Annotated in this window: 50 protein-coding genes and 4 tRNA genes (2 of these 54 cut by a window edge); 29 read left to right on the forward strand and 25 right to left on the reverse strand. The window is 72.7% G+C overall.

Annotated elements, in window-relative coordinates; all coding sequences use genetic code 11:
• From ACFYNX_RS19115 to ACFYNX_RS19125, 3 genes are all read left to right on the forward strand, one after another.
• A protein-coding gene (locus ACFYNX_RS19115; RefSeq protein WP_365544550.1) for a M28 family metallopeptidase crosses the window boundary here: on the forward strand, nucleotides 1–1070 show its 3' portion. It extends 484 nt beyond the left edge of the window; only the last 1070 of its 1554 coding nucleotides appear in the window; its start codon lies beyond the left edge, outside the window; it ends in the stop codon at nucleotides 1068–1070.
• A 516-nt stretch (nucleotides 1071–1586) separates the two neighbouring features.
• Nucleotides 1587–1883, forward strand: coding sequence for a type II toxin-antitoxin system VapB family antitoxin (locus ACFYNX_RS19120; RefSeq protein WP_030209440.1), 297 nt, complete (start codon nucleotides 1587–1589; stop codon nucleotides 1881–1883).
• A 115-nt stretch (nucleotides 1884–1998) separates the two neighbouring features.
• Nucleotides 1999–2628, forward strand: coding sequence for a LytR C-terminal domain-containing protein (locus ACFYNX_RS19125; protein ID WP_388662734.1), 630 nt, complete (start codon nucleotides 1999–2001; stop codon nucleotides 2626–2628).
• A 4-nt stretch (nucleotides 2629–2632) separates the two neighbouring features.
• Here the strand turns inward: ACFYNX_RS19125 and upp are convergent, their stop codons facing one another.
• A complete protein-coding gene (gene upp / locus ACFYNX_RS19130) occupies nucleotides 2633–3268 on the reverse strand; it encodes a uracil phosphoribosyltransferase (RefSeq protein WP_062753576.1) in 636 nt (211 codons plus the stop codon).
• A gap of 92 nt (nucleotides 3269–3360) precedes the next feature.
• Between upp and ACFYNX_RS19135 the strand changes: the two genes are divergently transcribed.
• The 8 genes from ACFYNX_RS19135 (at nucleotide 3361) to ACFYNX_RS19170 (ending at nucleotide 8437) form a co-directional block, all read left to right on the forward strand.
• Nucleotides 3361–3570 (forward strand): hypothetical protein, encoded by a 210-nt coding sequence (locus ACFYNX_RS19135; protein WP_053640088.1) that lies wholly within the window; start codon nucleotides 3361–3363, stop codon nucleotides 3568–3570.
• Between the two features lie 423 nt (nucleotides 3571–3993).
• On the forward strand, nucleotides 3994–4530 hold the full coding sequence (locus ACFYNX_RS19140; RefSeq protein WP_365544554.1) for a hypothetical protein: 537 nt from the start codon (nucleotides 3994–3996) through the stop codon (nucleotides 4528–4530).
• Nucleotides 4531–4631: 101 nt separating this feature from the next.
• Nucleotides 4632–5060, forward strand: coding sequence for a tRNA adenosine(34) deaminase TadA (gene tadA / locus ACFYNX_RS19145; protein WP_365544773.1), 429 nt, complete (start codon nucleotides 4632–4634; stop codon nucleotides 5058–5060).
• A 100-nt stretch (nucleotides 5061–5160) separates the two neighbouring features.
• Nucleotides 5161–5245 (forward strand) — tRNA-Ser (locus ACFYNX_RS19150).
• A 427-nt stretch (nucleotides 5246–5672) separates the two neighbouring features.
• Nucleotides 5673–5837, forward strand: a complete 165-nt coding sequence (locus ACFYNX_RS19155; protein ID WP_163013800.1) for a hypothetical protein — start codon at nucleotides 5673–5675, stop codon at nucleotides 5835–5837.
• 9 nt (nucleotides 5838–5846) lie between these two features.
• The gene (locus tag ACFYNX_RS19160) at nucleotides 5847–6140 is read left to right on the forward strand and encodes a Dabb family protein (protein WP_062753582.1); all 294 of its coding nucleotides are present in this window, start codon (nucleotides 5847–5849) and stop codon (nucleotides 6138–6140) included.
• Between the two features lie 302 nt (nucleotides 6141–6442).
• Complete coding sequence (locus ACFYNX_RS19165) at nucleotides 6443–7288, forward strand: RNA polymerase sigma factor SigF (RefSeq protein WP_125659588.1); 846 nt, start codon at nucleotides 6443–6445, stop codon at nucleotides 7286–7288.
• 234 nt (nucleotides 7289–7522) lie between these two features.
• The gene (locus ACFYNX_RS19170; protein ID WP_185893299.1) at nucleotides 7523–8437 is read left to right on the forward strand and encodes an RNA polymerase sigma factor SigF; all 915 of its coding nucleotides are present in this window, start codon (nucleotides 7523–7525) and stop codon (nucleotides 8435–8437) included.
• Between the two features lie 97 nt (nucleotides 8438–8534).
• Here ACFYNX_RS19170 and ACFYNX_RS19175 read toward each other — a convergent pair whose 3' ends face one another.
• Nucleotides 8535–8765 carry a hypothetical protein gene (locus ACFYNX_RS19175; RefSeq protein ID WP_125659539.1) on the reverse strand — a complete coding sequence of 77 codons (231 nt, stop codon included), beginning with the start codon at nucleotides 8763–8765 and terminating at the stop codon, nucleotides 8535–8537.
• A 202-nt stretch (nucleotides 8766–8967) separates the two neighbouring features.
• Between ACFYNX_RS19175 and ACFYNX_RS19180 the strand changes: the two genes are divergently transcribed.
• Together ACFYNX_RS19180 and ACFYNX_RS19185 are read left to right on the forward strand one after the other, a co-directional pair.
• Nucleotides 8968–9411, forward strand: coding sequence for a MarR family winged helix-turn-helix transcriptional regulator (locus tag ACFYNX_RS19180; protein WP_125659542.1), 444 nt, complete (start codon nucleotides 8968–8970; stop codon nucleotides 9409–9411).
• Nucleotides 9412–9426: 15 nt separating this feature from the next.
• Complete coding sequence (locus ACFYNX_RS19185; RefSeq protein WP_388662738.1) at nucleotides 9427–11061, forward strand: MDR family MFS transporter; 1635 nt, start codon at nucleotides 9427–9429, stop codon at nucleotides 11059–11061.
• Nucleotides 11062–11165: 104 nt separating this feature from the next.
• On the opposite strand, the gene ACFYNX_RS19190 is transcribed toward ACFYNX_RS19185, so the two are convergent.
• The 14 genes from ACFYNX_RS19190 to ACFYNX_RS19255 form a co-directional block, all read right to left on the reverse strand.
• Nucleotides 11166–11930, reverse strand: a complete 765-nt coding sequence (locus ACFYNX_RS19190; RefSeq protein ID WP_365544561.1) for a TetR/AcrR family transcriptional regulator C-terminal domain-containing protein — start codon at nucleotides 11928–11930, stop codon at nucleotides 11166–11168.
• A 35-nt stretch (nucleotides 11931–11965) separates the two neighbouring features.
• A complete protein-coding gene (locus ACFYNX_RS19195) occupies nucleotides 11966–13519 on the reverse strand; it encodes an MFS transporter (RefSeq protein ID WP_365544564.1) in 1554 nt (517 codons plus the stop codon).
• 119 nt (nucleotides 13520–13638) lie between these two features.
• Nucleotides 13639–15870 (reverse strand): ArnT family glycosyltransferase, encoded by a 2232-nt coding sequence (locus ACFYNX_RS19200; RefSeq protein ID WP_388662741.1) that lies wholly within the window; start codon nucleotides 15868–15870, stop codon nucleotides 13639–13641.
• Nucleotides 15867–17156 carry a bifunctional glycosyltransferase family 2/GtrA family protein gene (locus ACFYNX_RS19205; protein ID WP_365544570.1) on the reverse strand — a complete coding sequence of 430 codons (1290 nt, stop codon included), beginning with the start codon at nucleotides 17154–17156 and terminating at the stop codon, nucleotides 15867–15869. The genes ACFYNX_RS19200 and ACFYNX_RS19205 overlap by 4 nt, the downstream gene beginning before the upstream one ends.
• A gap of 26 nt (nucleotides 17157–17182) precedes the next feature.
• Nucleotides 17183–18778, reverse strand: coding sequence for a sensor histidine kinase (locus tag ACFYNX_RS19210; protein WP_388663390.1), 1596 nt, complete (start codon nucleotides 18776–18778; stop codon nucleotides 17183–17185).
• Nucleotides 18779–18874: 96 nt separating this feature from the next.
• The gene (locus tag ACFYNX_RS19215) at nucleotides 18875–19579 is read right to left on the reverse strand and encodes a response regulator transcription factor (protein ID WP_185893301.1); all 705 of its coding nucleotides are present in this window, start codon (nucleotides 19577–19579) and stop codon (nucleotides 18875–18877) included.
• Between the two features lie 200 nt (nucleotides 19580–19779).
• Nucleotides 19780–20763, reverse strand: a complete 984-nt coding sequence (locus ACFYNX_RS19220; protein ID WP_388662744.1) for an amidohydrolase family protein — start codon at nucleotides 20761–20763, stop codon at nucleotides 19780–19782.
• The gene (locus ACFYNX_RS19225) at nucleotides 20750–21085 is read right to left on the reverse strand and encodes an antibiotic biosynthesis monooxygenase (protein WP_365544579.1); all 336 of its coding nucleotides are present in this window, start codon (nucleotides 21083–21085) and stop codon (nucleotides 20750–20752) included. Before ACFYNX_RS19225 ends, ACFYNX_RS19220 begins: the two co-directional genes overlap by 14 nt.
• A 176-nt stretch (nucleotides 21086–21261) precedes the next feature.
• Nucleotides 21262–22131: a DUF2797 domain-containing protein gene (locus ACFYNX_RS19230; RefSeq protein ID WP_388662746.1), complete on the reverse strand. Its 870-nt coding sequence runs from the start codon at nucleotides 22129–22131 to the stop codon at nucleotides 21262–21264.
• Between the two features lie 91 nt (nucleotides 22132–22222).
• Nucleotides 22223–23047 carry a BRO family protein gene (locus ACFYNX_RS19235; RefSeq protein ID WP_388662748.1) on the reverse strand — a complete coding sequence of 275 codons (825 nt, stop codon included), beginning with the start codon at nucleotides 23045–23047 and terminating at the stop codon, nucleotides 22223–22225.
• Nucleotides 23048–23173: 126 nt separating this feature from the next.
• Nucleotides 23174–23539 (reverse strand): PH domain-containing protein, encoded by a 366-nt coding sequence (locus ACFYNX_RS19240; RefSeq protein ID WP_388662750.1) that lies wholly within the window; start codon nucleotides 23537–23539, stop codon nucleotides 23174–23176.
• A 133-nt stretch (nucleotides 23540–23672) separates the two neighbouring features.
• Nucleotides 23673–23933 (reverse strand): hypothetical protein, encoded by a 261-nt coding sequence (locus ACFYNX_RS19245; protein WP_388662752.1) that lies wholly within the window; start codon nucleotides 23931–23933, stop codon nucleotides 23673–23675.
• A gap of 184 nt (nucleotides 23934–24117) precedes the next feature.
• A tRNA-Arg gene (locus tag ACFYNX_RS19250) sits at nucleotides 24118–24190 on the reverse strand.
• A 213-nt stretch (nucleotides 24191–24403) separates the two neighbouring features.
• Nucleotides 24404–24494, reverse strand: a tRNA-Ser gene (locus tag ACFYNX_RS19255).
• Nucleotides 24495–24806: 312 nt separating this feature from the next.
• Here ACFYNX_RS19255 and ACFYNX_RS19260 point away from each other — a divergent pair.
• Nucleotides 24807–25238 (forward strand): SSI family serine proteinase inhibitor, encoded by a 432-nt coding sequence (locus tag ACFYNX_RS19260; RefSeq protein ID WP_365544780.1) that lies wholly within the window; start codon nucleotides 24807–24809, stop codon nucleotides 25236–25238.
• 204 nt (nucleotides 25239–25442) lie between these two features.
• Entirely contained in the window at nucleotides 25443–29273 is a 3831-nt protein-coding gene (locus ACFYNX_RS19265; protein ID WP_388662754.1) for a PAS domain-containing protein, read from the forward strand.
• Nucleotides 29274–29336: 63 nt separating this feature from the next.
• Here ACFYNX_RS19265 and ACFYNX_RS19270 read toward each other — a convergent pair whose 3' ends face one another.
• From ACFYNX_RS19270 to ACFYNX_RS19285, 4 genes are all read right to left on the reverse strand, one after another.
• Nucleotides 29337–30989 carry a long-chain fatty acid--CoA ligase gene (locus ACFYNX_RS19270; RefSeq protein ID WP_388662756.1) on the reverse strand — a complete coding sequence of 551 codons (1653 nt, stop codon included), beginning with the start codon at nucleotides 30987–30989 and terminating at the stop codon, nucleotides 29337–29339.
• 191 nt (nucleotides 30990–31180) lie between these two features.
• Nucleotides 31181–31726, reverse strand: coding sequence for a SigE family RNA polymerase sigma factor (locus ACFYNX_RS19275; protein WP_125668156.1), 546 nt, complete (start codon nucleotides 31724–31726; stop codon nucleotides 31181–31183).
• Between the two features lie 148 nt (nucleotides 31727–31874).
• Complete coding sequence (locus ACFYNX_RS19280) at nucleotides 31875–33104, reverse strand: DUF1906 domain-containing protein (RefSeq protein ID WP_388662758.1); 1230 nt, start codon at nucleotides 33102–33104, stop codon at nucleotides 31875–31877.
• Between the two features lie 828 nt (nucleotides 33105–33932).
• Nucleotides 33933–34448, reverse strand: coding sequence for an O-acetyl-ADP-ribose deacetylase (locus ACFYNX_RS19285; protein WP_388662760.1), 516 nt, complete (start codon nucleotides 34446–34448; stop codon nucleotides 33933–33935).
• A gap of 415 nt (nucleotides 34449–34863) precedes the next feature.
• Here ACFYNX_RS19285 and ACFYNX_RS19290 point away from each other — a divergent pair, with 415 nt between their 5' ends.
• The gene (locus ACFYNX_RS19290; RefSeq protein ID WP_388662762.1) at nucleotides 34864–36255 is read left to right on the forward strand and encodes a hypothetical protein; all 1392 of its coding nucleotides are present in this window, start codon (nucleotides 34864–34866) and stop codon (nucleotides 36253–36255) included.
• Nucleotides 36256–36331: 76 nt separating this feature from the next.
• On the opposite strand, the gene ACFYNX_RS19295 is transcribed toward ACFYNX_RS19290, so the two are convergent.
• Both ACFYNX_RS19295 and ACFYNX_RS19300 read right to left on the reverse strand, forming a co-directional pair.
• A tRNA-Ser gene (locus ACFYNX_RS19295) sits at nucleotides 36332–36418 on the reverse strand.
• Between the two features lie 105 nt (nucleotides 36419–36523).
• A complete protein-coding gene (locus tag ACFYNX_RS19300; protein WP_388662764.1) occupies nucleotides 36524–37984 on the reverse strand; it encodes a S1C family serine protease in 1461 nt (486 codons plus the stop codon).
• 512 nt (nucleotides 37985–38496) lie between these two features.
• Here ACFYNX_RS19300 and ACFYNX_RS19305 point away from each other — a divergent pair.
• From ACFYNX_RS19305 to ACFYNX_RS19315, 3 genes are all read left to right on the forward strand, one after another.
• Nucleotides 38497–39318: a glycerophosphodiester phosphodiesterase gene (locus ACFYNX_RS19305; RefSeq protein ID WP_365544608.1), complete on the forward strand. Its 822-nt coding sequence runs from the start codon at nucleotides 38497–38499 to the stop codon at nucleotides 39316–39318.
• A gap of 108 nt (nucleotides 39319–39426) precedes the next feature.
• Nucleotides 39427–40029, forward strand: a complete 603-nt coding sequence (locus tag ACFYNX_RS19310) for an ATP-binding protein (RefSeq protein WP_365544610.1) — start codon at nucleotides 39427–39429, stop codon at nucleotides 40027–40029.
• 143 nt (nucleotides 40030–40172) lie between these two features.
• Nucleotides 40173–41150, forward strand: coding sequence for a DUF5926 family protein (locus tag ACFYNX_RS19315; protein WP_388662767.1), 978 nt, complete (start codon nucleotides 40173–40175; stop codon nucleotides 41148–41150).
• A gap of 220 nt (nucleotides 41151–41370) precedes the next feature.
• On the opposite strand, the gene ACFYNX_RS19320 is transcribed toward ACFYNX_RS19315, so the two are convergent.
• The gene (locus ACFYNX_RS19320; RefSeq protein ID WP_388662769.1) at nucleotides 41371–42066 is read right to left on the reverse strand and encodes a hypothetical protein; all 696 of its coding nucleotides are present in this window, start codon (nucleotides 42064–42066) and stop codon (nucleotides 41371–41373) included.
• A gap of 171 nt (nucleotides 42067–42237) precedes the next feature.
• Nucleotides 42238–42978 (reverse strand): bifunctional DNA primase/polymerase, encoded by a 741-nt coding sequence (locus ACFYNX_RS19325; protein ID WP_365544617.1) that lies wholly within the window; start codon nucleotides 42976–42978, stop codon nucleotides 42238–42240.
• A gap of 535 nt (nucleotides 42979–43513) precedes the next feature.
• Between ACFYNX_RS19325 and ACFYNX_RS19330 the strand changes: the two genes are divergently transcribed.
• Together ACFYNX_RS19330 and ACFYNX_RS19335 are read left to right on the forward strand one after the other, a co-directional pair.
• Nucleotides 43514–44992 (forward strand): PP2C family protein-serine/threonine phosphatase, encoded by a 1479-nt coding sequence (locus ACFYNX_RS19330; protein WP_388662771.1) that lies wholly within the window; start codon nucleotides 43514–43516, stop codon nucleotides 44990–44992.
• A gap of 147 nt (nucleotides 44993–45139) precedes the next feature.
• Nucleotides 45140–46600 carry an aminopeptidase P family protein gene (locus ACFYNX_RS19335; protein ID WP_388662773.1) on the forward strand — a complete coding sequence of 487 codons (1461 nt, stop codon included), beginning with the start codon at nucleotides 45140–45142 and terminating at the stop codon, nucleotides 46598–46600.
• Between the two features lie 91 nt (nucleotides 46601–46691).
• On the opposite strand, the gene ACFYNX_RS19340 is transcribed toward ACFYNX_RS19335, so the two are convergent.
• Complete coding sequence (locus ACFYNX_RS19340; protein ID WP_388662775.1) at nucleotides 46692–47180, reverse strand: ATP-binding protein; 489 nt, start codon at nucleotides 47178–47180, stop codon at nucleotides 46692–46694.
• A 228-nt stretch (nucleotides 47181–47408) separates the two neighbouring features.
• Between ACFYNX_RS19340 and ACFYNX_RS19345 the strand changes: the two genes are divergently transcribed.
• The 8 genes from ACFYNX_RS19345 to serS form a co-directional block, all read left to right on the forward strand.
• The gene (locus ACFYNX_RS19345; RefSeq protein WP_388662777.1) at nucleotides 47409–48194 is read left to right on the forward strand and encodes a hypothetical protein; all 786 of its coding nucleotides are present in this window, start codon (nucleotides 47409–47411) and stop codon (nucleotides 48192–48194) included.
• A 170-nt stretch (nucleotides 48195–48364) separates the two neighbouring features.
• The gene (locus ACFYNX_RS19350) at nucleotides 48365–49141 is read left to right on the forward strand and encodes a YcnI family protein (protein WP_388662779.1); all 777 of its coding nucleotides are present in this window, start codon (nucleotides 48365–48367) and stop codon (nucleotides 49139–49141) included.
• Between the two features lie 39 nt (nucleotides 49142–49180).
• A complete protein-coding gene (locus ACFYNX_RS19355) occupies nucleotides 49181–49921 on the forward strand; it encodes an SCO family protein (protein ID WP_365544633.1) in 741 nt (246 codons plus the stop codon).
• Entirely contained in the window at nucleotides 49918–50388 is a 471-nt protein-coding gene (locus ACFYNX_RS19360) for a copper chaperone PCu(A)C (protein WP_388662781.1), read from the forward strand. Before ACFYNX_RS19355 ends, ACFYNX_RS19360 begins: the two co-directional genes overlap by 4 nt.
• Nucleotides 50389–50499: 111 nt before the next feature.
• Nucleotides 50500–52506 (forward strand): copper resistance CopC/CopD family protein, encoded by a 2007-nt coding sequence (locus ACFYNX_RS19365; RefSeq protein WP_388662783.1) that lies wholly within the window; start codon nucleotides 50500–50502, stop codon nucleotides 52504–52506.
• Between the two features lie 6 nt (nucleotides 52507–52512).
• The gene (gene efeB / locus ACFYNX_RS19370; protein ID WP_388662785.1) at nucleotides 52513–53814 is read left to right on the forward strand and encodes an iron uptake transporter deferrochelatase/peroxidase subunit; all 1302 of its coding nucleotides are present in this window, start codon (nucleotides 52513–52515) and stop codon (nucleotides 53812–53814) included.
• Nucleotides 53815–54054: 240 nt separating this feature from the next.
• Nucleotides 54055–54990 (forward strand): prephenate dehydratase, encoded by a 936-nt coding sequence (pheA, locus tag ACFYNX_RS19375; RefSeq protein ID WP_365544644.1) that lies wholly within the window; start codon nucleotides 54055–54057, stop codon nucleotides 54988–54990.
• A gap of 487 nt (nucleotides 54991–55477) precedes the next feature.
• On the forward strand, nucleotides 55478–56623 hold the 5' portion of the coding sequence (gene serS / locus ACFYNX_RS19380) for a serine--tRNA ligase (RefSeq protein WP_365544647.1). Its footprint extends 144 nt past the window's final position; only the first 1146 of its 1290 coding nucleotides appear in the window; it begins with the start codon at nucleotides 55478–55480; its stop codon lies beyond the right edge, outside the window.

Raw genomic sequence — 56623 nt, forward strand, 5'->3', positions numbered from 1 at the left:
CGGGCGACTTCGCCGCCGGCGCCTTCACCGGCAAGATCGCGCTCATCCAGCGCGGCGGCTGCGCCTTCGCGGTGAAGCAGCAGAACGCCGCCGCGGCCGGTGCCGTCGCCGCCGTCATCTACAACAACGCCGAGGGCGTCCTCTCCGGCACCCTCGGGGACGCCGCCTCCGGGAAGATCCCCACCGGCGGCATCACCCTGGCCGAGGGCAAGGCGCTCGCCGCCGAGCTCGCCAAGGGCCCGGTCACCCTCTCCCTGGAGATCCGCCAGCTCCAGCAGACGCGTTCCACCAACAACGTCATCGCGGAGACCAAGGCAGGCAACGCCGCCAACACCGTGGTGCTCGGCTCGCACCTCGACTCCGTCACCGCGGGCCCCGGCATCAACGACAACGGCTCGGGCTCCGCCGGTCTCCTCCAGACCGCCCTGAAGCTCGCCGAGTCGAAGGACAAGGTCCGCAACAAGGTCCGCTTCGCCTGGTGGTCGGCGGAGGAGAACGGCCTCCTGGGCTCCGAGCACTACGTGCAGAACCTCACGGAGCTCGACAAGAAGGAGATCAAGCTCTACCTCAACTTCGACATGATCGCCTCGCCGAACTACGGCCTGTTCGTGTACGACGGCGACGACTCGGACGGCGTCGGCGCCGGCGCGGGCCCCGCGGGCTCGGCCCAACTGGAGCGCGACATCAACGAGTTCCTCGACAAGAACGGGCACCCGCACGAGGGCACCGACTTCACCGGCCGCTCCGACTACGGCCCGTTCATCGAGGTCGGCATCCCCTCCGGCGGTACCTTCACCGGCGCCGAGGGCATCAAGACCGCCGCCCAGGCGGCCAAGTTCGGCGGCCAGGCGGGCGTCGCGTACGACGTGAACTACCACGCCAAGGGCGACGACCTCAGCAACATCAACCTGAAGGCCTTCGACGTCAACATCGACGTCATCGCCAACGCCGTGGGCACCTACGCCCACGACATCTCCTCGCTCCGCAAGCCGGTCGTCTCCGTCCCGACCACCGGCGACGCGGGCAGCGGCGGCGGCCTGCACGACGACCACCACGAGGTCACCGAGTAACGGCCGAGGGGCGGTGGGCGCGGTCGGCGCGGTACGGGCGGTCAGCGCCTCCGGCGGGCGGTGCCACCACCCGTTCGGACGGCGAGGGCTCCTCTTTCCGGCGGGGAGCCCCCGCCCCGTACGGTGACCACCACCTCGCCCGCGCCGAGTCCCGGGAGCACCTCCACGAGGTCGTACGACGGCCCCGGCCGTGATCCGCCGGACAGACCCCGGAGGGCCTTCCCGCCGTCCGGGGTGACGGACGGCGGGACGCGGATCCGCACGTCCGGGTGACAGGTGCCGTCCCGGAGCAGGGTCCCCGGATCGAGTGCGGGCCCGTCGAAGGCGTACCCCGTGGAAAGGGCGGAGACGGGGCCGGGAAGGGGCCCCAGGCGGGGGCGGCGGGCCCGGGCTCCGGGCGGCGGCTGCCCGCTCGCGCCCGTGACGGCGCTCCGATTCCGGTTCGTCGCGGTTCGCACCGGCATCCCACCGGGTGCGTGGCTGCGCCGGGAGCCGCTCGCCCGGTAGGCTTTCCGTGTGATCTTCAAGCGCATCGGAAACGGAAAGCCGTATCCCGACCACGGCCGGGAAAGCACCCGGCAGTGGGCGGACGTCGCCCCGCGCCCGGTCCGCCTCGACCAGTTGGTCACCACCAAGGGCCAACTGGACCTGGAGACCCTGCTCGCGGAGGACTCCACCTTCTACGGCGACCTCTTCGCGCACGTCGTGAAGTGGCAGGGCGACCTCTACCTCGAGGACGGACTGCACCGCGCCGTCCGCGCGGCGCTCCAGCAGCGCCAGGTGCTGCACGCGCGCGTCCTCGAACTGGACTGAGAACCGTCCGGAAGGCAGAGGTCACTGACCCTTTCGGGGGCAGTTCCACCCCATCCGGACGCGATCACATGATCATCAAGTAGGCATCACCGACGGGCGGCATTACGCTGCGCTCATGAGCATGCTCACTCCCCCCGGCATGGGCGGAAAGTACCGCATCACGGGGGATGTCTACCCGCGCATGCGCCGCCCCCACCGTCGGCGCAGGATCGTCCTCGCGGCCACCGCCGCCGCGGTCGTGCTGGGCGCGGCCGGCTGGGGGACGCTCCAGCTCGTCGACGTGTTCTCCGGCGACGCGGGCACGAAGGCGGCGGCCGGGAAGCAGGCCGACTGCAAACCCGCCCCCACCCCGACCGCGCAGGCCGCCGCGGCCCTGCCCAAGCCCGCGCAGATCACGGTCAACGTCTACAACGCGACCCCGCGCAGCGGACTCGCCAAGACGACGGCCGACGAGCTCAAGAAGCGCGGCTTCAAGGTCGGCAAGGTCGGGAACGCGCCCGCCGCCTACGACAAGAAGGTCCCTGGCGCCGGACTGCTCCTCGGCGCGCCCGCCGCCACCAAGGGCGCCTTCCCGGTCCTCGGCACCCAGCTCGCGGGCGCCACGACCAGGACGGACGCCCGGACCACGGCGGACGTGGACCTGATCATCGGGACCGCCTTCAAGAACCTGTCCCCGAAGACGACGGCGGACGCGGCCCTGGTCGCCCTGACCAAGCCCGCGCCCGCTCCGGCCGGGAAGTGCTGAGGGCCTACTCGGCCGAGCCGTACATGCGGTCGCCCGCGTCGCCGAGGCCCGGGACGATGTAGCCGTTCTCGTTGAGACGCTCGTCGACCGAGGCCGTCACGACGGTGACGGGGGTGCCCGCGAGCTCGCGCTCCATGACCTCGACGCCCTCCGGGGCGGCGAGGAGCACGACCGCGGTCACGTCGTCCGCGCCGCGCTTGATCAGCTCCTGGATCGCCGCGACCAGCGTGCCGCCGGTCGCCAGCATCGGGTCCAGGACGTACACCTGGCGGCCCGAGAGGTCCTCCGGCATCCGCGTGGCGTAGGTCGACGCCTCCAGCGTCTCCTCGTTGCGGATCATGCCCAGGAAGCCGACCTCGGCGGTCGGGAGCAGCCGGACCATGCCGTCGAGCATGCCGAGGCCGGCGCGCAGGATCGGGACCACCAGCGGGCGCGGGTGCGACAGCTTCACACCGGTCGTCGTCGTGACCGGGGTCTCGATGTCGACCTGCTCGGTCCGCACGTCCCGGGTGGCCTCGTAGGCGAGCAGGGTGACCAGCTCGTCGGCGAGACGGCGGAAGGTCGCGGAGTCCGTGCGCTTGTCGCGCAGGGTGGTGAGCTTGTGGGCGACCAGGGGGTGGTCGACGACGTGGAGACGCATGACTCAACAGTAGCCCGCCCCGCACTGGCGTCGATCCGCGCCACTGGGGGAAGGTGGGGGCACACGGACCCGGTGATGGGGTGGTGTGGCAGATGTCCGACCTGGAAGGACCGGTCGAGCGGGCCGCCGAGAGGGTGGCCCGGGGGCCGGCGGCGGAGACCGACACGGAGCGACGCAGGCGCCGTGCGCAGTTCCTGCGCGAGCTGCACGAGGCGAAGGCCCTGCGCGAGCGCGTGCAGCCCCGGCGCGCCCGGGCGGCCCGGATGCGGCAGGCGATGCGGATGCGGACTTTCCGCTGGTGAGGCCGGTGGGCCTTTCGCCGCTGAGGGGCTGCTCGTCGAGGGGGGCTTTCCGCCGGTGAGGGGCCGCCCGCCGGGGGAGGCTTTCCGCCGGTGAGAGCCTCCCCCGGCGGGGACCTTCCGCCGTTGAGGCGGTGCGCGGCGCGGCCGGTCGGCGGGGCGCGGTGGATTCCGTACACCGTGCCGGACGCGGTGTGACCGGCGGAAACCGGTCCCGACCAGCGGCGACCGGCCCGGTCCGGCCGTGCGCCCCCCGAGTGCGCCGGGGTCGCGCGCCCGCCCGATAGCGGGGACGTTCAGACTGATGCACGACGCAAGAGCCGAAGACCTCTCCTGCGGGCGTCGTTTCTGTCACGATGCCGAGGGGGCGGGGCTCAGGACCGCGCCACCGGAACGTCACACCTCTGATCAGTGGGAGAGAGTCAGGTGTACTTCGCCGCACTGCTCGCGCGCACCGAAGACGGGTGGGAAGCGAGCGACACGGAGCTCGACGACGTGGAGACCCTGTCGGATCTGGTCGAACTGGCCCGCGACGCCTCGGACGACGACACGGTGATCGTCTTCGTCGAGCAGGAGGACGCGTGGTTCGGGATCGTACGGATCGAGGGGGAGGAGGACCCCCGCATCTACGTCTCCGACGGGGCGGCCGCAGCCCGTTCCTCGTACGGGGAGATGCTCACCCGGGAGATCCTCGGTGACGACCTGGACGACCTGGCCGACGAGCTGGAGTCGCTGGACCTGGACGGCACGGAGGACGGCGAGCCGCTCGACGCCGACGGGGACGAGGACGACGAGGCGGGCTCCGTGGCCGCCGAGGCCGTCCCGGCCGCCCCGGTGGGCGACCGGCTGATCCTGGCGGACCTCGGTCTGCCGCCGGCCGAACTGCTCGCCCTGGAGACCGACGCGCTCGCGGAGATCGCGGACGCGCTGGGCGCGGCCGAGGTCCTGGAGGCCGTCCGCTAGTGGCCCCCGCGGTACCCGCTCCCGACCCCGTACGGGGCCCCTCGCCCGACCCCGTACGGGAACCCGTACCGGATCCCCTGCGGGATCCCTGGCGGGGCGCCATGCTGCTCGCCCTCGACGAGGCGGAGGCGGCCGGGCCGGCCGGTGACGTGCCGGTCGGCGCGGTCGTGCTCGGTCCGGACGGGGCGGTGCTCGCGCGGGCGCACAACGAGCGGGAGGCGGCCGGCGACCCCACCGCGCACGCCGAGGTGCTCGCCCTGCGCCGGGCGGCCGCGGCGACCGGGGAGTGGCGCCTGACGGGCTGCACGCTCGTCGTGACCCTGGAGCCGTGCGTGATGTGCGCGGGCGCCCTGGTCCAGTCCCGCGTGGAGCGGGTGGTGTTCGGGGCCGTGGACGAGAAGGCGGGCGCGGCGGGCTCGCTCTGGGACCTCGTGCGGGACCGGCGGCTCAACCACCGTCCCGAGGTGATCCACGGCGTGCTGGGCGAGGAGTGCGCCCGGCGGCTCACGGCCTTCTTCCGTACCCGCTGACGCGCCCGCCGGCCCCGCTCCGAACCCGCCCGGACCCCGCTCCGACCTGCGGCGGGATACGGATTTCATCGCAGCGGCAGTTTCGGCTAAGCTCTCTCTCGGTAGCGTGTCCGAGCGGCCGAAGGAGCTCGCCTCGAAAGCGAGTGTGGGGAAACTCACCGAGGGTTCAAATCCCTCCGCTACCGCTTCGATCGAAGGGCCCGGTTCATCCGAACCGGGCCCTTCGGCGTGTGCGGAGCACGTACGGGGCCCCACGGGGCGCGTACGGGAAAGACCCCGGGCCGCGCGTTCGGGCGCGGCCCGGGGCCTTCCGGCAGGACGGGTATAGGTCGGGGGGAGCGGCATCGGGGGGACAAGCCGCTCCCCCCGGTGAGAACCGGTCCTCCAAGTCCGCGTCGCCGTCGGGGGAAGCCTCGCGGCGCGGACCCCGCAGTGCGGCCCGGTTCCGGAGCCCCTCGGATTCCTGCCAGATCCTCCGGGCTCGCCATCCATACTGCGCGCCCCGCCCCCTTGCGGGGGACGGCAAAAGTCCTCCTTCTCCGGGCCCTTGGTCCGTAAAGGCTCGGTTAGAGTGGCGCGGTCGTACGGCGGGGGAACAGGGGAGGGCTGGAAATGGCGCAGGCGAAGAAGGTCGCGCTGTACGCGGTCGTGGTCTTTGTGCTGTACACGATCGTCACGTCCCCGGCGAGGGCGGCGGATCTGGTCCAGGTAGGGTTCGAGGGCATTTCCAGCGCCGCCCAGGGTGTCGGCGAGTTCATGACCGAACTCATCAATTAGGAGCCCTCCGTGATCCGCCATCTGGTCCTCTTCAAGCTCGACGACGGCGTCGCCCGTGACGAGCCGCGCGTCGTCGCCGGCGTCGAGGCGTTCCGGGCGCTCGGCGAGCAGATTCCGGAGCTCCGGTTCTGGGAGTGCGACTGGAACATCACGGACCGGCCGATCGCGTACGACTTCGCCATCAATTCGGCCGTCGAGGACACCGACGCCCTCCAGCGCTATCTGGAGCACCCGGCCCACCAGGCGGGTGTCGCCCAGTGGCGGGAGTTCGCCACCTGGGTGATCGCCGACTACGCCTTCTGACCCCCGGTCACGACCGAGGCCCCCGCCCCCGTGGCGGGGGCTTCGCCGTTTTCCGGACTCCCGCAGGCCTCCCGCACGCCTTCCGTAGGCCTTCCGTAGGCCTTCCGTAGGCCTTCCGTATGCCTCTCCCGTGCTCCCCGTTCGGCCCTCTCTTCCCTCCCTCCATGTCCTCAACACGTGGCTATGGGGTGCTTGCACACAGTGGACATGTCTTGTGATGCTATGACCGCTTTTGATGGATGAGTTGACCGTAGTTGACACCAGTCGACCAGCAGGACCAGCCAAAAAGGGGTGGCGTGAACGTGCCGGCCAGTACAGCACCTCAAGTCCCGCCCCAGCACGAGGCAGGCGGCCCGGAGTCGCCGCGCCCGCGCACCCAGAGCACCCGCGGCGCCGACACCCGCGCCCTCACCCAGGTCCTCTTCGGGCAGCTCAAGAACCTGGAGCCGGGCACCCCCGAGCACGACCGGGTGCGCGGGGCCCTCATCGAGGCCAACCTGCCGCTGGTCCGCTACGCGGCCGCCCGCTTCCGCTCCCGCAACGAGCCCATGGAGGACGTCGTCCAGGTCGGCACCATCGGCCTGATCAACGCCATCGACCGCTTCGACCCGGACCGGGGCGTGCAGTTCCCGACCTTCGCGATGCCGACGGTCGTCGGCGAGATCAAACGCTACTTCCGGGACAACGTGCGGACCGTGCACGTGCCCCGTCGGCTGCACGAGCTGTGGGTCCAGGTCAACGGCGCCACCGAGGACCTGACGACCGCTCACGGGCGCTCCCCCACCACTGCCGAGATCGCCGAGCGGCTGCGGATCGGGGAGGACGAGGTGCTCGCCTGCATCGAGGCCGGACGCTCGTACCACGCCACCTCGCTGGAGGCGGCGCAGGAGGGCGACGGGCTGCCGGGGCTGCTCGACCGGCTCGGCTACGAGGACCCCGCGCTCGCCGGCGTCGAGCACCGGGACCTGGTGCGGCACCTTCTCGTACAACTGCCCGAAAGGGAGCAGCGGATCCTGATGCTGCGCTACTACAGCAACTTGACCCAGTCTCAGATCAGTCAGGAACTCGGCGTCTCCCAGATGCACGTGTCAAGGCTCCTCGCACGGAGCTTCGCACGATTGAGATCCGCAAACAGGATCGAAGCGTAACCGGAACGGGTAGACCGGTTCGGAGCAGTTCCGCACCGCATCGCATGCCGAACACCCCTTGTTTCCTGCGGATATGCGCGGGCATTGTGTCGACAAGTCACTACAGCGTGTTGCCGACATGTGACATTCTGCTGGAACCGCGTTTGCCGCAGCCCTCCCGCCGGTATTCAGGTGGTGGCTGCGTTCCTCAGACGGTCGCGGCACCGCGACCGTCCGCGACCTCAAGGGGGTGGCATGTCCACAGAACTGGACAGCTCCAAGGTGCTCACGCTCACGCCCGTTCCCGTCGTTCCCGTGCCCACGCAGACGACGGCGCCGACGGCGCCCGAGAGCGCGGAGCCCACGCCGCCGCCGATGCCCGTCACGACCGGCGCCCTCGACACCCGCACCCTCTCCCGCTCCCTCTTCCTGCGGCTGCGCGCCCTGGACGCGGAGGGCGCAGCCGCCGACAGCCCGGAGCGGACCTACGTCCGCGACACCCTCATCGAGCTCAACCTCCCCCTCGTCCGGTACGCGGCCGCCCGCTTCCGCTCCCGCAACGAGCCCATGGAGGACATCGTCCAGGTCGGCACCATCGGCCTGATCAAGGCGATCGACCGCTTCGACTGCGAACGGGGCGTGGAGTTCCCGACGTTCGCCATGCCGACGGTCGTCGGCGAGATCAAGCGCTTCTTCCGCGACACCTCGTGGTCGGTGCGGGTCCCGCGCCGGCTCCAGGAGCTGCGCCTCGCCCTCACCAAGGCCGGCGACGAGCTCGCCCAGAAGCTCGACCGCTCCCCCACCGTCCCCGAACTCGCCGCCGTGCTCGGGGTGTCGGAGGAGGACGTGGTCGACGGCCTCGCCGTCGGGAACGCGTACACCGCCTCCTCGCTCGACTCCCCCTCTCCCGAGGACGACGGCGGCGAGGGCTCCCTCGCGGACCGGCTCGGCTACGAGGACAGCGCCCTCGAAGGCGTCGAGTACCGCGAGTCGCTCAAGCCGCTGCTCGCCAAGCTGCCGCCCCGCGAGCGGCAGATCATCATGCTGCGCTTCTTCGCCAACATGACCCAGTCGCAGATCGGCGAGGAGGTCGGCATCTCCCAGATGCACGTCTCGCGGCTGCTGACCCGCACCCTGGCGCAGCTCCGGGAGGGGCTCATCTCCGACTGACCCCGCAGAAGGGGCGGGAGAAGAGGAGTGGGCCGGTCCGCGTGACGCGGAGCCGGCCCACTCTGGGTGTACGGGACGTGCGGGGCATACGGGACGGTCAGCCGAGCGCCAGCCAGGCGACGGCCGCCAGGACGACGACGGCGGCGACCACGCCCACGATCAGGCCGACCCGGGGGCCCGACGAGGAGGAGGCGGCGACGGTCTGCGGCTGCTGCTGCGGAGCGCCCTCGTCGACGAAGGCGCGGAACATCTGGGTGCTGCCGGCGGGGTCGTAGGAGCCCTCGGGGCCCTGGCCCTGGCCGTACGGTGCTTGGGGGTTGTGTGCCATGGGCCAGGACCCTAGCGAAGTCGGCCGGGCCGCCCAAGCCCGGCACCCCCGGCCCGGCGCGCGGGACCGCGTCCGGCGCCCCCGCCCCTCCCTTTGCCGATTCTTTAGCGCCGTTTGACCGATTTAGTTTGCCTGGAGCAACCATCCATCTCTATGGTTGCCCTAAGCAACAAGATATGTGGAGCACGCGGTGGAGTACGCGATGGACAGAGGCAATCGGTACGAGAACCTCGCCCGCCAGGTGAGCGCCATCGGAGCGGTGAAGCGCGGACTCGCGCGGACCCTGCCCGCCGAGTGCCCCGGCGGATCCGCGATCGTCCTCGCACTGCTGAACCACCACGGGGACATGCGGATGGGCCGCGTGTCCGAGCTGATGGCCGTCGACATGTCGGTCAGCAGCCGTCACGTGGCCCACACGGTGGACCGCGGATGGGTCGAGCGCCTGCCCGACCCCGCCGACCGGCGCTCCCGCATCCTCCACCTGACCCCTGCGGGCGAGTCCATGCTCGCCGTCCTCGACCGGCGGTTGACCGACATGCTCGCCCGCACCCTCGCGGAGTGGTCCGACGACGACGTCGAACTGCTCACCACCCTGCTCGCCCGCCTCCGCGATTCCTTCGGGGACTGCCGGGCCCACCACGCTTGAGAACGAAGGAAGTCCATGGCTAGCACCACACCAGAGACCGGTGTGCGCGGCGGGAGCGCAAAGGAGGGGGACCTCGCCTCCGGCGGCGCCCCGATGACGCACAAGCAGATCATGGAGGCGCTCTCCGGGCTGCTGCTCGGCATGTTCGTCGCCATCCTGTCCTCGACGATCGTCTCCAACGCCCTGCCGCAGATCATCACCGACCTGGGCGGCGGCCAGTCCGCCTACACCTGGGTCGTGACCGCGGCCCTCCTGGCGATGACCGCGACCACCCCGCTCTGGGGCAAGCTCGCGGACCTCTTCTCCAAGAAGTTCCTCGTCCAGATAGCCCTCGTCATCTACGTCGCGGGCTCGGTCGTCGCCGGCCTCTCGCAGAGCACCGGCATGCTCATCGCCTGCCGCGTCGTCCAGGGCGTCGGCGTCGGCGGTCTGACCGCCCTCTCCCAGATCATCCTGGCCGCCATGATCGCCCCGCGCGAGCGCGGCCGGTACAGCGGCTACCTGGGCGCCACCTTCGCCGTCGCCACCGTCGGCGGCCCGCTGCTCGGCGGCGTCATCACCGACACCGACTGGCTCGGCTGGCGCTGGTGCTTCTACGTCGGCGTGCCCTTCGCGATCATCGCCCTGCTCGTCCTCCAGAAGACCCTGAAGCTCCCCGTCGTGAAGCGCGAGGTCAAGGTCGACTGGGCCGGCGCCTTCTTCATCAGCGCCGCCGTCTCCCTGCTCCTCATCTGGGTCACCTTCGCGGGCGACAAGTACGACTGGATGTCCTGGCAGACGGCCGTCATGGTCCTCGGCGCCGTCGCCCTCGGCGCGGTCTTCGTCCTGGTCGAGTCGAAGGCGAGCGAGCCGATCATCCCGCTCCGCCTCTTCCGCAACCGCACGATCACCCTCGCCTCGCTCGCCTCGCTCTTCGTGGGCGTCGCGATGTTCGCCGGCACGGTCTTCTTCAGCCAGTACTTCCAGTTGGCGCGCAACGAGTCGCCGACGATGTCCGGCGTCCTCACCATCCCGATGATCACAGGTCTGTTCGTCTCCTCCACCGTCTCCGGTCTGATCATCACCAAGACCGGCCGCTGGAAGGCGTGGCTGGTCAGCGGTGGCGCCCTGGCCGCCGGCGGCCTCGGTCTGCTCGGCACGATCCGCTACGACACGGAGTACTGGCACATCGCGCTCTTCATGGCGGTCCTCGGCCTCGGCCTCGGCATGATGATGCAGAACCTGGTGCTCTGCACCCAGAACCAGGTGGCCCCCGCCGACCTCGGCGCCGCCTCCTCCGTCGTCACCTTCTTCCGCTCCCTGGGCGGTGCGATCGGCGTCTCGGCGCTCGGCGCGGTCATGGCCCACCGGGTCACGGACTACGTCAAGGAGGGCCTGGCGGAGCTCGGCCCGAAGGCCGCGGCCGCGATGGGCAAGGGCGGCTCGGGCGGCGGCATCCCCGACATGGACAAGCTGCCGGCCCCGATCCGCACGGTCATGGAGGACGCGTACGGCCACGGCGTCGCGGACGTCTTCCTCTACTCGGCGCCGTTCGCGCTGCTCGCCTTCGTGGTGACGATCTTCATCAAGGAGGTCGCCCTCAAGAGCGGCACGGCGAAGGCGGACGAGAAGGCGCCCGCGGGCGAGAAGGTCACCGCGGACGCCTCGTAGGAAGCCACTCGGTGGACAAGCTCCCGGCCGCGCTTCGAGCGGAGGCGCGGCCGGGTCGAGTACGGAGCGGCGGGCAGGGGACGGCCCGCCGCTCCGTCGTGTTCCTACTCGCCCCGGGCCACCATCACCTCGATGCCGGCGACCAGGACGTCGAGGGCGTACGCGAAGTCCCGGTCCCAGATGTCGCTGACGCTGCCGTGCGAGGCCCGCTCGTCGAGCAGCTCCGTCATCGGTTCGAGCACCTCCATGAACTGCGCGTCGTCGCGGAAGGCCTTGAGCGACTCCCCGTAGAAGTCGTCCTGCGACATGTGGGCCTCCGCCGCCCGCCGCTGGAACTGCGACTCGATCGTCCCGTAGCCGTACACGAACTGGAAGACCGCCGACATCGCGCTCGGGTGGCGGTGCACCGGCAGTCCGGTGTCCCGGATCGCCTCGTGGATCCGGGCGCCGACGGCGACCGAGTTCGGCCCGATGTTCAGGTACTTGCCGGCGCACGGCGACATCCACGGGTGGCGGACCAGCATCCCCCGGTACTCCAGGGCCAGCGTCCGGAGCCGGTCGCGCCAGTCGCCGGTGGTGCCGACCGCGACGAGGTCGACCTCCGCGTAGACGGAGTCGACGGCGTACTCGATGATGTCGTCCTTGGTGTCCACGTACCAGTAGAGCGACATGGCCGTGACGCCGAGCTCGGTCGCGAGCTTGCGCATCGAGAGGCCGTTCAGGCCCTCCTCGTCGAGCATCCGGATCGCGGCGGCGACGATCCGGTCCCGGTCGAGACCGGCCGGGCCGCTCCCGCGGCGGGGGGCCCGGTTCTCCAGCCAGACGCTGGAACGCGCCGGGTCCTTGGCCCGGTCGGCTGCCTTGACCATCGCGTTCCTCCGTCTGTCAGCGGTCCGTGACCATGCTAGGCAGCCGCCGCCGGATGCGGAGCCTCGGTCTTCTCCGCGCCCTTCCCCGCGGCCTTCTCCGCCCGCCCGGCCCGCGCGAGCAGGACCGCGGCGAGCAGACCGCCCGCGAAGACGGCGACCGCGCCGACCAGTTGGCTGGTCTGGAGGCCGGAGGCGAAGGCGTCGGAGATCCGCGCCCGCTCGGCGTCGCTCCCGGCCGCCGCGAGGGCCGCGGGCAGCGAGGTCGCGGTGACGGTGACGAGGGCGGCGAAGCGCGCGTTCAGCACGGCTCCGAGGACGGCGACGCCCAGGCCGTTGCCGAACTCGGCGAGGGTGCCGTTGACGCCCGCGCCCACGCCGGCCTTCTCCGGCGGGATCGCGCTCATGATGGCGTTGGCCATGGCCGGGTTGGAGACCGCGAGGCCGACGCCCATCAGGACCAGGCCCAGGAGCATCCCCCAGTAGCTGCTGTTCGTGCCGCCGCCGATCAGGGCGATCGAGGCGAGACCGGCCGCGACGAGGGTCATGCCGACGGCCACGGTCGGCGCGGTGCCGAGCTTCACCACGATCCGCGGGCCGACGCCGCTGAGGTTGAGCACGACCACGGTCAGGGCGAGCGGCGCCATCCGCAGACCGGCCTCCAGCGGCTCGTAGCCGAGGACGAACTGCAGGTGCTGGGTGAGCAGGAAGAGCGAGCCGCCCAGGCCGAACATGACCAGGATCGCGCCCGCGACCGCGCCGACGAACTTCTGGTTGCGGAAGAAGTGCATGTCGAGCATCGGGTACGGGACGTGCAGCTCCCACCGGGCGAAGGCGGCGAGGACGGCGACGCCGATGCCCGCCGGGACCAGCACCTCGGCGGAGGTCCAGCCGTGCTCGGGGCCGGTGATGATGGCGTACACGGCGGCGGTCATGCCGACGGTGGAGAGCAGCGCGCCGACCAGGTCGGGCCGCTCGCCCTGGGGGTTCTTGGACTCGGGGACCAGCTTGACGACGGCGATCAGGCCGACGAGCGCGACCGGGATGTTGACCAGGAAGATCATCCCCCACCAGAAGTGGTCGAGGAGGACGCCGCCGATCAGCGGTCCGGCGGCGAAGCCGAGCGAGCTGACCGTGGCCCACAGCGCGATGGCCTTGACCCGCTCGGAGTCGTCGAAGATCTGCATGACGACGGCGAGGGTGGTGGTCATGAGCAGTGCGCCGCCGATGCCCATGCCCGCGCGGGCGGCGATGAGCTGCGCGGCGGATCCGGCGAGCCCGGCGGCGAGCGAGCCGAGGCCGAAGAGCGCGAGTCCGGCGGCGAGGAGCTTCTTGCGGCCGTAGCGGTCGGCGGCGTTTCCGGCGGTCAGGAGCAGACCGGACTGGACGAGCGAGTACGCGTTGATCATCCACTGGATGTCGGCGGTGGAGGCGTGGAGTTCCGAGGTCAGCGAGGGGATGGCGACGCCGAGCACGGTGTTGTCGAGCAGCACGGTGAGCTGGGCCAGGCAGATGACGCCGAGGATCAGCCAGCGCTGCGGGTGGCCGCCGGTGGCGGCGGACGGTTCGTTCGCGGCGGTCGTCGCCGTCATGGAAGCGCTCCTTGTACGGTGTACGGGACTGGGTCACGTACACCGTACAAGGGCTTCTCTTACACCGTATAGGGATTATTTCCGGCCGCTGCTTTCGGCCAGGCCTTCTTGTTCTTCGGTCAGGCCTTCTTGGTGAGGTCGTAGAAGGTGGCGCCGCCGATCGTGACCTTCTCGAAGGTCTTCGCGACCCAGGAGGAGATCTCGGAGTTGCCTCCCATGCCGCCGCCCGTGCCACCTCCCCTGCCGCCGGTGCGCCCGTCGCTCTCGCCCGTGTCCTCGCCGCCGCTTCCGATGAAGTAGTGGATCTTCCCTTCGGCGACGTACTGCTCGAACTGCGCGAGCGTCGGGGACGGGTCGCTGCCGTTGAAGCCGCCGATCGCCATGACCGGCTTCTCCGTGGCGAGTTGGTAGCTGGCCGCGTTCTGGGCGCCGACCGTGGCAGCGACCCAGGTGTAGGAGCCGGCGTCCTTCAGGAGCGCCGCCTCGGCCTCCGCATCGACGTTCGCGCCGTTGAGGAGACCGCCCATGCCGCCACCGCCGAAGCCGGGGCGCTCGCCGCGCGTGCCCTGGAAGCCACCCTGGGGCATGCCTTGGGGCGGGATGCCGCCGGGCATCCGGCCCTGGCCCTGGTTCTGGCCCCGGCTTTGGCCTTGGCCACCGGGGCCGCCGGGCATCTGACCGTTCTGACCTCCCTGGCCGTTCTGACCGTTCTGGCCGTTCTGTCCTCCCGGGAACGCCGTTCCGCCCTCCGGCATCCCGCCGCCGAAGCCGCCCGGCATGCGACCGCCGAAGCCGCCCGGGCCCCGGCCGCCCGCCGGGCCCGCCGTCACGATGGAGCCCTGGTGACCGGTGCCCACCGTCGCCAGGGTGTACGCGAAGGGGCCTGCGAGGCCCGCCGCCAGGCCGAGGCCCGCCGCCGCGAGCCCGAGGCGCCGGTCGACCCGGCCCGCGACGAGGAGCCCGGCGGTCGCGACGGCGCCCCCCACCAGGACCGCCCAGCGCAGCCACGGCAGCCAGTCCGGCGTACGGCCGAGCAGCGTCCAGGCCCACCAGGCCGACACCGCCGCCGTCACCGCGAGCGCCGCCGAGGCGGCGAACCGGGTGCGCTCCTCCCACAGCACGGAGGTGCCCATGCCGACGAGCGCCGCCACGTACGGGGCCAGGGCGATCGTGTAGTACTCGTGGAAGATGCCGGCCATGAAGCTGAAGACCGCGAGGGTCATGAGCAGCGAGCCGCCCCACGCCAGGAACGCCGAGCGCGCGGTGTCCGTCCGGGGCGCCCGCCGGGTGACGACGAGCCCCGCGACGAGCAGGAGCAGCGCGGCCGGGAGCAGCCAGGAGATCTGGCCGCCGACCGAGTCGTTGAACATCCGGCCGATCCCGGTCTCGCCCCACCGGCCGCCGCCCATGCCCCCGCCGGGGCCTCCGCCGCCGCCCACGCTGCCGGTCTCGTCGCCGTTGATCCGGCCGAGGCCGTTGTAGCCGAAGGTCAGCTCCAGGAAGCTGTTGTTCTGCGAGCCTCCGACGTACGGGCGGGAGGACGCCGGCCACAGTTCGACCAGGGCCACCCACCACCCCGCCGAGACCAGCATCGCGAGCCCGGCGAGGCCGAGGCGGCCGATCCGGCGCCCGATCCCGCCCGGCGCGCACACCGCGTACACGAGGGCGAGCGGCGGCAGGATCAGGAAGGCCTGGAGGGTCTTCGCGAGGAACGCGAACCCGAAGGCCACCCCCGCCCCCACCAGCCACTTCGCCGCGCCCGGCCGGTCTTCCAGGGCGCGCAGCACCCCGTACACGGCGACCGTCATGAGCAGGGCGAGCAGCGCGTCCGGGTTGTTGAAGCGGAACATCAGGGCGGCGACCGGCGTCAGCGCCAGGACCACGCCCGCGATCAGGCCCGCGGCCGCGCCGAACCGGCGCCGGACGGCCGCGTACAGGACGCCGACCGTGGCCACGCCCATGAGCACCTCGGGCACGAGGATCTGCCAGGAGCCGAGGCCGAAGAGGCGGACCGAGAGCGCCATCGGCCAGAGGGCGGCCGGCGGCTTGTCGACGGTGATGGCGTTGGCCGCGTCGAGGGAGCCGAAGAAGAAGGCCTTCCAGCTCTCCCCGCCGGCCTGGACGGCCGCCGAGTAGAAGGAGTTGGCGTAGCCGGAGGCGCCCAGGTTCCACAGGTAGAGCACGCCGGTCACGACGAGCAGGCCGAGGAAGGCGGGACGGACCCAGGGGGCGTCCTCGGCGCGGCCGCGCCAGAGGCGGGCGAGCCGGGCGGTCCCGGTGCTCCCGGTACTCCCGGTACTCCCGGTGCTCCCGGGCAAGGCGGCGGGGGCCGCGGAGTTCAGGGTGGTCATCGTTCGTTCCTCGCGGTGGGTTCGTTCCTCGCGGCGGCCCGCTCGGGGAAGACCCAGAGCCGGAAGAGGAGGAAGCGCAGGACGGTCGCGGCGAGGTTGGCCACGATCAGGACGGCCAGCTCGGTGGAATGTGACGGGTCTCCGGTCGCCGCGCCGAGGGCGGCGAGCGACCCGCTCGTCAGGGCCAGGCCGATGGCGAAGACCACGAGCCCCTGCGCCTGGTGGCGGACGGCCCGGTCCCGGCCCCGCACCCCGAAGGTGAGGCGCCGGTTGGCCGCCGTGTTGGCGACGGCCGAGACGAGGAGTGCCCCGGCGTTGGCGAACTGCGGGCCGAGGCCGAGCCGGAAGGCCGAGTACAGCGCCAGGTAGAAGAGCGTGGACAGGACCCCGACCACGCAGAAGCCGACCAGTTGGCGGGCGAGACCGCCGGGCACGCCGCTGAGATCGCGGTCCCGGGGGTCGTCCCCGAACGGCCGGGCGAGCCGGTCGAGCGGCAGCGAACCGGTCGCGAGGGCCCGTCCCACCCGCCAGACGCCCTTGAGGTCGTCCGTCGCCGTCTTCACGATGTGCACGGTCGAGTCGGGGTCGTCGACCCAGTCGACCGGCACCTCGTGGATGCGCAGGCCGGCCCGCTCGGCGAGGACCAGCATCTCGGTGTCGAAGAACCAGCCGGTGTCCTCGACCATCGGGAGCAGCCGCTCGGCGACCTCGCGCCGTATGGCCTTGAACCCGCACTGCGCGTCCGAGAACCGGGCCGCGAGCGAGGAGCGCAGGATCAGGTTGTACGCGCGGGAGACGAACTCCCGCTTCGGGCCGCGCACCACCCGCGAGGAGCGGGAGAGCCGGGAGCCGATCGCCAGGTCCGAGTGGCCGGAGATGAGCGGCGCGACCAGCGGGAGCAGCGCGTTCAGGTCGGTGGACAGGTCGACGTCCATGTAGGCCAGGACGGGCGCGTCCGACGCCGACCACACCGTGCGCAGGGCCCGCCCGCGCCCCTTCTGTTCGAGGCGTACGGAACGCACGCCGGGCATCTCGTCGGCGAGGGCCGCGGCGACGGCGGGCGTCGTGTCGGTGGAGGCGTTGTCGGCGACGGTGATGCGGAAGCCGTACGGGAAGGTCCGGGAGAGGTGCTCGTGGAGCCGGCGGACGCACGGCTCCAGGTCCTTCTCCTCGTTGTAGACGGGGATCACCACGTCCAGGACGGGCCCTCCGGCGACGTCCACGGGCAGGTGTTCCCGGGCGGGCAGGGCGCCGGGCACGGGCCGCGCGATCGTTGGGGTTCGCATGCCACAGACCCTCGCCGGGGCGGCTGTCACGCCTGTGTGCTGAGCCTGTGCCCCGCCTGTGAGTCTTCGCGCGGGCCGTCGTCCGGGTCCTGTCCGGCCCCGGGCCGCCGGTCGGGGCCCAGGGGCAGCCGGACGGTGAAGACGGTCCGGCCGGGGGCGCTCGCCACCGTCACCCCGCCGCCGTGGGCGAGGACGACCGCGCGGACGATCGCGAGGCCGAGGCCGGTGGAGCCGGCGGTGCGGGAGCGGGAGGCGTCGCCGCGCGCGAACCGTTCGAAGACGGAGGGCAGGAGCGCCTCCGGGACGCCGGGCCCGTCGTCCTCGACCTCCACGAGCGCGTCCGTCCCCTCCGCGCGGACGCGGGCGGTGACCCCGGTGCCGAGCGGGGTGTGGGTACGGGCGTTGGCGAGGAGGTTGACGAGCACCTGCTGGATCCGGGCGCCGTCTCCCCGCACCCGCACCTCCGCCCCGTCCTCGGGGAGTTCGAGGCCCCAGTGGTGGTCGGGCCCGGCGGCGCGGGCGTCGCTCACGGAGTCCAGGACGAGGGCGACGAGGTCGACGGGCTCGGACGAGAGGGGGCGTCCTGCGTCGAGCCGGGCGAGCAGCAGCAGGTCTTCCACCAGGCCCGTCATCCGGGTCGCCTCCGACTCGATCCGGCCGAGCGCGTGCCGGGTGTCGGGCCCGCACTCCTCGCGGCCGCGCCGGGTCAGCTCCGCGTACCCCCGGATCGAGGCGAGCGGGGTGCGCAGCTCGTGGCTGGCGTCCGCGACGAACTGCCGGACCCGGGTCTCGCTCCGCTGGCGCGCGTCGAGGGCCGAGTGGACGTGGTCGAGCATCCGGTTGAGGGCCGCGCCGACCTGGCCGACCTCCGTGCGCGGATCGGCCTCCGTCTCCGGGACCCGCTGGTGGAGCGCCACCTCGCCGCTGTGCAGCGGGAGCCGGGCGACCTGGCGGGCGGTGGCGGCGACCCGCCGCAGCGGACGCAGGGCCACCCCGACGAGCACGGTCCCGGCGAGCGAGGCCGCGACGAGCCCGGCACCGGTGACGCTCAGCTCGACCAGGACGAGGGTGGAGAGGGCGTCGTCGACCTCGGTGAGCGGGATGCCGGTGAGGAAGGCGCCCCGGCTGCCCTCCGCGGACGCGACCCGGTAGGAGCCGAGGCCGCCGGGCAGCTCCACGGTGTGCGGCTCGCCGTCGCGCGGGACGGCGGCGAGGGCGGCCCGCTGCTCCGCGTCCAGCTCCTCGACGGGGAACCTCGGCCCGTCCGTACCGCTGGTGCCGGGCACCTCCGTCGAGTACCCGGCGGAGGTGACCTCGCCGTCGGTGAGGACCGCGCCGAGGGTCCCTATCGGGGCGCCCGGACCGCCGAGGAAGGCGAACGGCTCCCGGCCCCGGCCGGGATCGGGCACGGACATGACGACGGGCGGCCCGGCGGCCCGCTGGGACAGCCCCCGGACCTGCTCGTCGGCCTGGTCGTACAGGTACGAACGGAACGCGATCGTCGTGACCGTGCCGATGACGGCCGCGACGACCGCGATCAGCGCGACCGCCGACACGACGAGCCGGGTGCGCAGCGACCACGGCCGCCGCGCACCCCGGAGCGGCCGCGCGCCCCGGAACAGCCGCGCATCCCGGAGCGACCGCAGGCCTCGGGACGGCCGTAGCTCTCGGAACAGCCGCAGGCCTCGGGGCGGCCGTGGAGCGTGGGACACCGGCCGCTACTCCCCCGGCTTGATGAGATAACCCGCCCCGCGCCGGGTGTGGATCATCGGGGAGCGCCCCGCGTCGATCTTCCGGCGCAGATAGGAGATGTAGAGCTCGACCACATTGGCCTGGCCGCCGAAGTCGTACGACCAGACCCGGTCGAGGATCTGCGCCTTGCTGAGCACCCGGCGCGGATTGCGCATGAGGTAGCGCAGCAGCTCGAACTCGGTCGCCGTGAGGTGGATCGAGTCGCCGCCCCGGGTGACCTCGTGGCTGTCCTCGTCGAGGGTCAGGTCCCCGACGGTCAGCAGGGATTCGCTGCGCGCCTGCGCGGCCCCGGACCGGCGGATGAGGCCGCGCAGCCGGGCCACCACCTCCTCCAGGCTGAAGGGCTTGGTCACGTAGTCGTCGCCGCCCGCCGTGAGCCCGGCGATCCGGTCCTCCACGGCGTCCTTCGCCGTCAGGAAGAGCACCGGGACGTCGGGCATCTCGCGCCGGATCGAACCGAGCAGGCTCAGCCCGTCGGCGTCGGGCAGCATCATGTCGAGGATCACGGCGTCGGGCCGGAACTCGCGCACGGAACGCAGGGCGGTGGCCCCGTCCCCGGCGCTCATGACCTGCCAGCCCTCGTAGCGCAGGGCCATGGAGAGCAGTTCGGTGAGCGAGGCCTCGTCGTCGACGACGAGGACCCGGACGGCGGTCCCGTCGGCGCGGAGCATGTCGGCGCGGGTGCCGGTGCGGGCACCGGTACGGGTGCCGGCGCGGTTGCTCGTACGGTGTGAGGTGACGGTCATGGCACCCAGGCTGACCACCGCCACTGAAAGGCCCCTTGCGCTTTCCTGTGAATTCCCTGAGAAACGGCCGCCGTCGACGAGCGTCCACCAGGGCCGGTTTCACGTGAAACAGCACGCTCTGTGGCTCATCGAGCCGGTTTCACGTGAAACATCGCGGCGCCGTTCTCGTACAGCACCTTCCGGAGCCAGTCGTCCCCGAGCCCGAGCCGTTCGAGGGCGTGGAGCTGATGGGCGTACGGATACGGGATGTTGGGGAAGTCCGAGCCGAGGAGGACGCGGTCGCCGAGGTCGAGCAGCCGCTTGTGCTCCTCCTCGGGAAAGGGCGCGAGCCGCTCGCTGAAGTCGGTGAACGCCATGGTGGTGTCGAGGTGGACGCCCTCGTGCCGCTCGGCGAGCGAGAGGAAGTCCCCGTACTCGGGCATCCCCATGTGCGCGACGATCACCCGCAGCCGGGGGTGGCGGGCGAGCAGCCGCTCCATGGGGCCGGGGCCGGTGAAGTTCCCCGGGGTGGGCCCGGAGCCGCAGTGGACGACGACGGGGGTGCCGCTGTCCGCGAGGCTCCCCCACACCCCGTCGATCCGTTCGTCGTTCGGGTCGAACCCTCCGACCTGGAGGTGCACCTTGAAGACGCGGGCCCCGGCGTCGAGCGCCTCCCGGACATAGGCGTCGACCCCCGGCTCGGGGAAGAAGGTCGCGGTGTGCAGACAGTCGGGGGTACGGGCGGCGAAGTCGGCGGCCCAGGAGTTCAGCCAGGCGCCCATGCCGGGCTTGTGCGGATAGAGCATCGCGGTGAAGGCGACCGCTCCGAACCCGCGCAGGAGGGCGAGTCTGCGGTCCTCCTCCTCGCGGTAGGTGATGGGCCACTCCAGACCGGTCAGCGGACCGACGGCGTCGAAGTAGGCCCAGACCTTGTCGAGGACGTTCTTCGGCATGAAGTGCGTGTGCACGTCGACGAGTCCGGGGATCCCGAGCCGCGCGAGGAGGGCGGGTATGTCGACGAGCCCGACCTCTCCGCCCGTACCGCCGTGCGCGTTCGTGCTGCCGTGCGCGTTCGTGCTGCCGTGCGTCTTCGTGCCGTCGTACTCGCTCGCACCGTCATGCGCGTTCATAGCCGTAACTCCGCTCGACCCTGCCGATGTGGACGCTGTAACTGTCGTACCAGTGCTCCCGCCCGTGCGCCTTGGCCTCCTGGTGCGCGCTGTGGAGGCGCCAGGCGTCGAGGGACTCCAGGTCGCGGAAGTAGGCGACGGTGATGCCGATGCCGCCGGGGGTGCGGGCGAACTCGTAACCGAGGTAGCCGGGGATCGCCTCGACGGCCGCCTGCATCCGGGAGGCGGTCTCGGCGTACCCCTCGGGCGCGTCGGGCCGAACCGAGGTGAAGACAGCGGTGTAGTAGGGCGGTTCGATGCCCGCCACCAGTTTCGGGGTCATGCGATCACCCTCGTGGGGGCCGGGCGGGGATGTCCACGGCCCTCGGCCAAAGGGATCCAAGACTTTACGCAGCGCAGCAGGGCAGGGCAGGGCGCAGCAGGGCAGGGCGGCGGTGAGGCCCTTCGGGCAACCGCCCCGACGAGCCGTCTCAGAAGGGCCGTCTCAGAAGGGTCCTCTCAGAAGAGCTCCCCCTGCTCGTTCGGATCGTCCGCAGGAGCCGCCGCCGTCACCGGCACGGAGAAGCCGTCTCCTCCGTCGGCCTTCTGGAGGACCCAGCCGCCCATGAGCCGGGTGTCGAGGGCGAGACAGCGCCCGTCGGGGGCGAGGAGGTGCAGATCGGGTCCGGCGGCGGCGAGCAGCCGCCCGGTGACGGTGCCGCCGTCGGTCAGCTCGGTGACCGTGCCGGCGAGCGGCGGCAGCCCGTCGAGGTGGAAGGCCCCGGCGTGGTCGCGCGGGGCGAACTCCAGCGGCTCCAGGGTCTCGGTCCAGCCGCCGACCTCCCGGGCCCGCCGGTACAGCTCCTCGACCTCCCCGGCCCGGTCGGCGGCGGGCGGCAGTGCTTGCCGGGCGGCCCGCTTGCGCTCGTACGCCACCCGGTCGGGCACGCCGAGCGCCTGCCGCAGGACCTCCTCGGTGCGCCGGGCGGCCATCAGCGGTCCCCGGCCGAGCCAACTGAACGCGACGGCTCCCTGCTCCAGGAGCCGGGCTTCGCCCCGGGCCTCGGCGGTGATCCCCACCTTGGTCATGCCGGGCCCGAACCAGGCCAGGTAGACGCGGTACGGCTGGGGGTCGTCCGCGACGGTGTCGGCCGCGACCGAGTGGGCCCGGTCGAGCCGCGCGCACTCCGCGCACCGCCCGCCGGTGGCCCGGCCGGGGACGGCGGCCTCCAGGGGGCAGGGGTTGCCCCGGGCACCCGGGCAGCGCCGTACCCCGGCAGCACGGAAGGCGAGCGGTTGCCCGTACGCGAGCGCGCTGACCTTCCCGCCCTGCCACCGCAGCCCCGGCACTCCGCCGCTCCAGGTGATCCCCCGGCACCGCCACTCCACGCCCACGCCTCCCCGACCCCGTTCCGTACGCTCCGGGTGTCCAGTCTCCGCCGAGCCACCGTCCGGCACTCCCGCGTCGAAGCGCCGCGACTCAGGGCAGGACGTAGATCCGCGTCCCGTCCGGATCGGGTTCCCCGACCTGCCTCATGCAGCCGCGTTCGAGGAGGAGCCGTACGCAGTCGCGGACGCGCTCGCCGGAGAGGCCGGTGCGGCGGGTGACGTCCTGGGTCCGGTAGCGCACCCCGCCCCGGACGAGCCCGGGGGCGAGACAACGGGCGACCGTCCGCACGTCCCCGGTGATGGCCCAGGACTCGACGAGCTCCTGCGGGCTGAGCGCGACGGCGGAGCCGGTGCGCTGGCGGGGCACGGCGAGCCGCTCGAGGGATTCGGCGACCCTCGAGAGGCTCTGCCGGGTCTCGCGGAGCAGCTCCGCGTACTCGACCTGCTCGGCGTGCGCGAAGGTTCCCTCGTCGAACCGCCCCTCCAGGCGCACGAGGACGTCGACGAGTTCCGGCGGGAGCAGGAAACCGGCGTGCACCGGGGAGGGTTCGAGCCCGTACCCGCCGTAGCGCTGGACCGACGCCACGACCTCGGCCACCCACGCCCGGAACGGTCCGGCCTCCGGTCTCCGGCAGGCCCCGACGAGCTGGACGAGCCCCTGGAGGCTCACCATTCGCGCCGACGCGCGGACCCCGCACCGGCGGAGGTACGCGTCGTCGCCGGCGACCTCCCGCGCGGACGCCAGGCACTCCTCGGGCAGCGCCACCGTCCGCAGGGCCTCCCTGGTCCCCGCGTACCCCAGCCGTTTCGCCACGTCCACCACCGGGAACCAGTGGGTCCCGTCCGACGCGGTCAGCCTCCGCAGGCGCTCCCCGGTGGCGGCGTACACCACGTCATCGATGTCGATCGCGTCCATCGACCATCACCTCCGTTTCGCAAGCTAGTCCGAAGGCATATTCAACTGACATGCAAATAAGACAGGTTCACCCAAAAGGGGAAGGGCCCGAGGATTCCTCCGGGCCCTTCCCCCGCTCCGTACCGCCTACTTGGCGACGAACTGCGTGAGGATCGCCTGCACCTCGTAGATGTCGACCCCCTTGGTGAAGGTCTTCTGAACGGGGAGCTGGCTGCCCGAGATCCAGATCTTCAGCTCGGCGTCGAGGTCGAAGGTGCCGGCGGTCTCGACGGCGAAGTGGGTGATGCTCCGGTACGGGATCGAGTGGTACTCGACCTTCTTGCCGGTGATCCCCTGCTTGTCGACCAGCACGAGCCGCCGGTCGGTGAAGAAGATCGTGTCCCGGATCAGCAGGGACGCGGCGTGCACCTGCTCCCCCTGCCCGAGCAGCCGCGCGAAGTCCTGCTGCGCCTGCGCCGGATCGATCGCGTGCGCGTTCCCGAAGAGCGCCATGTCCCAACCCCCTGTACGACGGAAGAACGATCACTCGACCCTAACCGCCCCACCACCGAGAAGCACGGCTGCCCCGTCCACGCCGCCCTTCCCCCGAGGGGCGGCCCGTCGACGGGACGCGCGGATCAGGCCGTCATCCGCGCGTGGCGACGACGAGGCCGGCGAGCGCGAGCACGGGCGAGAAGAGGAAGACGACGCCGCCCGTGAGCCGGAAGAACCAGGCGCCGAATCGCGACGGCCGCGTCAGCCCCATGTCCAGCGTCCGCGCCGCGGTCACGGTCCTGACGGCGTTGCGCCGCACGACCGCCTTGTCCGCCGCGCCCCGCACGTTGAAGAGGAACATCGCCCCCCACACCGTGCCCGCCAGCCCCAGTACGAACAGCGCGACACCCACGACCACAGCCCCATCCCCTCCCCTGAGAACCGCCGTGACCGGCGGCCGTCCGAGGATGATGCCAGGCCGACCCGCGAGCGGGTACGGGCAATTCCCCCTCGCCGCGGCCGATGGCACCGCCGGCCTCCGCCATGCGCCGCACAACGCGAGAGGCCCGGACTCTCGTCCGGGCCTCTCGTCCATGTGCACTCGGCAGGATTCGAACCTGCAACCTTCTGATCCGTAGTCAGATGCTCTATCCGTTAAGCTACGAGTGCTTGTTCTTTGGTTTTCGTCTTCGCTCCCCGGTCTTTCGACCCGCTCGCGGCGACAGGAAGAACATTACATGACTGCCGCCGCCATGTGAAATCCGATTGCCCCACCCCTTGTGACCTGCGGAAACGTCGCGACAGGGAGTGCCGGGGGCGCGGAGGGCGGGTCCCGGGAAACGGCCGAAGCCCCGGCCTTGGGGCCGGGGCTTCGGTGTGGGGCGGAGGCGGAGGGATTTGAACCCTCGATGGGCTTTAAGACCCAAACCGCATTAGCAGTGCGGCGCCATAGACCGGACTAGGCGACGCCTCCATGCACCTCACGCATGCGCGGGTGGTGCGTGCAGATGATGACACAGGCGAACCGGCTGTCACCAATCGATTCTCACCGTACTAGCCCTCCGGGGTCCAGGGCAAAGCCCACCGGCGCGCGTACGGGCCCGCGCGCCCGCCCGGCGCACTCCCCCTCCGCGCCCTCCGCGCTCCCTCCCGCACTCCCCCTCCGCGCAACGCCGTCGCGTCCGGAGCGTTAGACGGGGCGGGCGCGTCGTGCGCCCGTGCCGCCGTGTCCGCCGTGCACCCGTGTCCGCCGTGCTCCCGTGCTCCCGCGCTCCTGGAGATCCGCATGCTGCGCCGCCTCGTCCTCGCGACCCTCGCCACCACCGCCGCCGGGTCCGCCGGTCTCGGGCCCCTGCCGCCGCTGCCGCTGTTCCCGGCGCCGGCGCCCGACGCCCTGACCGTGGCGATCTCCGGAAGCGGCCACCCCGAGGCCGACGGCACCTTCGAGCTGAGGTGCGGCGAGCGGCCCGGGGGCGACCACCCGGCCGCCGAGCGCGCCTGCGAGCGCCTGGACCGGCTCGCGGCGGCGGACGAGGACCCGTTCCGGCCCGTCCCCGAGGACCGGATGTGCGCACAGGTGTACGGCGGGCCCGTCCTCGCACGGGTGACCGGCACCTGGCGGGGCCACGAGGTCGACGCCCGCTTCTCCCGCGCGAACGGGTGCGAGATCGACCGCTGGGAGAATCTGGAACCCGTCCTTCCCCTCGTCCGGGGATGACGCCCGGGGTGACGTACGAGGTGGCGTACGGGGATGACGTGCGGAGATGCCGTGTGGGGACGGCGGTCGGGGGCGACGTCCGGGAGTGCCGGCCGGAGGCTCCCTTAGACTCCCTTCAGTGACAGGCCACGGTCCGAGGGGCAAGATGGGGCCGGCCGGTCGACAGGCCAAGCGCGTGCAGTGCGTCAGGGAGGAAGCGTCGTCGTGAGCAGCAGGCCATCCCGAGGCGCTGCTCGCCTCGCAGCCATACTCGACGCCCTCCCCGACGGCCTCGTGCTCGTCAACTGCAACGGCACGGTCGTCAACGCCAACACCATCGCCCTCGGCATGTTCGAGACGCCCGGCACCGCCCTCGTCGGGCGCGGCCTCCTCGACCTCCTGCCGGACTTCGACTCGCGCCTCATCCCCGGCTCCATGCGCCGCCCGGACAACACCGACGAGCAGGGCCGCACCAAGCCGGCCCGGATGGTCGCCCGCCGCACCGACGGCGGCGAGTTCCCCGTCGAGGTGACCAGCGCCAGCCTGGAGGACGGCCGCGAGGCCTACGACTCGTACGGCGGCTACACCGGCGACGAGCTGCTCATGCTGGTCGTGCGCGACCTCACCGGCACCCTCGACACCGAGGCCGAACTCGCCCGCTCGCAGCGGCAGACCGAGATGATCCTGCGCGCCGCCTCCGAGGGCGTCGTCGGCACGGACACCGACGGCCGGGTCGTCCTCGTCAACCCCGCCGCCGCGCAGATCCTCGGCCACCGCGCCGGCGAGCTCGGCGGCCGGGAGCTGCACCCGCTGATCCTCGCCAAGCGCGCCGACGGCGAACCCTTCCCGTACGAGGAGTCGCCGCTCGCGGACACCCTCAAGTCCGGGCGGAAGCACCGCGTGCGCGGGCAGGTCCTGTGGACGAAGAAGGGCGAGCGGGTCCCGGTCGACCTGACGACCGCTCCGGTGCGCGACGGGGACCAGCTCGTCGGCGCGGTGATGACCTTCACCGACCGCAGGCCGTACGAGCAGCTCGCCGAGCAGCACGCCGCCGAGCTCGCCGATCGCGCCGAGCGCGCGGCGGCGGAACGGGAGGCCCAGCAGGAGCGGTACGCCTCGCTCGCCGCCCGCCACGAGCAGCTCACGGCCGTCCTCGCCGAGTCGCTGCGCGGTCCCCTGGAGGAGCTGCGCACCCGGCTCGGCGCCCTCGCCGCCGACGACGCCGGACAACTCTGGCCCGAGGCCAACCAGGTCCTCCACCACCTCACCGCCGGGTACGCCCGGATGACGGCGCTCGTGGACAACGTCCTGGGCTACCAGCGGCTCGACGCGGGCGCGGAGAAGCTCGACAAGCGCGTCACGCTCCTCGACGGGGTGGTGTCCGCCGGCATCGACGGGGCCGTCGAGCTGATCGGTCCCGGCCGCGCGCAGTTCGCCGTGCACACCCCGCCCATCGAGGCCGAGGTGGACCCGGCCCGGCTCGCGACCGCCCTCGCGCACCTCGTCGCGGACGTCGCGGGCGTCGACGCGACCGGCAGGAACCGGGCCGCCGTCCCGGGCGCCGGGCCCGCCGACTCCACGATCGTCGTGGCGGCCGCGCGGCGCGGCGATGTCGTACGGATCGAGGTCCGCGGCCCGTACGCGGGCGGCGACCCGGTCCACGGGCCCGTCGTGCGCGGGATCGTGGCGGCGCACGGCGGCGTCGTGCAGACCCACGAGGTGCCGGGCACGAGCGGCGGCGCGTACGTCCTCGAAGTGCCGATCGGCGCGGGCCGGGGCACGGTCCCGGCGCCCGCTCCCCGGAACGACGCGCAGACGGGCGGCCGGGAGGCCCTCGCGCTGCCCGCGCAGGCCTCGGCGCCGGTCGCCGAGCCCCCCGCCGCCGCTCCCGCCCCGGACACGGAGGCGGGCGGAGGACGACGACGTGCCCGGCGCGGCTCGACGGACGCCTTCCTGGAGAGCGCGGTCGCGACCGGGGGCGACGCCCCGTCCGGCGCCGAGCCCAGCGGGCGCCGCCGTGCCCGTACGGGAGGAACCGCCGCGGCCGATCTGATCCCGGCCCAGCAGAACGCGCCCACAGCCCTCGGGGGCCCGGCCGTGCAGGCCTCCCCGGCCGCCCCGGTCTCCCCTGCCGCTTCGCCCGTCGAGCCCACCGGGCGCCGTCGGGGGCGGCCCGCCGAGGGTTCCGTCGTGACCGCCGCCGAGGGGGCGCAGGGGCGTGCCGCGCTCGGCGCGGCCGTGCCGCCGCAGGGCGTCGCCGTCGACCCCGCGGGCGTTCCCGCGCCCGCTCCCTCCCCCGCCCTGGCCCTGCCGGCCGTCGCTTCCGAAGAGGCTCCGGCGCAGCCGAGCGGACGCCGCCGGCGCGCGCTGGCCGCCGCGCAGGAGCGGGCGGCCGCGGCCGAGGCCGGCCCCCGGACCCCGTTCGCGCTGCCGCCCGCCGACGCCGACCGCGAAGTGCCCCTGCCCGCCGCACCGGTGACCGGCCCGCCGGCCGGTATGCCCGCTGGTCCTTCGGCCGGTATGCCTGCCGGTCCGTCGACCGGTCCGATCGGTCCGGTCGGTCCGCTGCCGGTTTCGGACGAGGGGCAGCACGAGGCCGTACGGGGCGTCCCGGGCGCCGACCACACGCCGCCGCAGCCCCACCCGCACGTCCACGCCCAGGCGCCGGGCGCCTCCGTTCCGCTGCCCGCGAGCGACCCCGCGACCGGTCCTGTGCCCGCGCCCGCCGGGCCGACCGGACGGCGCAGGGCCGTAGCGCCGCCGGCTCCGGAACCGCAGCCGCAGCCGCAGCCCGGCAACGGGACCGGCACCGGCTCCGTACCGCTGCCGCCCGAGCTGCCCATGTCCAGGGAGTCCACCCAGGGGCGGGCGTTCAGCGTCCGGACCCTCGGGCAGGGCGTCCCCTTCGTGCCCCCGGCCCCCGCCTCCCCGGCCCACCCGGCCCCGGTACCGGCGACCTCTCCGGCTCCGGCCGCGCCCGGTGCGGCCGTCGCGCCCGTCACGCCCGGCGTACCCGCCGCGCCCTCCAACGGCTCCGGGCGGCGGCGCAAGCTCGCCACCCCGCCCGAGGTCGACCCGCCGGCCCCGACGGCGCTCCCCGCGCCGACCGGGACCGAGGCCGAGCCGCACCCGCAGACCCAGGCACCGGCACAGACGACGGCCCCGGCGCATCCGGAGGCGCAGTCCCGGGCGGAGGCCGCCTCCGAGGGCCGGGCGTACGCCATAGGAGCGCCCGCCGAGGGCTCCGCCGAGGGTCCCGAGCCGCTCGACGGTCCCGGCGGCGCGGTCGAGGTCGCCAACCGGCCCGCCCCGCGCCCCGTCGACGACGAGCTGCCCCCGGAGCCCCTCGACAACCCGCGCCGGCTGCTCGTCTGGCCCGCGCCCGACGTCTCCACCCAGCAGGCGCTGAGCGACCGCGGCTACCGGCCGGTGATCGTGCACTCCCGCGAGGAGGTCGACGCGCAGATCGCCGCCTTCCCGGCCGCGCTCTTCGTCGACCCGCTGACCGGCCCCATCACCCGTACCGCCCTCCAGTCCCTGCGCCAGGCGGCCGTCGCCGCCGAGGTGCCGGTGCTGCTCGCGGCCGGGCTCGGGCAGGCGACCCGCGAGGCGGCGTACGGCGCCGATCCGGCCGTGCTCCTCAAGGCGCTCGCGCCGCGCGACAGCGAGCAGCACCCGTCCCGGGTCCTGCTGATCGAGGAGAACGAGGACATCGCGGAGGCGCTCGCGGCCACCCTGGAGCGGCGCGGGATGCAGGTGGCGCGGGCGGCCACGGACTCCGAGGCGGTCACGCTCGCCACGCAGACGCGGCCGAACCTGGTGGTGATGGACCTGATGCAGGTGCGCCGCCGCCGGGCCGGGATCATCGACTGGCTGCGGGCGAACGGGCAGCTCAACCGCACCCCGCTCGTCGTCTACACCTCGGCCGACCTCGTCGGGGAGGAGCTGCCGAAGCTGTCCTCCGGCGAGACGGTCCTCTTCCTCGCCGAGCGGTCGAACAGCGCCGAGGTTCAGGCCCGGATCGTCGACCTGCTCGCGAAGATCGGCACCAACTAGTACGCATCGGCACGAAAGAGGGGGAGGGCGCCGGGCGCCCTCCCCCTCCTCGCGTCCCGGCCCCTAGAGCTGGGTCACGTCCAGCCCGCCCTCCGCGTACTGCTTGCGGATGACCTTCTTGTCGAACTTGCCGACGCTCGTCTTCGGCACGGCGGGGACGATCGCCCAGCGCTCCGGCAACTGCCACTTGGCGATGCCGCCCTCCGTGGCGAGGAAGGCCTTCAGCGTCTCGTAGTCCGCCGTCGAGCCCTCCTTGAGGACGACGGTCGCGAGCGGGCGCTCGCCCCACTTCTCGTCCGGCACGGCGACGACGGCGGCCTCGGCGACCTCCGGGTGCGCCATCAGCGCGTTCTCCAGCTCGACGCTGGAGATCCACTCGCCGCCGGACTTGATGACGTCCTTGGCGCGGTCGGTGAGGGTGAGGTAGCCGTCGGTGCTGATCACGCCGACGTCACCGGTCTTGAGCCAGCCATCCTCGCTGAACTTGTCCTCGGGCCGGAGCGGTTCGCCGTCGACGCCGTTGTAGTACGCGCCCGCGATCCAGGTGCCGCGCACCTCCAGCTCGCCGGCCGACTCGCCGTCCCAGGGCAGGTGCTCGCCGCCGGGGCCGACGAGCCGTGCCTCGACGCCGGTGGGGAAGCGCCCCTGCGTGACGCGGTAGGGCCACTCCTCGTCGGCGGTGAGTCCGGCCGGCGGGTGGGCCATCGTGCCGAGCGGGGAGGTCTCGGTCATGCCCCAGGCGTGGCAGAGGCGGACGCCGAGCTTGTCGTACGCCTCCATGAGGGAGGGCGGACAGGCCGCGCCGCCGATGGTGACCTGGGCCATGGAGGAGAGGTCGCGCGGGCGGGCGGTGACCTCGGCGAGCAGTCCCTGCCAGATGGTGGGGACGGCGGCGGCGTGGGTCGGCCGCTCGCGCTCGATCATGTCGGCGAGCGGGGCCGGCTGGAGGAAGCGGTCCGGCATGAGCATGTTGATGCCGGTCATGAAGGTGGCGTGCGGGAGCCCCCACGCGTTGACGTGGAACTGCGGCACCACGACCAGGGTCGTGTCCTTGGCGGTGAGGCCCATCGACTCGGCCATGTTCACCTGCATCGAGTGCAGGTAGATCGACCGGTGGGAGTAGACGACGCCCTTGGGGTCGCCCGTGGTGCCGGAGGTGTAGCACATGGCCGCGGCCGTGCGCTCGTCCAGCTCGGGCCAGTGGTACGTGGTGGGGCGGCCGGCGATCAGCTCCTCGTAGTCGTGCACGCGCGGGGCCGCGCCGGCCAGGACCGAACGGTCGCCGGGGCCCGTGACGACGACGTGCTCGACCGTCGGCAGGTGCGGGAGCAGCGGGGCGAGGAGGGGGAGCAGCGAGCCGTTGACGATCACGACCCGGTCGGCGGCGTGGTTGACGATCCACACGAGCTGCTCGGGGGGAAGACGGAGGTTGAGGGTGTGGAGGACGGCGCCCATGGAGGGGATCGCGAAGTACGCCTCGACGTGCTCGGCGTTGTTCCACATGAGGGTGGCGACCCGCTGGTCGCCGGTGACGCCGAGTTCGTCGCGCAGGGCGTTGGCCAACTGGTGCGCGCGGGCTCCGGCCTCAGCGAACGTGCGGCGCTGCGGCTCGGGCTCGCCCGTCCAGGTGGTGATGGTGGACTTCCCGTGGATCCTCATCCCGTGTTCGAGGATGCGGCTCACGGTCAGTTGTACGTCCTGCATGGTGCTGTACACGGGGCGTCCTCCCGGTGGGCGCTACGTGGCAGTAGGGGTGTGGAGATTCTGCGCACGTACCGAGCGGTATGTCACTACCCGGGAGTAGGGAAATTGCCAGTGATCACTGGCGCCGGGAGAAAACCGGGAGGGTGCGAGGGGTGATCCGGAAGGGCGTACGGGGCGATCCGGGAGGGTGCGAGGGGGCTGCTCTACCTCACCGGAGTCAGCTCCGGGTCCTCGCGGAGCTTGCCGAGCGCTCTGGACACCGCGCTCTTGACCGTGCCGACCGACACTCCGAGCACCTCGGCGGTCTGCGCCTCGCTGAGGTCCTCGTAGTACCGCAGGACCACCATCTGGCGCTGTCGCTCCGGCAGCTTGAGCACCGCGCGCCACATGGCGTCGTGCAGCGCCTGCCGCTCGGCCGGGTCGGGCGACGGGAGGCCGACCGGCTCGGGCAGCTCCTCGCACACGAACTCGTCGACCTTGCGCTTGCGCCACTGGGACGTACGGGTGTTCAGCAGCGCCCGGCGGACGTAACCGTCCAGGGCCCGGTGGTCCTCGATGCGCTCCCAGGCCACGAAGGTCTTGGCGAGCGCGGTCTGGAGGAGGTCCTCCGCGTCCGAGGGGTTGGCGGTCAGGGAGCGGGCGGTGCGCAGGAGCACGGGCCCACGCGCCCGTACGTACGAGGAGAAGGTCGTGTACGACGCGTACTGCGAGGCACCGGCGCAGACGGGGCCAGAGGGTGGCGGAGTCATGGCTCCACGCTAGGAGGGGAGGGGTGTCCGACGGATCGGCCCCAGGTCCCGAACCGCCGTCCGCCTCAGGTTGTAGGGGCGAGGACGCCTCCACCTCCTCTGGGTGGAGGCCCCCGAGGCCCGGCTCAGGGTCGGGCCGGGGCCCGTGTCACGGCGAGGGGGAGGTGGAGAACGCCGGAGAGGAACCCGCGCGCACCGTGGTGAGGCGGGCCACCGGGGCGTCCACGGCGTTGCGGTCGATCACGAGGCGGTGACCGCCGTACGACTCGGCGACGTTGCCCGCGTACTGGTGGATCCGGGCGTGCGGCGTCCAGGCCGCCGGGGCGAGCGTGGCCTCGGTGGCCAGCGCGGGCTTCCCCAGCCAGCGCGCGAACCACATCACGGCCGGCAGGTCCGCCGTGCCCGCCTTCCGCTGCGCCTCGATGTCCCGCACGCCCGTGTCCGCGCTGCTGTAGAAGCCGGGCAGGTACCCGAGGCGGCGCACCTCGCGGTTCCAGCCGCGGACGAAGGAGAGGGTGGTCGCGGCACACTGCGCGTCACCGGGCCGGTAGGCCTCGATGTCGAGGTAGAGCGGACTGCTCGTGCCCAGGCCGAGGGCCCGCGCGGCCCGCACCGCGTCACCCGCCTCCCGGGTGCCCTGGCCCCAGGGGTCGGACCCGATGGCGAAGGGCTTCTTGGCGGGGGCCTCGACGCACGGCGCCTGGGAACCGACGAAGACGGGCAGCAGTCGCCAGCCCATGGCCTGCACCGAGGCGACCCAGCCGGAATCGAGCTCCCGCTGACCGGGGCAGCCCCGGCCCCGCCCGCCGAAGTAGATCCCGACGGCCCCGTACGGCGAACCCCGCCAGGCCCGCATCGTCTCGACGGAGGGCGCCTCACAGGTGTCGAAGGCCTGGCCGGTGAAGGTGACGGGGACGGAGTCGGCGGAGGTCACGGGGGCGGAGTCGATGGAGGTGACGGGAGCGGAGTCGGCGGAGGCGTTCGAAAGGGTGGAGCCGGGCTTTCCGGGGGCGCCGGGTTCTGCGGGAGCGCTGGGCTCTGCGGGGATGCTGGGCTCTGCGGAGGTACGGGTGGCTGTGGAGGTAACGGTGGGTGCGGAGGTACCGGCAACCGCGGAGGCGTCAGGCGCTGCGGGGGCGCCGGGAGCGGGTGCGCCGGCGGTGCTCACGGCCGCTGCCGCCACCGTGGCGGTGGCCCGGGGTGGAGGCTGGGGCGGGGCGGCGGTCGGCTCCGGGGCGTCGAGGAGCGCCGTCCCGGCCACCGCCGCCATCAGGGCGAAGGCCACGGCCCGCACCCCGGCGAGGGGAAGCGCGGACCGCGAACGTGCCGGTGCGGAAGACGTGGTGGACCGGGGGCGGGGCGGCGTGCTTGTGCTCATGACGCGAGTGAAGGGCCGCCCGCCGTGCCCGGCCACCGCTGGGGCCGTCGCCTCGGCCGTACGCGCCGGGTAACGACCCTTACGTGGGAACCCCGACCCCACGTCCACCCCCCCCGTGCCCCGGCCCCCGCGTCCGCCGGCGCGACGGCCTGCACGCCGATCCGCGCCCCGGTTCACTCGCCGGTACCGAAGTGCCGCCTCACGGCCCGCCGTTCGCCCTGTCGTGCGCGCTGCCGCGCGTGCCTCCTTTCACTCCCGGCGTTCGCGTTGTCGTATCGCCCCCCTCGGGCCGGTCCCCGCTGCCCCCGTCCCTCACCACGGAGGGAAGCCGAGCACCGGGAGGGACTGGGCGATGTGGGTGAAGTCGACGCGGGCGGTGCGGATGCGTGCCATGACTGTTCCTCCGGGTGTCGAGAACCGATGACTGAGAACCGATGACTGAGAACCGAGGGCCGGGAGCTCCTGGGAACCCCGCCGAATGCCTGAAGCGTGGAGCGTGACTGAAATAACCGTGTTTCCAGGGCAGTTGGCCCGCCGCCCCGGCCGTTGTACTCGACGTCGCGAATGCAGAATTGCCCACGGAATCCCCGGCGAACCGTCCCGGAGCGGACGTTCCCTCGCAAGCGTGAGGACAGCCGGATAAACCCGCTCAAGGCAAGATCAGGGCGCGATCAGGGCTTGATCAGGACTTGATCGGAGGGGGAGCGGGACGGGGTCGGGGTGGGCTCGGGGTGGGATCACGCGGAAGAGCGGAAGAAAAGAAGCGGCTCGCGGGGACGGCGGAATTCCCGTTTCGGCCCGGGTATGGCTCCGCCACCCCCGAGAACCCTAGGAGACGTCCCCCACGGCCCCCTCGAAGGCCTGGTACGCCGTCTCGTCGAAGAGCACGAACCGCACCTCCTCGACCTCGGTGCGGGCCGCCCGCACCGTCTCGACGGCGATCCGGGCGCCGCCCTCCATCGGCCAGCCGTAGATTCCGGTGGAGACGGCCGGGAACGCGACCGTGCGAGCCCCCAACTCGTCGGCCACCCGCAGGGATTCCCGGTAGCAGGAGGCCAGCAGCTCCGAGCGGTCCTCTTCCCGCGACCAGACCGGCCCCACCGTGTGGATCACGTGCCGGGCGGGCAGCCGCCCCGCCGTGGTGGCCACGGCCCACCCGGTCGGCAGCCCCTTGCCGTACTGCGAGGCGCGCAGCTTCCGGCAGGCGGCGAGGATCTCCGGGCCGCCCTTCCGGTGGATGGCCCCGTCGACCCCGCCGCCCCCGAGCAGCGAGGAGTTCGCGGCGTTGACCACCGCGTCCGCCGCCTCGGCGGTGATGTCCCCGCGGACGAGCACGATCCGCATCCCACGCTCCTGTCTCCCGATGGGCTTTCGAAGAACTCCGGACCCTACGCGGATCCCCGCGGAACGGCCCCGCCAATACCACCTCCCCTCCCCCGGACCGCCCCCGAGGAACGGCTGACGGCCCGATATGCGGCGCGATGCATACGTACGGGATGACACGGGCCGAAGCGACGTCACACGTTCGGGTGGGCGTCAGGAGCCCCCGGAGCGGGTACCGGGCCGCCGTGACGACCAGGGTGGCGATATCCGGGCGGGGTCGGTCACGACGGGTGAAATAGCCGGTGGGAAAGGCGTTTCCGGCTCTCACGGATCTGCGACGTGCGCGTGTCTAACCCCGAGCCGACGCCTAAATTGTTCAGAATGTCACTTACTGCCCCAGTTGAAACTACGAAGTTTCGTTGCCGAGGAGCGTGTCATGCAGGTTCGCAGGTGGCTCCCTGACCAGCCCACCAGCATCGGCCGCCATGACTGGCCGGACGAGGGCGGCGAGGGAACTCATCTGCGACTGCGGGCCGGCTCCATCGTCGTACTCGACCGGCAGGCCTGGCGCGTCCTGGAGATCACCGGGTACCCGGGCGACCACTGGCCGGAGGCGTACGAGAAGGCCTGGCGCGACCACGTGGAGCTGTGGTGGCACGCCAACGAGCTGCGGCGGGCCAACAACCAGGCGGTCAAACCCGCCCCGGAACGCGCCGAGTTCTACAAGCGCCCGGTGGTCCTCGTCCTGCGCAACGACAACCTGCCCCGGTCCGCGCCGAAGCACTGGTGCGCTCCCGCCAGCCAGGACTGGCAGGTGCTCCCCGAGCACTACGCGGTCTGCCGCGCCTGCGGCGAACTGCCGCCCTGCCACCACGGGGAGTACCCGCGCGAGGAGGGCCCGCGCCGGCCGGAGCAGAGCGGCGGCATCCCGTTCCTGGTGCCGAAGGGCTGCTGCATGGGGTGCGCCGAGCAGATCAAGCCCCGTATGCGGACGGTCCGTTTCCCCGGGCCCAACCTCTGGTACCCGGACCTGGGCGAGGACACGGCGGTCTTCCACGCCCGCTCCTCCTGCGAGGACCAGGTGGAGTGCTACCGCGCGCAGTGGCAGCAGGAGTACGAGCCGCCGGCCGCGCGCCCCGGCACGTCGGCGTTCCCGGGCTTCGACCACTTCGTGCTCCCCCGGGCCCGCCAGTCCCCGCCGCAGCCCCCACAAGCCGCGCAGCCACAGTCCCCCCAGCTCTCCCAGGTGGCGCACCTCCAGGCCGCGCAGGCGCAGACCGCCCAGTCCCAGGGGCAGATCCCGCAGTCCCTGCCCTCTGTGCAGTCCCTGCCGTCCCTGCACGCCCCGCAGCCCGCACAGCCCCCTCAGCCCCAGGTCCCACACGCACAGACTCCGCAGCCCCAGGCCGCTTCCCAGGCCCCCCTGCCGGCCTCGCACGCCCTCCTGCTCGCCACGGCTCCCCGCCCGGCGGAGGAGGCGCACGCCGCCCTCACCGTGGGGACGACGGGCTCCGGCACCTTCTCGCCCTCCTTCGAGGGCTACCGGGCGGACCCGGAGCCCTACCCGGCCCCGGACCCCTACGCGAACCCCGAGCCGTACCCGGCGTCCGACCCCTATCCGCTCCCCGACCCCTACCCGGCGTCCGCCGCGGACCAGGGCCCCGCGAGCCACGCCGTCCGGGCGGCGGAGGAGCTGAGCCGCACCCTGACCGACCGCCCGGCCTTCCACAACGCCGAGCAGGCGGCCCGCGTCATCGAGGAACTCACCGCGGCCGTACGCAACATCGCGCTCTGCCTCAACAACCCCCCGGTCCGCAATCACCCCTGATCCCGCTCCCCGTCCAAGGCGACGGCGCACGAAGGCCCCCGACCGGTTCCTTCCGGTCGGGGGCCTTCGCCAACGGCGGTGGGTGTGGGATTTGAACCCACGGTGACATCGCTGCCACGACGGTTTTCAAGACCGTTCCCTTAGGCCGCTCGGGCAACCCACCTCCGCTCCGGACCGCTTGGCCGGAGCGGCTACAGCGTACCGGCTGGAGAGGCCGGACGGCGGCGGGCATCGGGTCGCTACCGGCGGAGCCGGGCGCGCGGGTGCGTCAGCTATCTCCGGTGCGTTCGCCCAGGACGACGGTGGTCGTGGCGGGCTTGCCGTCGCGTTCGTACGTGATCTCCACCGAGTCGCCCGGCTTGTGGGTCCAGATCTCGCTGATGAGGGTGGGGCCGCTGTCGATCTGGTGGCCGCCGAAGGCGGTGATCACGTCGCCCGGCTTCAGGCCCGCCTTGGCCGCGGGGCCGTTCGGGGTGACCGAGGAGGCTCCACCGGTGCCCCGGGCGGCGATCTCGGCGCCCTCGCCCTCGTCGTTCATGTTCACGGTCGCGCCGATCACCGGGTAGACCGGCTTGCCCGTCTTGATCAACTGCTGGGCGACGTTCTTCGCCTGGTTGACCGGGATCGCGAAGCCGAGGCCGATCGAGCCCGCCTGGGTCTGTCCGAAGCCGCCGCTGGTGGACTGGATGGCGGAGTTGATGCCGATCACCGCGCCGCTCGCGTCGAGCAGCGGACCGCCGGAGTTGCCCGGGTTGATCGAGGCGTCCGTCTGCAGGGCGCTCATGTACGAGTTGCTGCCGCCGGAACCGTCGCCCGAGGCGACCGGGCGGTTCTTGGCGCTGATGATGCCCGTCGTCACCGTGTTGGACAGGCCGAACGGGGCCCCGATCGCGATCGTCGAGTCCCCGACCGCCACCTTGTCCGAGTCGCCCAGCGGGAGCGGCTGGAGGTTCTTCGGAGCGTTCTTGAGCTTCAGTACCGCCACGTCGTAGCCCTCGGCCCGGCCGACGACCTCCGCGTCGTACGACTTGCCGTCGGAGAAGGTCACGGAGAGCGTGCCGCCGTCCGCCGCCGACGCCACCACGTGGTTGTTGGTGACGATGTGGCCCTCCTGGTCGTACACGAAGCCCGTGCCCGTGCCGCCCTCGCCCTGGGAACCGCCCGACTTCGCCTGGATGGTGACCACGCTCGGCAGCGCCTTCGCCGCGACCGCCGCGACCGTCCCCGGGTCGCGCTTGAAGGAGGCCGGAGCCTCGCCCGAGGAGACGGTCGTCGAGCCGGTGCCGCCGTCCTCGCGCTGGGCCGCCCAGTAGCCGATGCCTCCGCCGACGCCGCCCGCGACGAGCGCCGCCGCCAGGACGGCCGCCACGAGGCCGCCGGTCCGCTTGCGCGGCGCGGCGGGGGCCGGGGGTACGGGCGCGTGCGGGGCGCCCCAGGAGGGAACGGCCGGCGGGGGCGGCGGCCAGCCGCCCGCCGGGGCCGCGTGAGCGGCGTGAGCCGCACGGGCCTCGGGGGCCGCGTGGGCTCCCTGGACCGTCGGGGCTCCCTGGGCGTTCGTGTCCGCCGGGTGGGCGGGGTGCGCCGCGGTCGGCTCGGAGGCCGGAGCCGAGGACGGCGCCGGATCCGGGGCAGGGGCCGGAGGGGCCGACGGGGGCACGGGAGGCGTCGGAGGGGCGGACGGAGCAGTCGGGTCCCCCGGAACCGCCTGGCCCTCGTTCTCGGTGCTCACAGCTCGCTCTCCTCGTTGACTGCGTTGAACTGGTGTTGACTGCTCGGACCACTCGGACTGCTCGGACCACTCGGCCTGTCGGACTCGCTCGGCCGACCTGGCCCGCTCGAACCACCCGGCCCATTCGAACCGCCCGGCCCGCTCGAACCACCCGGCCCATTCGAACCGCCCGGCCCGTTCGGACCACCCGGCCCGCTCGGACCACCCGGCCCGCTCGGACCACCCGGCCCGTTCGGACCGCTTCGACCGACCTTCCGCCTTCGAACGCCTGCCCACACCGGCCGTGGATACCCGCAGGTGTCCGCCGTACGGATCAAGCATGCCTGCGTGTGACTCTTCCCGACCGCGTGAGGTTGTGGCCGCTCCGGCTCCAGGGTGCTGCGACCAGCTTTTCCCACCGGACGTCAGGCCGCTGTAAGACGGAGCTGTGCATTCGCACTGCTTCCTTTATAAAGGACAGAACGGACAGTCCCGGTGTGCCCGCCACGCCCCGCCAATGGCACCATGACGCGGTGACTCACGCACGGCAGCAACCGAACCGCGCCCCCGTCCAGGTCGTCGCCCACCGCGGAGCGTCCGAGGACGTACCGGAACACACCCTGGCCGCCTATGTGAAGGCCATCGAGGACGGCGCCGACGCCCTGGAGTGCGACGTCCGGCTCACCGCCGACGGGCATCTGGTCTGTGTGCACGACCGGCGCGTCGACCGCACCTCCAACGGCCGCGGAGCCGTCTCCACCCTCGAACTGGCCGCCCTCGCCGAGCTCGACTTCGGCACCTGGAAGGGCCGGGTCGAGTCGACGGAGAGCCCCGACCGGCGGGCGCCCGGGTCCACCTCCGTCCTCACCCTGGAACGCCTCCTGGAGCTGGTCGCCGACACCGGCCGCCGGATCGAGCTGGCGATCGAGACCAAGCACCCCACCCGCTGGGCGGGCCAGGTCGAGGAGCGGCTGCTCCAGCTCCTGAAGCGCTTCGACCTCCACGCGCCCGCGTCCCCCGAGGACTCCGCCGTACGGATCATGAGCTTCTCGGCCCGCTCCCTGCACCGGATCGCCGCCGCCGCACCGACGCTGCCCACCGTCTCCCTCGCCCAGTTCGTCTCGCCCCGGCTGCGCGACGGGCGGCTCCCCGCGGGCGCGCGCATCGCGGGCCCCTCCGTCCGGATCGTGCGGCACCACCCGGCGGTGATCCTGCGGCTCCAGAAGGCCGGACACCAGGTGCACGTCTGGACGGTGGACGAGCCGGAGGACGTCGAGCTCTGCGAGCGTCTTGGCGTGGACGCGATCATCACCAACCGCCCGAAGCAGGTACTGAACCAGTTGGGCCGGGGCTGACCCCCTCCTCTTTCGTCACTTCCGTCCCATTCGCCCCAGGGGACAAAGGGCACATCAGGGGTTACAGGGAGTGCACCGGCGCGTTCCGTCCGTACGCGATCGTCACGAGTGCCTCATCCCACGCGGATTGGCCGGTTTCCGGTCCAGGTCATCGGGGCATTCACACCGTGGCGTGGGGCAAAGGAGGTCTCGGGGGTGGCGTTGGTGGTGGCACAGGAGGTGCCCACGTCGTCGAGCATGGCCGTACCCCATGGCCCTGCGGGCGTGGGTGAGGCGCGGCACCGGATGCGGGACGAGCTGTACCGCAGCGGGGTCGCGGAATCGGTCGTCGACGACGCGGTACTGATCCTTTCCGAGCTGCTCAGCAATGCCTGCCGGTACGGCAGGCCGCTGGGGCGGGCGGATCGTGGCGAAGGGGACGTACGGGCGGCCTGGCGGGTCGATCCTGCGGGCGGCCTGCGGGTCGAGGTCACCGACGGCGGCGGTCCGACGCGGCCCGTCCCGTCGACGCCCTCGGTCACGGCGCGGGGCGGCCGCGGGTTGAACATCATCAGCGCGCTGGCCCAGGACTGGGGCGTGCGCGACAGCGCGGCCGGCGAGGTCACCGTCTGGGTGGTCGTCACCGAAGGGCACCGGCGCGAGGACTTCGCGACGCACGTCGGCGGCGGTTCGAGCTTCGACTTCCTGGACGCGTACGACGACCTGGACTGATCCCGGGTCCGGGACCGGCTCTCGTGATCGGGCCGGTCCCCGGGCGCGGCCCGCCTGAGGGGCGGTGGCGGCCGGGGCGGCTAGGCTCGCGCCCGAAACAGCACCGCACACAAGCACCGCCGCGATCGGGAGAAAGCCACACCATGGCCAAGAAGCGCCCCCAGACGAAGGCCGGCAAGGCCGGCCAGGCACAGGTCACGAGCGGGGAGATCCCGGTCGTCGGCGCGCGCGAGCCGTGCCCGTGCGGTTCGGGCCGCCGCTACAAGGCGTGTCACGGCCGGGCCGCCGCGCACGCCGTCACCGAGCTCGTCCAGCGTCCCTTCGAGGGTCTGCCCGGCGAGTGCGACTGGGTCGCGCTGCGCGAGCTGGTGCCCGCCGCGACCGTGCCGCTCACCCTGAAGGGCGGGCTGCCCGAGGGCGTGCCGTCCGTGACCCTCGCGACCGTGCTGCCGATGGCGTGGCCGGCGCTCCGCAGGGACGACGGCTCCGTCCTGCTCGCCCTGCAGAACGACTCCACCTCCGGCGACCTGGCCCGCGACCTCGCCGACACCCTCCAGCGCGCCCTGGAGGCCGAGCCGGGCACCCCGGTGCCCGCGCGCCGCGTGCCGGCCGAGGGCCCGCGCCTCCAGGACCTGCTGGACGCCGACGCCGCGTTCGCCCCCGAGGTCCACACGGGCTTCGAGTTCTGGATCCCGCAGTCGGCGGACGGCGCCGACCCGGAGGTCGCCGCCTCCCTGGAGCGGGCCAACGCGGCCGCGATCCCGACCGTCCGCCTCACGGGCGTCGACTCCGCGTACTGGTGCGAGACCCCCGACAAGAACCACCTGCGCTGGGTCATGCCGTACCCGGAGGAGAAGCTCCTCGACGCGCTCGCCCGGCTCCAGGCCGCCGGCGACACCTCCCTCGGCTCCTACACCCGGCTCGTCGGCTCCTTCCGCGCCCACGGCCTCGTGGTGCCGGTGTGGGACCTGCCGACCTCCATGACCGCCGAGGAGTGCGAGAAGCCGGCCGCCGAGTTCTTCGAGCGGCTGACCGGGGCGCTCGCCTCGGACGCTCCGCTCACCGCGGAGGAGCGACGGGCGCGCGGCGGCCTCACGAACCGTCAGGTCACTCTGAGCTGATACCCCAGGTGGTATCGGTGACTGACAGACCGACCAGTCGGTGACTTCCACCACAACCCGGTCTTCGGACAGGTAAATCCCTGTCCGAATAACCGAGATCGAATTTGCGAACCGCAGATCTCTTGTTACGGTTCTGGAAGCCCGGTCGCTGGTGCATCCCCCGTCGCCAGCGACCGGGCCTTTCCATGTCCGCTTCCGGCCCGGCCGGGGCGTCCGACGTTCAACTTCCTTCGCGGTCCACCGTGTTGCTGCCCGCCCGCAGCAGCAGCGGAGTGCTGCAGCCCTCGCCCGCGCCGGCGAACTCCGCCACCGCCGCATACGCCGTGACCGCGCCCGCGCCGCGCTCCCGGGGCGTCTCGCAGGTACCCGGTTCGTCCTGCGCCGGAACCGCGCAGCGCACGTGCACGGTCCGCCCGCCGGGGGCCATGAGGGTCAGAAACGCGTCGAGTTCCTGTCCCGTGGTGTTGCGGTAGTACGTACGCGCCCAGACATCGGACCCCTCGTTCAGGACACACGTCTGCGCCTCGACCCCGCCGGGAGAGGCGAGTTCCGGCCCACAGCGCGTGATCCGCTCCGACGCCACCGGTGCGTCGGGGGCCGGAGGGACGGAAGGAGCGGGAGGGTCGGAGGGGGTCGCGGGAACGGTCGGCTCCGCCGTACGGGATCCGGCGCCGAGGCCCTTCCACGGTCCCCGCGCCTCTCCGTCGCGTCCGGTCTCCCCGTCGTCCCCCGACTTGCCGTCGCCCTCGCTCCGGGCACCGGCCGGCCGCGCGGCATTCCCCGCCGCCTTCGCCGATTCCTCCGCACCCACCGGTCCCGCCGGACCCACCGGCCCCGCCGTCGCGACGAGCGGGAGCAGGACGGCGGCCGTGACGGCGGCCCCGAGTGCGACCACGCGGAGGTTCACCGGAGTCATCGGGCCCACCTGCTCCTGCTCGGCTGGAGATCCTGAACGGTGGGGCGAACATAGCGGCGGACCACGGGTGCCCGGACGGCCGCGCACCCGTTTCCCGTACGAATCGGTCCGGGACGCACCCGTTCGGGTGAACGACCGCCGCCGTGCGCGACGGGGGACGGCGGTCCGGCCTCAGTACGCCAGCCGGCTTCCGCCGCCCGGCGTGCTCGTGCTCGCCTCCACCAGGGCGTCGACCACCGCCTCGACGTCCGGCAGCCACGGGCGGGCCGAGCCCGCGAGGGGCGCCCGCTCCCAGCGGACCTGTCCGGAGCCCGCGACCGAGGGCGGGAGCAAGAGATAGCCGCCCTCACTGTGGAACCTCAGCGAACTGGGCACGCTGTCCTTCGCGTACAGCAGCTCGCCCAACCGTTCCAGGTCGTACGGGGCGACGAGGATCGACCACCGGGTGGGGGTGGCGATCACCGGCCCGAGGCGCATGCCCGTGGCGTCGAGCGCGGCGAGGGCCCGGGCGCCCGCCGGCGCGGGGAGGCTGACCGCGCAGGGCGCGCCGCCGCCCGTGGCGAGGACCACCGGGGCGTCCGGGCGCGCGGTCCACCACCAGCGGACCATGCGCTCGTCCGTGGTGGCCGCGAGCAGTCCGGGGTCGTAGGGGTGCGCGCCGGGCACCACGCAGTCGGGGTCGGGACAGGAACAGCCGGGTTCCGCGTCCGCGCGGAGCAGGATCTTCAGACCCGCGGCCGTACGGGACAGCACCTTGAGGCCCGCGGCCGTGCGGGGCGTCGTTCGCAGGCCCGCGCCCGGCAGGACGGGCCAGTTCCATTCGACGGCGAAGGTGACCGCCGCGTCGAGCCGTGCGGTCCTCGCCCCCCGCCGGAACCGGAGCCTGCGTCGCCTTCCGAGGATCTCGCGCATGAGCGCTCGTTCCTTTCCGTTGAACGCCGAATTCCCAACACACCACGTGCAGATTCATTCACCGTGCGTATCAGCGCGTACCGGGTCGGCGGAGTGCCGGACCGCGTGGGGGCGGGGCCGGCCGGGCCGGAAAAACCGTGTACATCCCGGTGGAGCCAGGTGGAGCCCGATGGAGCCAGGTCAGATCCGGAGCGGTTCAGAACACGTTCCCCGCCAGTCGGTGGCGGGCCGCGGCCTGCGGCGTGGAAGACGCCGGGGTCCCGCATCACGTTCCGGGGCGATCGCAACTGCCCCTGCCTGTCACCGTTTACGTACCCCGCACGCTCGGAATGACGCGCTTTCAAACGACGCCAGTCGACCGCAAAAGGTGCACACCGGGGGTAATTTTCGGCCAACTTCCCGCTTACTTCAACCCTCTCGCACGACCTCACGGACACCACTTTTCCCGTGGGGACAATGCTGGACATCGCTCCTCTTGTGCGTGTACATGTGGGTACATCGAGCGGCGCAGGATGACATGGGGGTTTGCGATGCTATGGCGTCAAACGCACCGGTCGGAAAGCCGACTGGCATGAGTGCCCCGCGTCTGCCGAAAGTGGCTGGAATCGATTCAACGGTTCCCGCGCCACCGCACACTGCGGCGCCCCTCCCCGGAGTTCCCCCGGCCGCGGCCCCCTCCGACGCGGCCCTGCCCCCCGGAGTCCTGATCCAGGACCGGCTGGCCTCCTGGGTCTCCGACCTCACCACCCTGCACGAACTCACCGAGCGTCTGATCAAGACCTCCTCCCTCGACGGGGCCCTCCGCGAGGTGCTCGGCGCCGGAGCCGCCCTCGTCGGCGCCCGCCGCGGCATGGCCGTCCTCGAACCCGCCGACGGCCTCGGCCCCGCCGGCACCATCGGCCTCGGCCTCGCCCACGCCGACCTCGGCACCATCGAGACCGTCCCGCGCGGCTCGGGCGGTTACGGCCGCCTCCTCGACGGCCTGCCCGAAGCCGGCCCCACGTCCACCCGTCCTTCCTCCACCCGCCCCGCGCGCGTGCCCGAGCCGATCGCCATCCGCGACGTGCGCACCGAGGAGGGGCTCGACCCGCGCCACCGCGAGGTCGCCGCCCGTCTCGGCTACGCCGCCAGCTACGCCCTGCCCCTCGCCACCGAGGAGGCCGGCGGGCTCGGCGCGGCCGTCTGGCTCTACGACGAGCCCGCCGAACCCGACGAACGCCGGCGCCACCTCATCGGGCTCTACGGCCGCTTCGCCACCGAGCACCTCGCCCGGCTCCTCCAGGTCGAGCGCGCCCGCGTGCGGGTCGCCACCGTCGCCGAGGAGCTGCTCCCGAGCCGGCTCCCCCGCGTCCCCGGCGTCCGGCTCGCCGTCCGCCACCTCACCGGCTCGCAGGGCGGCGGCGACTGGTACGACGCGCTGCCGCTGCCCGAGGGCGCCCTCGGCCTCGCCGTCGGCTCCGTCTCCGGGACCGGCCCCAGCGCGCTCGCCGCCATGGGCCGGCTGCGCGCCTCCCTCCGGGCGTACGCGGTGATGGAGGGCGAGGACCCGGTCGCCGTCCTCTCCGACCTCGAACTCCTGCTGCGGCTCACCGAACCCGCCCGCTCCGCGACCGCGCTCTTCGCGTACGCCGAACCCGCGCAGCGCCGGATCGTGCTCGCCGGGGCCGGGCACGCCCCGCCGCTGGTCGTCGGCGACCGCCGCACCGAGTTCGTCGAGACCTCGCTGTCGGCCCCCCTCGGGATGCTGACGTGCTGGGAGGCGCCGAGCGTGGAGCTGTCCCCCGCGCCGGGAGAAACGGTGCTCCTCTACACGGACGGGTTGCTGCGCCGTACCGGCGACGCCACGGACCGGGCCTTCGCCCGGCTCCACGCGGCGGCCGCGAGCGTGCCGGGAGCGGACCGGTCCGACCCGGGCGCGGTCGCCGACCACGTCCTGCGGACCCTCCTGCCCGAGGGCCTCGACCCGACCGTGGAGGGGGAGGACGTGGTCCTGCTCGCGGTCCGTTTCGAGTGAGGATCCGAGTGGGGACGCGTACGCGTGCCGGGGCCGCCCGAGTAAGCGGACCGTGACGTTCCGGTAATGGGCCTTCCGGCCCTGGGCCCCCTTCCGTACGACCGTACGATGGTGGGGGTTCAGTGTCGTACCAGAGGAGGCAGACCCGTGGCCGAGGAGCTCACCCCGGAGACCCCGGAAGAGACCGAAGACCAGCCGATCAAGCAGCGCAAGAACGGCCTTTACCCGGGCGTGTCCGACGAGCTGGCCGAGAACATGAAGTCCGGCTGGGCCGACACCGAGCTGCACGGCCTGGAGCCGATCGCCCAGGCCGACCGGACCGCCGAGCGCCGCGCCGCGCTCTCCGCCCGCTTCCCGGGCGAGCGCCTGGTGATCCCGGCCGGCAAGCTGAAGACCCGGTCGAACGACACCGAGTACGCCTTCCGCGCCTCCACCGAGTACGCGTACCTCACCGGCGACCAGACCCAGGACGGCGTCCTCGTCCTGGAGCCGGCCGAGGACGGCCACGAGGCCACGATCTACCTGCTGCCGCGCTCCGACCGCGAGAACGGCGAGTTCTGGCTCGACGGCCAGGGCGAGCTGTGGGTCGGCCGCCGCCACTCCCTCGCCGAGGCCGAGCAGCTCCTCGGCATCCCGGCCAAGGACGTGCGCGAGCTCGCCGGCGCGCTCGCGGAGGCCACCGGCCCGGTCCGCGCCGTCCGCGGCCACGACGCCGGCATCGAGGCCGCGCTGACCGACAAGGTCACCGCCGAGCGCGACGAAGAGCTGCGCGTGTACCTCTCCGAGGCCCGCCTCGTGAAGGACTCCTTCGAGGTCTCCGAGCTGGAGAAGGCCTGCGCCGCCACCGCCCGCGGCTTCGAGGACGTCGTCAAGGTCATCGACAAGGCCGAGGCCACCAGCGAGCGCTACATCGAGGGCACGTTCTTCCTGCGCGCCCGCGTCGAGGGCAACGACATCGGCTACGGCTCCATCTGCGCCGCGGGACCGCACGCCACCACCCTGCACTGGGTGCGCAACGACGGCGACGTGCGCTCCGGCGACCTGCTGCTGCTCGACGCCGGCGTGGAGACGAACGAGCTCTACACCGCCGACATCACCCGCACCCTGCCGATCAACGGCCGGTACACCGACCTCCAGCGCAAGATCTACGACGCCGTGTACGAGGCGCAGGAGGCCGGCATCGCCGCGGTGAAGCCGGGCGCCGCCTACCGCGACTTCCACGACGCCGCCCAGCGCGTCCTCGCCGAGAAGCTCGTCGAGTGGGGCCTGGTCGAGGGTCCGGTCGAGCGCGTCCTGGAGCTCGGCCTCCAGCGCCGCTGGACCCTGCACGGCACCGGCCACATGCTCGGCATGGACGTCCACGACTGCGCCGCCGCGCGCACCGAGGCCTACGTCGACACGACGCTCGAGCCGGGCATGTGCCTGACCGTCGAGCCGGGTCTGTACTTCCAGGCCGACGACCTGACCGTACCGGAGGAGTACCGGGGCATCGGCGTCCGGATCGAGGACGACATCCTCGTCACCGAGGACGGCAACCGGAACCTCTCGGACGCGCTGCCGCGCCGCTCCGACGAGGTCGAGGCGTGGATGGCCTCGCTGAAGGGCTGACCTCCGCGTACGTTGGAACACGAAGGGCCTCCGCCGACCGACCGGCGGGGGCCCTTCTCCGTACCCGTGTCCCTCCGGCGCCCCGGGGCGGCTACGCCATGAGGAGGGACGGGGTGTCCTTCCACTTCAGGATCTTGTCGAAGCTGACCACCGCGCCGCCCCGGCCCGAGCGGTTGCCGAACTGCACGTGGTCGGAGAGCTCCTCGATCAGCCGCATCCCGCGTCCGTGCTCGGCGTCCGCCGGGGCCGCGGGGAGCTCCGCGTACGGGAAGCCGGGCCCCGAGTCGGCCACCTCGATGCGACAGGTCTCGCCGTCCAGGTACGCCGTCACCCGGTACGCCCCCGAGAGCGCCCCGCCCGGGTCGTCGGGGCCGCCGAGGCCGTCCGGCACCGTGCCGGGGGCCGCGCCCGCGCCGCCGTGCTCGACCGCGTTCGCACACGCCTCGGTCAGCGCCACCGACAGCTCGTACGACACGTCGGGGTCGACCCCCGCGGTCTCCATCGTGCCCAGCAGTAGCCGGCGCGCGAGCGGCACGCTCGCGGCTTCGCGCCGCAGATGGAGTGACCACCAGATGCTCATGCTCCAGCCTCCCGGCATCGGCTCGGCGGACCCGTGGTCCTGCGGCACGACGTACCGGTACCTATTGCCGTGCGGGCGGTTCCGTAAGCCCCCGGAGGCGTCAAGAGCGCTCGTTCGGCGGATGCCCGGAGCAGGCAGGCCGGTGTATGTCGGCCCGAAGAGACCCAAGGACGACCTTCCGGACCTGCCGTACGGCGGTGGGAGGCGTGGTGCGATGATGGGCCCGCCATGTCTGCCCCCGCGCTCGGCCCACGACTGCTGAGGGCCGCGGTGTTCACCGCGGTCTGCGTCGTGCTGTCCGCGCTGGGACACGCCCTCGCGGCGTGCGCGGGCGTCGCCCCGTGGTCCCTGGCCGCCGGTTTCCTCGGCGTGTTCGGGGTCGCCGTCCTCTTCGGCGGACGCGAACGCTCCCTCGGCTCCGTCGTCGGCGCCCTCGCGGCCGGACAGCTCGGCCTGCACGTCCTCTTCGGCCTCGGGCAGCACCGGCTCGCCCTGGGCGCACAGGCCGACGACGCCCTCGTCCGGATGGCGGCGCGCCTGGTCTGCGGGGCGGGGGCCGCGTCCCTCAGCCCCACCGACGCCACCAGGATCCTCACCGACGCCGGGCTCGACCCGGCCGCCGTCCACGCCCACGCGGGGCACGGCGCGGTCGCCTCGGCGGCCGTCCCCGCCGACGGCCTGCTGCCCGGCCTGCCCATGCTCCTGGGGCACCTGCTCGCCGCCCTGGCCACGGGCTGGCTGCTGCGGCGCGGCGATCGCGCCCTCGGCCGGCTCGTCGACCTCTCCGAGCAGGGCGTGACGGAGCTCGCGGAGCACACCCGGGTCCGCTCGCTGCGGGCCGCGCTCCGTCTCGTACGGGCCCTGCTCGCCGGGCTGCCGTCGGCGGCGCGCACCGCGCCCCGGCGGACCCTCCGCACGGCCTTCGACTCCTCGCCGCCGCCGGTGGCCGAGGCGCTCAGGGACACGGTGATCAGGCGCGGGCCGCCGGCCGCCGACTGCGTCCTCGCAGCCTGACGCGGTCCGCTCGACAGGAGTGGGACCGCGTCCGTCCGCACGCCTGACCGGATTCCCGTCCCGGGTTGCCGTTCAGGGTTCCCTTGCCGGATTCCCTACCTGGTTTCCCGACCCGGCGTGCCGACCTTCCCGTCCTTCTCCGTTTCCTCTCCGAGCTGGAGTGTCCCGTCATGAGCGTTTCCCGCATCTCCACCCGTGCCGCCCTCGCCGGGGGCATCGCCCTCTCCTCCGTCGTGCTGCTCTCCGGCACCGCCTTCGCGCACGTCAGCGTGCAGCCGCTGGGCGAGGCCGCCAAGGGGGGCTACGCGACCGTCAACATCAAGGTGCCGAACGAGCGCGACAACGCCTCCACCGTGAAGCTGGAGGTCAACTTCCCGCTCGACCACCCGCTCGCCTCCGTCATGCCGCAGCCCGTCCCCGGCTGGAAGGCCGAGGTGACGAAGAGCAAGCTCGACAAGCCGCTGGAGCTGCACGGCAAGAAGATCAACGAGGCCGTCTCCAAGGTCACCTGGACCGCCGACGGCAAGGGGATCGAGCCCGGCTTCTTCCAGACCTTCCCGCTCTCCCTCGGGCAGTTGCCCGAGGACGCCGACCAGCTCGTCCTCAAGTCGGTCCAGACGTACTCCAACAAGGAGGTCGTGCGCTGGATCGAGGAGCAGAAGGAGGGCGCCGAGGAGCCGCAGAACCCGGCCCCCGTCCTGAAGCTCTCCGCCGCGTCCGACGACCACCACGGCGGCGGCGCCGCGCCGTCCGCCACCGCCTCCGCCTCCACCGGGGAGAAGGAGGGTCACGACGACAAGGCGGGCGACCACGGCAAGGACGCCGTGGCTTCCTCCTCCTCTTCCTCCTCCGACACCACCGCCCGGATCCTCGGCGTCGTCGGCATCCTCGTCGGCGTGGCCGGTGTGGCCTTCGGCGTCCTCGCCGGCCGCCGCCGCTCGGCCTGACGGCCGTACTTCCTCCCGAAGGACACGGAAAGAAACAGCATGTCCGCACAGAAGAAGAACACCCCCGAGTCCGAGGGCGGTCCGGCGCGTCCGGGCCGCCCGGGCCGGCGCACCCCGCTGGTCATCGCCGCGGCCGCGATCGCCGCGGCGGTCGGGATCACCGTGGCCGTCGGCCTCGGTGACGACGGCAAGGCCTCCGGCACAGGCAAGGGTTCCGTCGCCGAGGTCTCCGGCGGCTCCGACTCCACCAGGGCCGCGACCGTCCTGGACCGGCCGTACCCCAAGCCCGCGCTCGTCCTCACCGACACCAAGGGCCGGACGTACGACCTGCGCGAGCGCACCAAGGGCAAGCCGACCCTGATCTACTTCGGCTACACGCACTGCCCCGACGTCTGCCCCATGACGATGAGCAACATCGCCATCGCCAAGAAGCAGCTCCCCAAGGCCGACCAGGACAAGCTCCAGGTCGTCTTCGTCACCACCGACCCCGAGCGGGACACCTCCGCCGAGCTCGCCAAGTGGCTGCCCGCCGCCGGCGACCCCTCCTTCACCGGTCTCACCGGCGAGTTCTCCGCCATCCAGGCGGGTGCCCGGCAGATCGGCATCGGCATCGACCCGCCGAAGAAGGAGAAGGACGGCAAGGTCGTCTCCATGCACGGGGCCCAGGTGATCGCCTTCTCGCCCACCACCGACCAGGGCTACGTCCTGTACGGCGAGGACACGACCGTCGAGGACTACGCCAAGGACCTGCCGAAGCTCATCAAGGGGGAGAACCCGTGAACCGCCGCACCACCGCCCTGTCCGCCGCCGTGGCCCTCGCCGCCTCGCTCGCGCTGACCGGGTGCTCGTCCTCGTCCGACGGTTCGGCCGGGCACGGGAAGCCGGAACTGAAGGTCAGCGGCGCGTTCATGCCCCAGCCGGTGATGGACATGGCCGGCGGCTTCCTCACCATCACCAACGACGGCGACACGGCCGACCGGCTGACCTCCGTCACCAGCCCGGTCTCGGACGACGTCACGATCCACGAGACGAAGAACCAGAAGATGCAGGAGGTGAAGTTCTTCGACATCCCCGCGAACGGGAAGCTCTCCCTGGCACGCGGGGGCAACCACATCATGTTCATGTCGCTGAAGGAGAAGCCCCGGCAGGGCGACAAGGTCAGCGTCGAGCTCCACTTCGAGAAGTCCGACCCGATCAAGGTCGACCTTCCCGTCGAGGCCGCCAACCACAACCCGCAGCAGCACTGACCGCGTTGACGGAGTTCGCACGGAACCGGTTCGCGCAGGAACCCGATCCCGCGCAGGACCGGCACGCACAGGACCGGTTCGCACAGAACTGACCGACGGAGTGACCCAGAGATGACAACCACCGCCCCGCGCCTCGGCACCGCCCTGGCACGGCTGCTGATCCTCGCGGCCGCGCTCCTCGGCACGCTGCTCGCCGGCGCCGCGCCCGCCTCCGCGCACGCGGCGCTCACCGGCAGCGACCCGCAGGACGGGGCGGTGGTCGTCACCGCGCCCAAGGAGGTCAACCTCACCTTCTCCGAGCAGGTCGCCATGAGCGCCGACTCCATCCGGGTCCTCGACCCGGCGGGACGGCGGGCCGACACCGGCGAGATACGCGACCTGTGCAGCGGCTCCGTCGTGCGGTACGGGGTGGGGCTCCGCGCCGGGCTGCCCGACGGCACGTACACCGTGGCGTGGCAGGCCGTCTCCGCCGACAGCCACCCCGTCGCCGGCGCCTTCACCTTCTCCATCGGAGCCCCCTCCCAGACCTCCGTCGCCCTGCCCGACCAGGAGCCCGGCGGCGGACTCGTCGGGGCCCTCTACGGCATCGCGCGCTACCTCTCGTACGCCGGTTTCGCCGTCCTCGTCGGCGGCGGCGCCTTCGTCCTGGTCTGCTGGCCGCACGGCGCGAGCGTCCGCCCGGTGCAGCGGACGGTGGTGCGGGCCTGGCTGACCCTCACCGGCGCCACCCTGGTGATGCTGCTCCTGCGCAACCCGTACACCGGCTCCGGCGAACTCTCCGACGCCTTCGACCTCGCGGGCCTGAAGAGCGTCCTGGAGACGAAGACCGGGGCCGCGCTCACCTCCCGGCTGCTGCTGCTCGGCGCGGCCGCGCTCTTCGTGGCCGTCCTCTTCGGCTCCTACACCCGGCGCACCGACCCGAAGGAGAAGAGGGACCTCGTCTTCGGCCTCGGCGTGGGCGGCACCGTGGTGGCCACCGGGATCGCCGGCACCTGGGCCCTGGCCGAGCACGCCTCGACCGGAATCCAGCCGGGCATCGCCATGCCCGTGGACATCCTGCACCTCCTCGCCGTGGCCGCCTGGCTCGGCGGCCTCACCGTGCTGCTGGTGGCCCTCTACCGGACGCCCTCCGTCGACCGCGCCGCCGTCGAACGCTTCTCCAAGGTCGCCTTCGCCTCCGTGGCCGTCCTCGCGGCCACCGGCCTCTACCAGTCCTGGCGCCAGGTCGGCTCCTGGTCCGCCCTGACCGGCACCCGCTACGGCCAGCTCCTCCTCGTCAAGATCGGCCTGATGGGCGTCCTCGTCGGGATCGCCTGGATCTCCCGCCGCTGGACACAGAGGCTCGCGGACCTGCCTTCGGCGGAGGACCCGACTCCGACCGAGGGCCCGACTTCGACCAAGGACCTGACTTCGACCGAGAGGGAGACGGGGGAGGAAGAAGAAGCGGAGGAAGCGGAGGAAGCGGAGGACGCCTCGGAGTCCGGGGAAGCGGACGAGACCGAGAGCGGCGGGGCTCCTGCCGCCGCATCCGGCGTCGATCCCGAGCGGGCCGCTCAGCTCGCCCGGCAGCGGGCCGCCGTGGCCACCGCCCGGCGCAAGCGGGAGCGGGACGCCGACCCCGAGCGGTCCGGGCTGCGCCGCTCGGTGCTGACCGAGGCCGCCGTCGCCGTCGTGCTCCTCGCCGTGACCACCGTCCTCACCGCGACCGAGCCCGGCCGTACCGAGGAGGAGGCCGGACGGTCCAACGCCGCCTCCGGCCCGGTCGCCGTGCCCGACCGGCCCGTCGACCTCCGGCTGCCCTTCGACACCGGCGGCGTCGACGGCAAGGGCGTCGTGCGGCTCAGCCTCGATCCCGGCCGCACCGGCGCCAACGGGCTGCACCTCTACGTCGAACGCCCCGACGGCAAGCCGCTGGACGTCCCCGAGATCAAGATCGCCCTCACCCTGGAGGCGAAGAACGTGGGCCCGCTGCCCGTCGCCCCCGACCGCATCCAGGCCGGACACTGGAGCGCGAGCGGCGTCCAGATCCCGATGCCCGGCGAGTGGCGGATCCAGGTGACCGTCCGTACCTCCGACATCGACCAGACCACCATCGACAAGAACGTGAAGATCGGCTGATCCCCCGTGAGCGAGAGCGACAACAGCGAGCGCGACAAGAGCGAGACCGGCGTCCTCGAGGTCTCCCGGCGACGGCTGCTCGGCACCGTCGGCGCGGCGGGCGCGGTCGGCCTGATCGCCGGCGCGGCCGGCGGCGCCGGGATCTCGGCGGCCGTGTCCGGCGAGGACACCGGCTCCGCGAACGGCGCCGGGAGTGCGGCGGCCCTGACCACCGTCGGCTCGACCGAGGTGATGTTTCACGGGAAACATCAGGCGGGCATCACCACCCCGCTCCAGGCCCGTGGCCATCTGGTCGCCTTCGACCTCGCCCCCGGAGCCGGGCGCAAGGAGGCCATCGCGCTGATGCGCCGCTGGTCGGCCACGGCGAAGGTGCTGATGGCGGGCGAGGCGCCAACCCGGGACACCGGGGTCGCGCTCGACGCGGGCCCCTCCTCCCTCACGCTCACCTTCGGCTTCGGCCGCACCTTCTTCGACCGCACCGGCCTCGCCGCCCGGCGCCCCGCCGGGCTGGACCCGCTGCCGGCCTTCTCCTCGGACGCCCTGGACCCCCGGCGCTCGGAGGGCGATCTGTGGGTGCAGGTCGGTGCCGACGACGCCCTCGTCGCCTTCCACGCGCTGCGGGCCGTGCAGAAGGACGCAGGGAACGCGGCCCGGGTGCGCTGGCAGATGAACGGCTTCAACCGCTCGGCCGGTGCCACCGCGCGGCCGATGACCTCCCGCAACCTCATGGGCCAGGTCGACGGCAGCCGCAACCCGAAGCCCTCCGACCCCGACTTCGACCGGCGGATCTTCGTCCCCGCCGGAGCCGCCGGTGCCGAGGAGTGGATGGCCGGCGGTTCCTACGCGGTGGTGCGCCGGATCCGGATGCTCCTGGACGACTGGGAGAAGCTGCCGCTGGGCGAGCAGGAGAAGGTGATCGGGCGCCGGAAGTCCGACGGGGCTCCGCTCACCGGCGGCGCCGAGACCGCCGCGCTCGACCTGAACAAGCGGGGCCCCGACGGCGGAACGGTGATCCCCGACAACGCCCACGCCCGGATCTCCGCCCCCGAACAGAACGGCGGGGCGGCGATGCTGCGCAGGCCGTTCTCCTTCCACGACGGCATCGGTCCGGACGGGACGCCGGACGCCGGTCTCCTCTTCGTCTGCTGGCAGGCGGACCCGCTCCGGGGCTTCGTCCCGGTGCAGCGCAAGCTCGACCGGGGCGACGCGCTGTCCCCGTTCGTCCGCCACGAGTCGAGCGGCCTCTTCGCGGTGCCGGGCGGCTCCGCCGAGGGCGAGTACGTGGGCCAGCGCCTCCTGGAGGCGTGAGACCAGCGCCTTCTGGAGGCGTGAGACCAGCGCTTCCCGGAGGCGTGAGACCGCCCGGACGACGACCGCCGCGAGGCGTCCGGCCGCCGGAGGGTCCGGACGCCGGGGCCCGGCCGTCGCCGGAGCGGGGCGCGGTCGCCCGACGGAGGACGGAGCGCGGCGCCGGTGCCCGGCCGATGGTGGGCAGCGGTGTCCGGCGGACAGCCGTCGGCGGCCTCCGGGGACCATTAGGGTGACGGTATGTCCGCCACCCGGTACACCTATCTCGGCCCCGAAGGCACCTTCACCGAAGCGGCGCTGCGCACGCTTCCCGAGGCCGCGACACGGGAGCTCGTCCCCATGGTCTCGGTCCCGGCCGCCCTCGACGCCGTACGGAACGGGGAGGCCGCCGCCGCGCTCGTCCCGATCGAGAACTCGGTCGAGGGCGGGGTGACCGCGACCCTGGACGAACTGGCCTCCGGCGAGCCGCTGATGATCTACCGCGAGGTGCTCCTGCCGATCGCCTTCGCGCTCCTCGTCCGGCCCGGGACCGAACTCTCGGAGATCAAGACGGTCACGGGCCACCCGGTGGCCCAGCCGCAGGTCCGGAACTGGCTGCGGAAGCACCTGCCCGACGCCGTGTGGGAGTCGGCCGCGTCCAACGCGGACGGGGCCCGGCTGGTGCGCGAGGGCCGCTTCGACGCCGCCTTCGCGGGGGAGTTCGCGGCGGCGACGTACGGCCTGGAAGCGCTGGTCACCGAGATCCACGACGCGGAGAACGCCGAGACGCGGTTCGTGCTCGTGGGCCGGCCGGCCCGGCCCGCGGCCCCGACGGGCGCGGACAAGACCTCGGTGGTGCTGTGGCTGGGTGACGATCATCCGGGTGCCCTCCTCGAACTGCTCCAGGAATTCGCGGTGCGCGGGGTGAACCTGATGCTGATTCAGTCCCGTCCCACGGGCGCGGGGATCGGGAACTACTGCTTCGCCGTGGACGCCGAGGGCCACATCGCGGACCGCCGGGTGGGGGAGGCGCTGATGGGGCTCAAGCGGATCTGCCCCAGGGTGCGCTTCCTCGGCTCGTACCCGCGGGCGGGCGTCGCGGTCGAGGACGTGCGGGCGCTGCGGCGCGGCACCTCGGACGGGGAGTTCATGGCGGCCTCCGACTGGTTGGCGAGGGCCCAGGACGGTCGGGCCTGATCCGAGAATGACGGATCGCCCTCCGGAGCGTGCGCGGTCGTCCACAGGTACGAACCACTAGTCCTACCTGCATACTTTTCGGTTACCCACAGAGGTTATCCACAGGTATTCCGTACGACCTGGGGACAAGTCGACACCGCACTCCGGCAAGGTCGACAAATCGCCCTGGCCGCACCCCTTCACCGAAGGCTCCATCCACAGCGCTCCACCCGCGCCCCCGTCAGCATCGCCCGAAGGACCCACTCTTCGGAGTGAGTGATTCCCACCCGAATGAGTGTCTCGATGCTGTTTGATCACGGATTTCCCAGGCGCGGGGCGAGAAAAGCCTGCGACTCTTTCCATAGTCCACAGAACTTCCACACAGCCTGTGGATAACTAAATGCACACGCCTCACCTCCGGCATTTCCGAGAGTGGCAATTCGGGTGAAACGGCACACGCCCCCTTATCCGGTGGGGTCGCGCCGACACGCACCGGTAGCCTGGTGGGGTGATTGACCTTCGCCTGCTCCGTGAGGACCCCGACCGTGTTCGCGCCTCCCAGCGCGCCCGTGGAGAGGACGTCTCCCTCGTCGACGCCCTGCTCTCCGCCGATGAGCGGCGCAGGTCGTCCGGCGTCCGCTTCGACGAGCTCCGATCCGAGCAGAAGGCGCTCGGCAAGCTGATCCCCAGGGCCACCCCGGAGGAGCGCGCCGAACTCCTGCAGAAGGCCGAGCAGCTCAAGACCGACGTCAAGGCCGCCGAGGCCGAGCAGAACGAGGCCGACGAGACGGCCAAGCGCCTGCTGCTCCAGCTCGGGAACATCGTCCACACGGACGTCCCGGTCGGCGGCGAGGAGGACTTCGTCGTCCTGGAGACGCACGGCACCGTCCGCGACTTCGCGGCCGAGGGCTTCGAGCCCAAGGACCACCTGGAGCTGGGCGAGGCGCTCGGCGCCATCGACGTGGAGCGGGGAGCCAAGGTCTCCGGCTCGCGCTTCTACTACCTGACCGGCGTCGGCGCCCTCCTGGAACTGGCCCTGGTCAACGCGGCGATCGCCCAGGCCACCGAGGCCGGCTTCATCCCCATGCTGACCCCCGCGCTGGTCCGCCCGCGCGCCATGGAGGGCACCGGCTTCCTCGGCCAGGCCGCGGAGAACGTGTACCACCTGGAGAAGGACGACTACTACCTCGTCGGCACCTCCGAGGTCCCCCTCGCCGCGTACCACATGGACGAGATCATCGACGCCGACAAGCTGCCGCTGCGGTACGCGGGCTTCTCGCCCTGCTTCCGCCGCGAGGCCGGTACGTACGGCAAGGACACCCGCGGCATCTTCCGCGTCCACCAGTTCGACAAGGTCGAGATGTTCTCGTACGTCGCGCCCGAGGACGCGGAGGACGAGCACAAGCGCCTCCTGGAGTGGGAGAAGCAGTGGCTGACCGGTCTGGAACTGCCGTTCCAGGTCATCGACGTCGCCACCGGTGACCTCGGCGCCTCCGCCTCCCGCAAGTTCGACTGCGAGGCGTGGATCCCGACCCAGGGCAAGTACCGCGAGCTGACCTCGGCGTCGAACTGCGACAGCTTCCAGGCCCGCCGCCTCTCCGTCCGCATGCGCGACGAGCAGGGCGGCAAGAAGACGGTGCAGCCGCTGGCCACC

It is taken from the genome of Streptomyces sp. NPDC007872, assembly GCF_042868165.1.
GTDB lineage: Bacteria > Actinomycetota > Actinomycetes > Streptomycetales > Streptomycetaceae > Streptomyces.

Coding starts and splice junctions, on each gene's coding strand:
- ACFYNX_RS19125 (WP_388662734.1), top strand. CDS start 1,999: ATGAGCATGCTCACTCCCCCCGGCATGGGCGGAAAGTACCGCATCACG.
- upp (WP_062753576.1), bottom strand. CDS start 3,268: ATGCGTCTCCACGTCGTCGACCACCCCCTGGTCGCCCACAAGCTCACC.
- ACFYNX_RS19135 (WP_053640088.1), top strand. CDS start 3,361: ATGTCCGACCTGGAAGGACCGGTCGAGCGGGCCGCCGAGAGGGTGGCC.
- tadA (WP_365544773.1), top strand. CDS start 4,632: ATGCTGCTCGCCCTCGACGAGGCGGAGGCGGCCGGGCCGGCCGGTGAC.
- ACFYNX_RS19155 (WP_163013800.1), top strand. CDS start 5,673: ATGGCGCAGGCGAAGAAGGTCGCGCTGTACGCGGTCGTGGTCTTTGTG.
- ACFYNX_RS19170 (WP_185893299.1), top strand. CDS start 7,523: ATGTCCACAGAACTGGACAGCTCCAAGGTGCTCACGCTCACGCCCGTT.
- ACFYNX_RS19175 (WP_125659539.1), bottom strand. CDS start 8,765: ATGGCACACAACCCCCAAGCACCGTACGGCCAGGGCCAGGGCCCCGAG.
- ACFYNX_RS19180 (WP_125659542.1), top strand. CDS start 8,968: ATGGACAGAGGCAATCGGTACGAGAACCTCGCCCGCCAGGTGAGCGCC.
- ACFYNX_RS19185 (WP_388662738.1), top strand. CDS start 9,427: ATGGCTAGCACCACACCAGAGACCGGTGTGCGCGGCGGGAGCGCAAAG.
- ACFYNX_RS19190 (WP_365544561.1), bottom strand. CDS start 11,930: ATGGTCAAGGCAGCCGACCGGGCCAAGGACCCGGCGCGTTCCAGCGTC.
- ACFYNX_RS19195 (WP_365544564.1), bottom strand. CDS start 13,519: ATGACGGCGACGACCGCCGCGAACGAACCGTCCGCCGCCACCGGCGGC.
- ACFYNX_RS19200 (WP_388662741.1), bottom strand. CDS start 15,870: ATGACCACCCTGAACTCCGCGGCCCCCGCCGCCTTGCCCGGGAGCACC.
- ACFYNX_RS19205 (WP_365544570.1), bottom strand. CDS start 17,156: ATGCGAACCCCAACGATCGCGCGGCCCGTGCCCGGCGCCCTGCCCGCC.
- ACFYNX_RS19215 (WP_185893301.1), bottom strand. CDS start 19,579: ATGCTCCGCGCCGACGGGACCGCCGTCCGGGTCCTCGTCGTCGACGAC.
- ACFYNX_RS19220 (WP_388662744.1), bottom strand. CDS start 20,763: ATGAACGCGCATGACGGTGCGAGCGAGTACGACGGCACGAAGACGCAC.
- ACFYNX_RS19225 (WP_365544579.1), bottom strand. CDS start 21,085: ATGACCCCGAAACTGGTGGCGGGCATCGAACCGCCCTACTACACCGCT.
- ACFYNX_RS19235 (WP_388662748.1), bottom strand. CDS start 23,047: ATGGACGCGATCGACATCGATGACGTGGTGTACGCCGCCACCGGGGAG.
- ACFYNX_RS19240 (WP_388662750.1), bottom strand. CDS start 23,539: ATGGCGCTCTTCGGGAACGCGCACGCGATCGATCCGGCGCAGGCGCAG.
- ACFYNX_RS19260 (WP_365544780.1), top strand. CDS start 24,807: ATGCTGCGCCGCCTCGTCCTCGCGACCCTCGCCACCACCGCCGCCGGG.
- ACFYNX_RS19275 (WP_125668156.1), bottom strand. CDS start 31,726: ATGACTCCGCCACCCTCTGGCCCCGTCTGCGCCGGTGCCTCGCAGTAC.
- ACFYNX_RS19280 (WP_388662758.1), bottom strand. CDS start 33,104: ATGAGCACAAGCACGCCGCCCCGCCCCCGGTCCACCACGTCTTCCGCA.
- ACFYNX_RS19285 (WP_388662760.1), bottom strand. CDS start 34,448: ATGCGGATCGTGCTCGTCCGCGGGGACATCACCGCCGAGGCGGCGGAC.
- ACFYNX_RS19290 (WP_388662762.1), top strand. CDS start 34,864: ATGCAGGTTCGCAGGTGGCTCCCTGACCAGCCCACCAGCATCGGCCGC.
- ACFYNX_RS19315 (WP_388662767.1), top strand. CDS start 40,173: ATGGCCAAGAAGCGCCCCCAGACGAAGGCCGGCAAGGCCGGCCAGGCA.
- ACFYNX_RS19320 (WP_388662769.1), bottom strand. CDS start 42,066: ATGACTCCGGTGAACCTCCGCGTGGTCGCACTCGGGGCCGCCGTCACG.
- ACFYNX_RS19325 (WP_365544617.1), bottom strand. CDS start 42,978: ATGCGCGAGATCCTCGGAAGGCGACGCAGGCTCCGGTTCCGGCGGGGG.
- ACFYNX_RS19330 (WP_388662771.1), top strand. CDS start 43,514: ATGGCGTCAAACGCACCGGTCGGAAAGCCGACTGGCATGAGTGCCCCG.
- ACFYNX_RS19340 (WP_388662775.1), bottom strand. CDS start 47,180: ATGAGCATCTGGTGGTCACTCCATCTGCGGCGCGAAGCCGCGAGCGTG.
- ACFYNX_RS19345 (WP_388662777.1), top strand. CDS start 47,409: ATGTCTGCCCCCGCGCTCGGCCCACGACTGCTGAGGGCCGCGGTGTTC.
- ACFYNX_RS19350 (WP_388662779.1), top strand. CDS start 48,365: ATGAGCGTTTCCCGCATCTCCACCCGTGCCGCCCTCGCCGGGGGCATC.
- ACFYNX_RS19355 (WP_365544633.1), top strand. CDS start 49,181: ATGTCCGCACAGAAGAAGAACACCCCCGAGTCCGAGGGCGGTCCGGCG.
- ACFYNX_RS19365 (WP_388662783.1), top strand. CDS start 50,500: ATGACAACCACCGCCCCGCGCCTCGGCACCGCCCTGGCACGGCTGCTG.
- pheA (WP_365544644.1), top strand. CDS start 54,055: ATGTCCGCCACCCGGTACACCTATCTCGGCCCCGAAGGCACCTTCACC.